Source organism: Leclercia sp. LSNIH3, assembly GCF_002935105.1.
Lineage (GTDB): Bacteria > Pseudomonadota > Gammaproteobacteria > Enterobacterales > Enterobacteriaceae > Enterobacter > Enterobacter adecarboxylatus.
The window spans coordinates 1-50,333 of sequence record NZ_CP026389.1 but is presented as its reverse complement, the minus strand read 5'-3'; the positions used below and the strand labels follow the sequence as shown (position 1 = coordinate 50,333).

Annotated in this window: 53 protein-coding genes and 9 pseudogenes; 30 read left to right on the top strand and 32 right to left on the bottom strand. The window is 52.2% G+C overall.

What is annotated here, in order from left to right; genetic code table 11:
• Positions 1-50: 50 nt before the first annotated feature.
• The 4 genes from C3F35_RS23630 to C3F35_RS23615 are packed head-to-tail and all read right to left on the bottom strand — an operon-like array spanning position 51 to position 1,745.
• Positions 51-368 carry a VirB3 family type IV secretion system protein gene (locus tag C3F35_RS23630; RefSeq protein WP_000496058.1) on the bottom strand — a complete coding sequence of 106 codons (318 nt, stop codon included), beginning with the start codon at positions 366-368 and terminating at the stop codon, positions 51-53.
• A 49-nt stretch (positions 369-417) separates the two neighbouring features.
• Positions 418-711 carry a hypothetical protein gene (locus C3F35_RS23625; protein ID WP_001749962.1) on the bottom strand — a complete coding sequence of 98 codons (294 nt, stop codon included), beginning with the start codon at positions 709-711 and terminating at the stop codon, positions 418-420.
• A 9-nt stretch (positions 712-720) separates the two neighbouring features.
• A complete protein-coding gene (gene korA, locus C3F35_RS23620) occupies positions 721-1,002 on the bottom strand; it encodes a transcriptional repressor KorA (protein ID WP_000440698.1) in 282 nt (93 codons plus the stop codon).
• 8 nt (positions 1,003-1,010) lie between these two features.
• Entirely contained in the window at positions 1,011-1,745 is a 735-nt protein-coding gene (locus tag C3F35_RS23615) for a lytic transglycosylase domain-containing protein (RefSeq protein ID WP_001749963.1), read from the bottom strand.
• A 108-nt stretch (positions 1,746-1,853) separates the two neighbouring features.
• On the opposite strand from C3F35_RS23615, the gene C3F35_RS23610 reads away from it, so the two are divergent.
• From C3F35_RS23610 to C3F35_RS23585, 6 genes are read left to right on the top strand one after another with little or no spacing between them, the layout of a single operon-like run.
• Entirely contained in the window at positions 1,854-2,159 is a 306-nt protein-coding gene (locus C3F35_RS23610; protein WP_000960954.1) for an H-NS family nucleoid-associated regulatory protein, read from the top strand.
• Positions 2,160-2,174: 15 nt separating this feature from the next.
• A complete protein-coding gene (locus C3F35_RS23605; RefSeq protein ID WP_001749964.1) occupies positions 2,175-2,519 on the top strand; it encodes a hypothetical protein in 345 nt (114 codons plus the stop codon).
• Entirely contained in the window at positions 2,516-2,830 is a 315-nt protein-coding gene (locus C3F35_RS23600) for a TrbM/KikA/MpfK family conjugal transfer protein (protein ID WP_001749965.1), read from the top strand. The genes C3F35_RS23605 and C3F35_RS23600 overlap by 4 nt, the downstream gene beginning before the upstream one ends.
• Positions 2,831-2,865: 35 nt before the next feature.
• Entirely contained in the window at positions 2,866-3,177 is a 312-nt protein-coding gene (locus tag C3F35_RS23595; RefSeq protein ID WP_001452736.1) for a hypothetical protein, read from the top strand.
• Between the two features lie 55 nt (positions 3,178-3,232).
• Positions 3,233-3,874, top strand: a complete 642-nt coding sequence (locus C3F35_RS23590; protein WP_024181859.1) for a restriction endonuclease — start codon at positions 3,233-3,235, stop codon at positions 3,872-3,874.
• A 4-nt stretch (positions 3,875-3,878) separates the two neighbouring features.
• Positions 3,879-4,085, top strand: coding sequence for a hypothetical protein (locus tag C3F35_RS23585; RefSeq protein WP_001749967.1), 207 nt, complete (start codon positions 3,879-3,881; stop codon positions 4,083-4,085).
• A 10-nt stretch (positions 4,086-4,095) separates the two neighbouring features.
• Here the strand turns inward: C3F35_RS23585 and C3F35_RS23580 are convergent.
• A pseudogene (locus C3F35_RS23580) lies at positions 4,096-4,368 on the bottom strand (IS1 family transposase); the annotation flags it as partial.
• Between the two features lie 98 nt (positions 4,369-4,466).
• Here C3F35_RS23580 and C3F35_RS23575 point away from each other — a divergent pair.
• Positions 4,467-5,900: a DNA cytosine methyltransferase gene (locus C3F35_RS23575; protein ID WP_001288432.1), complete on the top strand. Its 1,434-nt coding sequence runs from the start codon at positions 4,467-4,469 to the stop codon at positions 5,898-5,900.
• 33 nt (positions 5,901-5,933) lie between these two features.
• On the opposite strand, the gene C3F35_RS23570 is transcribed toward C3F35_RS23575, so the two are convergent.
• Positions 5,934-7,142 (bottom strand): type II site-specific deoxyribonuclease, encoded by a 1,209-nt coding sequence (locus C3F35_RS23570; protein ID WP_001749969.1) that lies wholly within the window; start codon positions 7,140-7,142, stop codon positions 5,934-5,936.
• Between the two features lie 61 nt (positions 7,143-7,203).
• Here C3F35_RS23570 and C3F35_RS26925 point away from each other — a divergent pair.
• Positions 7,204-7,269 (top strand): annotated as a pseudogene (locus C3F35_RS26925) (EAL domain-containing protein); the annotation flags it as partial.
• Between the two features lie 139 nt (positions 7,270-7,408).
• On the opposite strand, the gene C3F35_RS23555 reads toward C3F35_RS26925, so the two are convergent.
• From C3F35_RS23555 to dfrA14, 4 genes and pseudogenes are all read right to left on the bottom strand, one after another.
• Positions 7,409-8,173 carry an IS6-like element IS6100 family transposase gene (locus C3F35_RS23555; RefSeq protein WP_001389365.1) on the bottom strand — a complete coding sequence of 255 codons (765 nt, stop codon included), beginning with the start codon at positions 8,171-8,173 and terminating at the stop codon, positions 7,409-7,411.
• 117 nt (positions 8,174-8,290) lie between these two features.
• A pseudogene (locus C3F35_RS27135) lies at positions 8,291-8,365 on the bottom strand (EAL domain-containing protein); the annotation flags it as partial.
• Positions 8,366-8,468: 103 nt separating this feature from the next.
• A pseudogene (gene mobC / locus C3F35_RS27130) lies at positions 8,469-8,582 on the bottom strand (plasmid mobilization relaxosome protein MobC); the annotation flags it as partial.
• A gap of 220 nt (positions 8,583-8,802) precedes the next feature.
• Positions 8,803-9,276, bottom strand: a complete 474-nt coding sequence (gene dfrA14, locus C3F35_RS23540; protein WP_004201280.1) for a trimethoprim-resistant dihydrofolate reductase DfrA14 — start codon at positions 9,274-9,276, stop codon at positions 8,803-8,805.
• A gap of 155 nt (positions 9,277-9,431) precedes the next feature.
• Here dfrA14 and intI1 point away from each other — a divergent pair, with 155 nt between their 5' ends.
• A complete protein-coding gene (gene intI1, locus C3F35_RS23535) occupies positions 9,432-10,445 on the top strand; it encodes a class 1 integron integrase IntI1 (protein WP_000845048.1) in 1,014 nt (337 codons plus the stop codon).
• Positions 10,446-10,837: 392 nt separating this feature from the next.
• On the top strand, positions 10,838-11,407 hold the full coding sequence (locus C3F35_RS23525) for a recombinase family protein (RefSeq protein WP_001749988.1): 570 nt from the start codon (positions 10,838-10,840) through the stop codon (positions 11,405-11,407).
• 1,956 nt (positions 11,408-13,363) lie between these two features.
• Here the strand turns inward: C3F35_RS23525 and C3F35_RS23515 are convergent.
• Positions 13,364-14,083 carry a replication initiation protein gene (locus C3F35_RS23515; RefSeq protein ID WP_001749982.1) on the bottom strand — a complete coding sequence of 240 codons (720 nt, stop codon included), beginning with the start codon at positions 14,081-14,083 and terminating at the stop codon, positions 13,364-13,366.
• A 559-nt stretch (positions 14,084-14,642) separates the two neighbouring features.
• Between C3F35_RS23515 and ardK the strand changes: the two genes are divergently transcribed.
• Positions 14,643-14,984 carry an antirestriction protein ArdAB regulator ArdK gene (gene ardK / locus C3F35_RS23510; protein ID WP_000057569.1) on the top strand — a complete coding sequence of 114 codons (342 nt, stop codon included), beginning with the start codon at positions 14,643-14,645 and terminating at the stop codon, positions 14,982-14,984.
• A gap of 14 nt (positions 14,985-14,998) precedes the next feature.
• On the opposite strand, the gene C3F35_RS23505 is transcribed toward ardK, so the two are convergent.
• From C3F35_RS23505 to mucA, 3 genes are all read right to left on the bottom strand, one after another.
• Complete coding sequence (locus C3F35_RS23505; protein WP_001452808.1) at positions 14,999-15,790, bottom strand: SprT-like domain-containing protein; 792 nt, start codon at positions 15,788-15,790, stop codon at positions 14,999-15,001.
• A 150-nt stretch (positions 15,791-15,940) separates the two neighbouring features.
• Complete coding sequence (mucB, locus tag C3F35_RS23500) at positions 15,941-17,206, bottom strand: translesion error-prone DNA polymerase V subunit MucB (RefSeq protein WP_001749980.1); 1,266 nt, start codon at positions 17,204-17,206, stop codon at positions 15,941-15,943.
• The gene (gene mucA, locus C3F35_RS23495) at positions 17,194-17,634 is read right to left on the bottom strand and encodes a translesion error-prone DNA polymerase V autoproteolytic subunit MucA (RefSeq protein WP_000861760.1); all 441 of its coding nucleotides are present in this window, start codon (positions 17,632-17,634) and stop codon (positions 17,194-17,196) included. Before mucA ends, mucB begins: the two co-directional genes overlap by 13 nt.
• A gap of 414 nt (positions 17,635-18,048) precedes the next feature.
• On the opposite strand from mucA, the gene ardB reads away from it, so the two are divergent.
• From ardB to ccgAII, 10 genes are all read left to right on the top strand, one after another.
• Positions 18,049-18,474 (top strand): antirestriction protein ArdB, encoded by a 426-nt coding sequence (ardB, locus tag C3F35_RS23485; protein WP_000447669.1) that lies wholly within the window; start codon positions 18,049-18,051, stop codon positions 18,472-18,474.
• A gap of 57 nt (positions 18,475-18,531) precedes the next feature.
• Positions 18,532-18,936, top strand: a complete 405-nt coding sequence (ardR, locus tag C3F35_RS23480) for an antirestriction protein ArdAB regulator ArdR (RefSeq protein ID WP_000881513.1) — start codon at positions 18,532-18,534, stop codon at positions 18,934-18,936.
• A 9-nt stretch (positions 18,937-18,945) separates the two neighbouring features.
• Complete coding sequence (locus C3F35_RS23475) at positions 18,946-19,185, top strand: hypothetical protein (RefSeq protein WP_000932975.1); 240 nt, start codon at positions 18,946-18,948, stop codon at positions 19,183-19,185.
• An 885-nt stretch (positions 19,186-20,070) separates the two neighbouring features.
• Positions 20,071-20,367, top strand: a complete 297-nt coding sequence (gene ccgD, locus C3F35_RS23470; RefSeq protein ID WP_000545925.1) for a protein CcgD — start codon at positions 20,071-20,073, stop codon at positions 20,365-20,367.
• A 14-nt stretch (positions 20,368-20,381) separates the two neighbouring features.
• The gene (locus C3F35_RS23465; RefSeq protein WP_015344948.1) at positions 20,382-20,723 is read left to right on the top strand and encodes a hypothetical protein; all 342 of its coding nucleotides are present in this window, start codon (positions 20,382-20,384) and stop codon (positions 20,721-20,723) included.
• 68 nt (positions 20,724-20,791) lie between these two features.
• Positions 20,792-21,076: a protein CcgC gene (ccgC, locus tag C3F35_RS23460; RefSeq protein ID WP_001750002.1), complete on the top strand. Its 285-nt coding sequence runs from the start codon at positions 20,792-20,794 to the stop codon at positions 21,074-21,076.
• 208 nt (positions 21,077-21,284) lie between these two features.
• On the top strand, positions 21,285-21,617 hold the full coding sequence (locus tag C3F35_RS23455) for a hypothetical protein (RefSeq protein ID WP_012561126.1): 333 nt from the start codon (positions 21,285-21,287) through the stop codon (positions 21,615-21,617).
• A 1,352-nt stretch (positions 21,618-22,969) separates the two neighbouring features.
• The gene (locus tag C3F35_RS23450; protein WP_000129958.1) at positions 22,970-23,479 is read left to right on the top strand and encodes an antirestriction protein ArdA; all 510 of its coding nucleotides are present in this window, start codon (positions 22,970-22,972) and stop codon (positions 23,477-23,479) included.
• Positions 23,480-24,205: 726 nt separating this feature from the next.
• A complete protein-coding gene (gene ccgAI / locus C3F35_RS23445) occupies positions 24,206-24,385 on the top strand; it encodes a protein CcgAI (protein ID WP_000214483.1) in 180 nt (59 codons plus the stop codon).
• A gap of 54 nt (positions 24,386-24,439) precedes the next feature.
• Positions 24,440-24,760 carry a protein CcgAII gene (ccgAII, locus tag C3F35_RS23440; protein ID WP_001749971.1) on the top strand — a complete coding sequence of 107 codons (321 nt, stop codon included), beginning with the start codon at positions 24,440-24,442 and terminating at the stop codon, positions 24,758-24,760.
• 110 nt (positions 24,761-24,870) lie between these two features.
• Here the strand turns inward: ccgAII and C3F35_RS23435 are convergent, their stop codons facing one another.
• From C3F35_RS23435 to stbA, 4 genes are all read right to left on the bottom strand, one after another.
• Positions 24,871-25,215 (bottom strand): hypothetical protein, encoded by a 345-nt coding sequence (locus C3F35_RS23435; protein ID WP_000999874.1) that lies wholly within the window; start codon positions 25,213-25,215, stop codon positions 24,871-24,873.
• Positions 25,216-25,396: 181 nt separating this feature from the next.
• Positions 25,397-25,765, bottom strand: coding sequence for a plasmid stabilization protein StbC (gene stbC / locus C3F35_RS23430; protein WP_000414913.1), 369 nt, complete (start codon positions 25,763-25,765; stop codon positions 25,397-25,399).
• A gap of 1 nt (position 25,766) precedes the next feature.
• Complete coding sequence (stbB, locus tag C3F35_RS23425; protein ID WP_001749973.1) at positions 25,767-26,483, bottom strand: StbB family protein; 717 nt, start codon at positions 26,481-26,483, stop codon at positions 25,767-25,769.
• Between the two features lie 8 nt (positions 26,484-26,491).
• Positions 26,492-26,911, bottom strand: a complete 420-nt coding sequence (gene stbA / locus C3F35_RS27125; protein ID WP_001749974.1) for a plasmid stabilization protein StbA — start codon at positions 26,909-26,911, stop codon at positions 26,492-26,494.
• 490 nt (positions 26,912-27,401) lie between these two features.
• On the opposite strand from stbA, the gene C3F35_RS23415 reads away from it, so the two are divergent.
• From C3F35_RS23415 to C3F35_RS23400, 4 genes are read left to right on the top strand one after another with little or no spacing between them, the layout of a single operon-like run.
• Positions 27,402-27,818 (top strand): hypothetical protein, encoded by a 417-nt coding sequence (locus C3F35_RS23415; RefSeq protein WP_001749975.1) that lies wholly within the window; start codon positions 27,402-27,404, stop codon positions 27,816-27,818.
• A gap of 1 nt (position 27,819) precedes the next feature.
• The gene (locus tag C3F35_RS23410; RefSeq protein ID WP_000342688.1) at positions 27,820-29,349 is read left to right on the top strand and encodes a type IV secretion system DNA-binding domain-containing protein; all 1,530 of its coding nucleotides are present in this window, start codon (positions 27,820-27,822) and stop codon (positions 29,347-29,349) included.
• A complete protein-coding gene (gene mobF / locus C3F35_RS23405; protein WP_012561166.1) occupies positions 29,349-32,585 on the top strand; it encodes a MobF family relaxase in 3,237 nt (1,078 codons plus the stop codon). The genes C3F35_RS23410 and mobF overlap by 1 nt, the downstream gene beginning before the upstream one ends.
• Positions 32,585-32,950, top strand: coding sequence for a DUF6710 family protein (locus C3F35_RS23400; protein ID WP_012561167.1), 366 nt, complete (start codon positions 32,585-32,587; stop codon positions 32,948-32,950). The genes mobF and C3F35_RS23400 overlap by 1 nt, the downstream gene beginning before the upstream one ends.
• 9 nt (positions 32,951-32,959) lie before the next feature.
• Here the strand turns inward: C3F35_RS23400 and C3F35_RS23395 are convergent.
• A pseudogene (locus C3F35_RS23395) lies at positions 32,960-33,457 on the bottom strand (Tn3 family transposase); the annotation flags it as partial.
• 65 nt (positions 33,458-33,522) lie between these two features.
• On the opposite strand from C3F35_RS23395, the gene C3F35_RS23390 reads away from it, so the two are divergent.
• The 3 genes and pseudogenes from C3F35_RS23390 to C3F35_RS23375 all read left to right on the top strand — a co-directional run bounded on the left by C3F35_RS23390 (position 33,523) and on the right by C3F35_RS23375 (position 35,633).
• A complete protein-coding gene (locus C3F35_RS23390; RefSeq protein ID WP_001067855.1) occupies positions 33,523-34,227 on the top strand; it encodes an IS6-like element IS26 family transposase in 705 nt (234 codons plus the stop codon).
• Between the two features lie 39 nt (positions 34,228-34,266).
• Positions 34,267-34,365, top strand: a pseudogene (locus C3F35_RS23385) (AAA family ATPase); the annotation flags it as partial.
• A 386-nt stretch (positions 34,366-34,751) separates the two neighbouring features.
• Entirely contained in the window at positions 34,752-35,633 is an 882-nt protein-coding gene (locus C3F35_RS23375) for a carbapenem-hydrolyzing class A beta-lactamase KPC-2 (protein WP_004199234.1), read from the top strand.
• Between the two features lie 249 nt (positions 35,634-35,882).
• On the opposite strand, the gene C3F35_RS23370 is transcribed toward C3F35_RS23375, so the two are convergent.
• Positions 35,883-37,202: an IS1182-like element ISKpn6 family transposase gene (locus C3F35_RS23370; RefSeq protein ID WP_004152397.1), complete on the bottom strand. Its 1,320-nt coding sequence runs from the start codon at positions 37,200-37,202 to the stop codon at positions 35,883-35,885.
• 354 nt (positions 37,203-37,556) lie between these two features.
• On the opposite strand from C3F35_RS23370, the pseudogene C3F35_RS23365 reads away from it, so the two are divergent.
• A pseudogene (locus C3F35_RS23365) lies at positions 37,557-39,668 on the top strand (Tn3-like element Tn3 family transposase); the annotation flags it as partial.
• 19 nt (positions 39,669-39,687) lie between these two features.
• Here C3F35_RS23365 and C3F35_RS23360 read toward each other — a convergent pair.
• Positions 39,688-40,248, bottom strand: a pseudogene (locus C3F35_RS23360) (IS6-like element IS26 family transposase); the annotation flags it as partial.
• Between the two features lie 64 nt (positions 40,249-40,312).
• Positions 40,313-40,492, bottom strand: a pseudogene (locus C3F35_RS23355) (ArsR/SmtB family transcription factor); the annotation flags it as partial.
• Between the two features lie 248 nt (positions 40,493-40,740).
• Here C3F35_RS23355 and C3F35_RS27275 point away from each other — a divergent pair.
• Positions 40,741-41,046 (top strand): DUF6710 family protein, encoded by a 306-nt coding sequence (locus tag C3F35_RS27275; RefSeq protein ID WP_011742557.1) that lies wholly within the window; start codon positions 40,741-40,743, stop codon positions 41,044-41,046.
• A gap of 173 nt (positions 41,047-41,219) precedes the next feature.
• Here the strand turns inward: C3F35_RS27275 and C3F35_RS23345 are convergent, their stop codons facing one another.
• The 10 genes from C3F35_RS23345 to C3F35_RS23300 form a co-directional block, all read right to left on the bottom strand.
• Positions 41,220-41,753: a phospholipase D family nuclease gene (locus C3F35_RS23345; RefSeq protein WP_000792636.1), complete on the bottom strand. Its 534-nt coding sequence runs from the start codon at positions 41,751-41,753 to the stop codon at positions 41,220-41,222.
• Positions 41,753-42,748 (bottom strand): ATPase, T2SS/T4P/T4SS family, encoded by a 996-nt coding sequence (locus C3F35_RS23340; protein ID WP_000128596.1) that lies wholly within the window; start codon positions 42,746-42,748, stop codon positions 41,753-41,755. The genes C3F35_RS23345 and C3F35_RS23340 overlap by 1 nt, the downstream gene beginning before the upstream one ends.
• Before the next feature lie 41 nt (positions 42,749-42,789).
• Positions 42,790-43,950 (bottom strand): type IV secretion system protein VirB10, encoded by a 1,161-nt coding sequence (virB10, locus tag C3F35_RS23335; protein ID WP_000101710.1) that lies wholly within the window; start codon positions 43,948-43,950, stop codon positions 42,790-42,792.
• On the bottom strand, positions 43,950-44,834 hold the full coding sequence (locus C3F35_RS23330; RefSeq protein ID WP_000735066.1) for a TrbG/VirB9 family P-type conjugative transfer protein: 885 nt from the start codon (positions 44,832-44,834) through the stop codon (positions 43,950-43,952). The genes virB10 and C3F35_RS23330 overlap by 1 nt, the downstream gene beginning before the upstream one ends.
• A gap of 10 nt (positions 44,835-44,844) precedes the next feature.
• A complete protein-coding gene (locus tag C3F35_RS23325; protein WP_000646594.1) occupies positions 44,845-45,543 on the bottom strand; it encodes a virB8 family protein in 699 nt (232 codons plus the stop codon).
• The gene (locus C3F35_RS27270; RefSeq protein WP_071882546.1) at positions 45,533-45,661 is read right to left on the bottom strand and encodes a conjugal transfer protein TraN; all 129 of its coding nucleotides are present in this window, start codon (positions 45,659-45,661) and stop codon (positions 45,533-45,535) included. Before C3F35_RS27270 ends, C3F35_RS23325 begins: the two co-directional genes overlap by 11 nt.
• A 100-nt stretch (positions 45,662-45,761) precedes the next feature.
• Positions 45,762-46,802: a type IV secretion system protein gene (locus C3F35_RS23315; RefSeq protein ID WP_001749958.1), complete on the bottom strand. Its 1,041-nt coding sequence runs from the start codon at positions 46,800-46,802 to the stop codon at positions 45,762-45,764.
• A gap of 15 nt (positions 46,803-46,817) precedes the next feature.
• Positions 46,818-47,045, bottom strand: coding sequence for an IncN-type entry exclusion lipoprotein EexN (eexN, locus tag C3F35_RS23310; protein WP_001749959.1), 228 nt, complete (start codon positions 47,043-47,045; stop codon positions 46,818-46,820).
• A 7-nt stretch (positions 47,046-47,052) separates the two neighbouring features.
• The gene (locus C3F35_RS23305) at positions 47,053-47,766 is read right to left on the bottom strand and encodes a type IV secretion system protein (protein ID WP_001749960.1); all 714 of its coding nucleotides are present in this window, start codon (positions 47,764-47,766) and stop codon (positions 47,053-47,055) included.
• A gap of 17 nt (positions 47,767-47,783) precedes the next feature.
• Positions 47,784-50,252 (bottom strand): VirB4 family type IV secretion/conjugal transfer ATPase, encoded by a 2,469-nt coding sequence (locus tag C3F35_RS23300; protein WP_224743086.1) that lies wholly within the window; start codon positions 50,250-50,252, stop codon positions 47,784-47,786.
• Between the last annotated feature and the right edge of the window lie 81 nt (positions 50,253-50,333).

Below are 50,333 nucleotides of genomic sequence, written 5' to 3'. Positions count from 1 at the left end.
CTTACGGTAGGCATCAATTTTTTTTGGCTTCGTAGCGGTGGCAGCTCTCATTATTTTAAACCCTTACGTTTGTAGTCAACAGAGGAATAAGACGATCCTCCCCACTGCTTAAACGGAGAATCAAACCAATTACTGAATTTGGTTTTCAACCACAGGCCCATAATTCGAAACATGCGGTCGTCATATTTTGTTAATGCAGCTGAAGGAATCCACAAAAAGACGAACACCAGAATCGCCCACATATGAATAATCATAAAAAGCGAGGCAGAAATCATGAATATCATCATAGCTACATTACGTGGTACACCCAGCGCGCGAGGTAAGCGAGTCGCACCTTTGAAAAGCGGTCTTTTCCCGTCAACGAACATCTTTGTAGTCCTCACTTTGGGGGACAAAAGTCCCCCCTTTTCGCGTTGTTCAGCTTCCTACGCCCGTCAGGGAAACCAGAAATGATGCAGAACCAATACCAATCAGCGAGATTACGATACGAGGAATAAAGCTGGCTGGGATTACGTGAAGCATCCACATAAAGCAACTAACCATGATCGCAATAGCACAACCAATTGGAATCCATGTGCTCAACCACGTCTGGATTGATGTAGCGGTTGATTCACCAGTATCGGTGCCAGCGGCCAGCGCAATTTGCGGCAGGGCAATGGACAAAACGCCCATAACTACCGCAGGGCCATACTTCTTAAACAACGTGGTCATACTTTCTCCTTACTCACTATCTTCTGTTGATTGCAGATTTAACCGGCATTCTTCAACGCCACACTTATCTTTCAAAAACTCTGCCAGTAGCCTTAAATCAGCCCAGGTTCGTAGCTCATGCTCTTTGTTAACCCTAATGGAACATGCGATCTGGCCCAGCTGTTCATCGTCTATCTGAAAAACGGGATACCACTTCTTTAATGAAACCCGTTCTATCGTTACCTCCTTCACTTTTCCTGCTTCAAATAGCTCCAGGATCTGTGATTGCAATACAAGGTACAAACGTTCCATCCATAACCTCATTCCCCCTTCGCTGTTTCCTGTCTGGTTAAAAAGGCATCCGTATTATTTCGGCTGAAGGCATCGCCATCACCCGAACCAAAAACATCTTGTTCACCGTCATACTGCGGCGCCGTACTTTTTGCCTGCTGAGGCTCAGTCGCGGTGCTGTCCTCACTGGTCTGGCCGTCAGGTAGCAGCGTAGGGATTTTCAAATCAGTTGATTGACGCGCCACGTTGATAACTTTCGTGACATACCCGTTAGAAATCCCGTTTGTGAGTGAGCCGGTGTTGTAGCAGGAAAGCGCGTGTCTCAGCGCAACCTGCCCGGCTGGGTAGGATTTCAGGGCGCTATCATAACAGGCTTTAAGGATGGTCTGGCTCGCCCGCAGGTTGATGCAGGGTTTGAAAATATCGTCAACCGAAAGACCCAGGCCCACTAAATTATTTGAGTTAATTTGTGCAAGGCCCATATCAAAACTTTTATTATCCTTCAGCAGAACTTTCGCAACGCTGACGGCCTCAGCTTCAGTACGCGGTTGCTGTTTTAACTGAATACTACCGTTAATATTGATCCTGTACGGCCCATTTGAGGACTCATGGCCGACGATGTACGCCATCGTTAAGGGTGAAACATCAGGCGCACATCTCTGCGCAAGCCTGGCAACTTCATCGGAGGCAGGCGCAGCACTGGCACGGCCAGCACAAGCAAGGCAGGCCAGAGCGAGAACCAGGAGTTTTGGATGTTTACTCATTTATGTTTCACCGCGTAATTGTAATTTCGACGACTTTTGTTTATGATAAGGGCTAATGAGATCGTGTCAAGAAGAAACGAAAAGAAAACCGCTGAAGGAAGGAAGGTGATGCTGGTTCCCCTGAAATCAGAAAAACGACCAAAAGGCGAACCCGTGTATCGTGACCCGGATAACCCTTTTAATACGTGGACTGGTATAGGGAAGCGCCCGGCCTGGCTAACTGCAAAATTGGACGCTGGCATTAGCCTGGAAGCCATGAAGATGCAGGGCGTAGCCAACCCCAGAGAACATAGACCAGCAAAATACCGCGACCCCAGGAACGCAGAAAATACCTGGTCCGGGACTGGCCGCCGACCCACATGGCTCAAAGAGCTGCTTGATAGTGGTTTATCACTTGATGATCTGAAGATATAACCGGAGGGTATAAAAATGGGCGAACTTATTGATTTTGCGGAAAGGCAAAAAAGCAGAAGGAAGAAAAAGGCATCTTCCATTCCGCCCATTTTTAGAAAATTTCGTGTCCATGCGATCAGGTTACTCGCCAGCATCATCAAATCCGGCTCTTATTCAGTTGCTTATATTGTTAAGAAAATTACAGGAAAGTTAATCAAGTTTTACACAATTTTAACGATTTTCGTTTTTGTTGTCGAATATATTGCAGGCGATATAGGTTACAAATCTATTTATAACGCAGCGTTATTATTAATATTGCTTACCGTTATCAACATTCTGGCGAGTGTATATCTGAACAAACTGTTAAGGACAAAACAATGAAGAAACTCTTAATACCTCTGATAGCAGCTGGTAGTCTGCTTTATATTCCTGCCAGCCATGCTGAAGATCCCTGCAAAGTTATTATGTGCATGGCGGGCAAGCTCACCGGCGATAGCGGCGGAAGCGAGTGTAACAGTGCTGAAGCTGCTTTCTTCAATATCGTTAAAAAGAACAAGCACGGCTTTTTACCCAACCACACGAAGGATGCCAGGAAGGCTTTTCTTAATGAATGCCCGGATAATGGCGAAGGTGGAAGTAACCAGTCGATGATAAGCCAGATCATAAGTAAATACGGGAAAGTTCGCTTATAGGCGAACTAGGAATAATCTCAATTTAAGGAGCCAACGTGAAAAAAATAATATTAAGTGCATTAGCCTGTACAGCTCTCTTAACTGGTTGCGTCAGCCAGGATAAAGGTAATGCGATGCAGAGCCAGCTGAATAACCAGCAACGCCAGATTAACGAATTATCCGTTCGTTTGCAGTCTGCGGAGTCCCGGCTATCAAAGCAGGAAGAAAAGCTGCGCAACGAACTGCTGCAATCCAGCGGCTATTGCTATCTGAATGGCGCCCGCTACTCGACCGGCACCGTACTTTACGGGCGGATTTGCCAGAATCAGTCAGGCAGCGCTTCGTGGCAGGTATACAGCCGTCGCTAAACACCAGGGCGGTTTAACCGCCCTTTTCTTTACCCTCAGAAAGCCCACTATGACCATGATCCCCTTCCCCACTACAGAAAACCTTATTCTATGGGCTTGCAGCGCCATCGCACTGCTTGCCGTTGTATTCTTCCGGCGTTCAGTACGGCACAGGCGACACAAAAGGAAGCAGCAAAGTGCGCGGCGGGTGCTGGAGCGCATAAAGACGTTGCCGGGCTTCCCACAAAAAATTGACTACCTGAGGAAAATTGATCCTTTTGTGTTTGAAGAACTGTTGCTGGAAGGATTTGAAGCGCATGGCTTCAGAACCATCAGAAACAAACGCTATACCGGCGATGGAGGCATTGACGGCCAGGTAATAATAGGAAAATATCGCTATCTTATTCAGGCTAAACGCTATCGCGGCCATATTGCTTTACAGCACGTACAGGAGTTCGAGAAGTTGCTTAAACGTCATAACTGTCGCGGTCTGTTTTGCCATACCGGGAAAACCGGCGCAGGTTCAAAATCTGTCAGTATTGCCAGTGAACGGATGGAGATTATCAGCGGCCAGCGCCTGATAGATTTGCTCACGCCCGGCAGCTCCTTCACTATCGCAACCGCCCCGCAGACGATGATGAAGCGTACCGCAGCAACACTAGAAACGAGCACCATTGTTAAAGATGCCGGTAAAGAAAATCGATACCATGAGAGTTAATTAAATGAAGTCAGTAACTATAGAAGCAAAAACATTTGCTGAAATGTTAGGAATAACAGAAGGTGAGTTAATCTTTGCCATTAAGAAAACTGGCACATTCAAAAACAAGACCATCCCACAACCTCATGAGCCACATAAATCAAATAATAGATTTTTATATTCAGACGTAATGAGGTTTATAGAATCACTAAAAGACAAAGAGAACCGGTAATGACTCCAACTTACTGATAGTGTTTTATGTTCAGATAATGCCCGATGACCTTGTCATGCAGCTCCACCGATTTTGAGAACGACAGTGACTTCCGTCCCAGCCTTGCCAGATGTTGTCTCAGATTCAGGTTATGTCGCTCAATGCGCTGAGTGTAACGCTTGCTGATAACGTGCAGCTTTCCCTTCAGGCGGGGTTCATACAGCGGCCAGCCATCCGTCATCCATACCACGACCTCAAAGGCCGACAGCAGGCCCAGAAGACGCTCCAGCGTGGCCAACGTGCGTTACCTAACAATAAACCTGTTTAAATATCCAGATAAAAACATTCAATCTGGGTCAAATGAGTGATACAGTTTCACCCATAAGACCCAATGGAGGCAATATGTCTGAATTTGAATTACTGGCGCAGGATCTGCTTGAGAAAGCAGAAGCGGAAGAACAACTGCGACAGGAAAATGATAAAAAGCTGCTCGGGCAGGTGCTGGAAATCTATGACCAGAAGTACGTGGCTGAACTGCTTAGAAAAGTTGGTAAAAATGAGTGGAGTCGCGAGACTCTTAATCGCTGGATTAATGGTAAGTGCTCACCTAAGACGCTGACGTTAGCCGAAGAGGAACTTCTACGAAAAATGCTTCCGGAAGCGCCTGCACATCACCCTGACTATGCCTTCCGGTTTATTGACCTGTTTGCTGGGATTGGAGGTATACGGAAGGGCTTCGAAACCATCGGTGGCCAGTGCGTTTTTACCAGTGAATGGAATAAAGAGGCTGTGCGCACATATAAAGCTAACTGGTTTAACGATGCTCAGGAACACACTTTCAATCTCGATATTCGTGAAGTCACGCTCAGTGATAAACCTGAAGTACCTGAAAACGATGCCTATGCTTACATTAATGAGCATGTGCCGGATCATGATGTACTTCTAGCAGGTTTCCCCTGTCAACCGTTTAGCCTTGCGGGCGTAAGCAAGAAAAACTCGCTCGGGCGCGCGCATGGTTTCGAATGTGAGGCTCAGGGAACGCTTTTCTTCGATGTGGCGCGTATTATCCGCGCAAAAAAACCTGCCATCTTTGTTCTTGAAAACGTTAAAAACCTGAAGAGCCATGACAAGGGTAAAACCTTTAAAGTCATCATGGATACCCTCGACGAACTGGGCTATGAAGTTGCGGATGCAGCTGAGATGGGCAAAAACGATCCTAAAGTTATCGACGGAAAGCACTTTTTACCTCAGCACCGAGAACGTATCGTTTTGGTCGGTTTCCGCCGTGATCTGAACATTCACCAGGGCTTTACCCTGCGCGATATTAGTCGTTTTTATCCGGAACAGCGTCCGTCATTTGGCGAACTGCTGGAACCCGTGGTTGACAGCAAATATATACTGACGCCGAAACTCTGGGAGTATCTCTATAACTACGCCAAAAAGCACGCAGCTAAGGGTAACGGATTCGGTTTTGGCCTCGTTAATCCTGAAAATAAAGAAAGCATTGCCCGTACGCTTTCTGCTCGCTATCACAAAGACGGGTCTGAAATTCTGATAGACCGTGGCTGGGATATGGCCACAGGTGAAACAGACTTCGCGAACGAAGAAAATCAGGCGCATCGGCCCCGCAGGCTGACTCCGCGAGAGTGCGCGCGCCTTATGGGTTTTGAAAAAGTAGATGGCAGGCCTTTTCGCATTCCTGTGTCAGACACTCAGTCGTACAGGCAGTTCGGTAACTCCGTAGTGGTGCCCGTGTTTGAAGCCGTAGCCAAACTGCTTGAACCTTATATCCTGAAAGCGGTTAATGCCGATTCGTGCAAGGTTGAACGAATCTGATCGCTCCTCCCGGTATTTATGCCGGGAGATAATCTATGGAATATCTGCGTAAAGCCCTGTCAGCTCAGCAATAAACGCACCTAGCGTCATTAGCTCAGCTCTCACCGCCTCCGGGTATTTTTTGTGCAGAGATGATGGCACGACCAATCTGACACCCGACTCCCGCATCTCCCGATATTGAGCCAGAGAAACTCCCTCCTGGAGTGTAAACAGATGCACCTGATGAATTTTATCGGCCTCATTCAGTATCTGACGCCAGCGATCCTTACAGGTAGTCTTGACTGCCAGCATGCGCAGATTTTCTACGGGAAACTCAGTATCGTGGTAAGCCCCTGCGGAAGGGAAAAGGAAATCGGGTTTTTTATTACCTTCTGTGATGGCCTGCGTCGCAAAGTGTCGCAGGCCGTGCTCAATGAATAGATGCTCCAGGTGCAGTTCCAGCGACTTCCCGGCTCTGGATTTACGGCGATTGCTGACAGAATTGGCCAGCGCAATAAATTCATCCACAGAGCCAAATCCTTTCCGGATGATATCCAGAACATGCAGTTCCTCAACCAATAGAAATATGTCGTACTCCACGCGCCGGCGGTCAAGAAGTTGCTCATCCGGATCAAGGGAATTTTTCACATAATGGCTGGCTGCATACTGAATAATTTCACTTCCCGACGGAAAGCGCAGGTGCCAGTCTTCAGGTAGAATATATTTATGATTTACTGGCGCTTGCTGTAGAGATAGTCCGCCTAGAATCTGTCCTGCGGGGCCGGATATAAGCGCTCCGGGTATAACTTCACCAATAGCGGTCTCAATGACGTCCTCTTCATCAGTGCTGGCGCATACCCAAATATTTACTTCCTTACAGTCCCCCCCTTGCTCATCAAGCTTGAAAGCCAGGAGCGTCAGAGCCCCTGTATTTTCAGGATCCTGAAGTGGGCTGCCTCTACCCCAGCGGGTAATCCTTTTTTCATTCCGGGTTTTACCAAAATGACGGCTGTTATAATAAATTGCCCTGGCTTCGCTGTCAGGGCAATCATGCGATGACACATGTGCGGTGAGAAAAACCGAAGGGTTCAGTTCACGGGTATGGTTGATAGACGGAAAGAGTTTTTCAACGATACCTGAAGGGATATAAAGCCCTACCTGGTGACCACCTGTTGCGCCGGTATCGTTGGCGGAAAGGCGTTTGATGTAGACGAAGTAATTCTCACATGCGATCTCAAGTAGCCAGTTGTGGAAAACCGACATAAGCATCCCCTGTTACCCTGAAACTCTACTCACCATTTTTTCATGATTATATACAAACAGTGTCATTTTCAGAAGACGACTGCACCAGTTGATTGGGCGTAATGGCTGTTGTGCAGCCAGCTCCTGACAGTTCAATATCAGAAGTGATCTGCACCAATCTCGACTATGCTCAATACTCGTGTGCACCAAAGCGAGGTGAGCATGGCGACGGAGGCTCTGTTGCAAAGATTGGCGGCAGTCAGAGGTAGGCTGTCGCTCTGCGCCGATCAGGCGGCTGCTGCGAAATGGTGGTTGAGCATGCCCATGGCCTCCGTCAGCGCCGAGGGCCCAATGCCAAAAGCTCTCTCCACAAGGCGCACCTCGCCCCTGATGCCGGGCTGCAGGCACCAGGGGCGAGCCTGTCCTTTGCGCAGGGCTCGCATGACTTCGAATCCCTTGATCGTGGCATAGGCCGTGGGGATCGATTTGAAACCGCGCACCGGCTTGATCAGTATCTTGAGCTTTCCGTGATCGGCCTCGATCACGTTATTGAGATACTTCACCTGCCGGTGGGCCGTCTCCCGGTCCAGCTTTCCTTCGCGCTTCAATTCGGTGATCGCTGCACCATAGCTCGGCGCTTTGTCGGTATTGAGCGTGGCAGGCTTTTCCCAGTGCTTCAGGCCTCGCAGGGCCTTGCCCAGGAACCGCTTCGCTGCCTTGGCGCTGCGGGTCGGCGACAGGTAGAAATCGATCGTGTCGCCCCGCTTGTCGACTGCCCGGTACAGGTAGGTCCACTTGCCCCGCACCTTGACGTAGGTTTCATCCAGGCGCCAGCTCGGATCAAAGCCACGCCGCCAGAACCAGCGCAGCCGCTTCTCCATCTCCGGGGCGTAGCACTGGACCCAGCGATAGATCGTCGTATGGTCGACCGAAATGCCGCGTTCCGCCAGCATTTCCTCAAGGTCGCGATAGCTGATCGGATAGCGACAATACCAGCGCACCGCCCACAGGATCACATCACCCTGGAAATGGCGCCACTTGAAATCCGTCATCGTTCCGTCCGTCCAATCTCCGCCAAGCATGCTCAAGCTTCACGATTTTTGCAACAGAGCCCACACGAGTATTGAGCATAGTCGAGATTGGTGCAGATCACTTCTGATATTGAACTGTCAGGAGCTGGCTGCACAACAGCCATTACGCCCAATCAACTGGTGCAGTCGTCTTCTGAAAATGACAATCGTGCCACCGGCTCCAGGTCTTATCGAACAGCTCAGACACATGGTCCAAATGCTGGTCGATCCGTTCGGCCAGTTTTTCGATGGCCTCTTGCTTGAGCTTGTCACTTTCCCTGAACTCGATGTTCAAGGCCCTGGCCACCTGGTTGAGGTTCCGGCCGATAGCTCCAAGCTGCCGGCACGATTCCCGTACGGTGTTCACTTCTTCATCAGTGAGGACCGGCATCCGGTTCAACGACCGCAGTCATTTCTGTACCTAAACAGTCCTGCGAATATGTGAGTTTTGACCTAATGAGCCACAAAAACTCATTTTCGCCCACGATAATTTTTCTACTTCCTTTCTTTGGAATGCTCATTTCAATATTCACATAACGTCGCTATCAATCGCGGAAAAGGCGTAGTGCGCGAAGCGAACGAAGCTTTTTGCCGTCGATTGCATAGCTTTGTTAACCCTTTTTCCAAATTTGATAGCAATAGTTAATGTTTGAAGTAAAGTGTTGCTCAAAAACAACTTCGAAGGTATTTGGAATACTCGGGAAGAAAACATCCCCCTCTGGCTCGATGTCGATCGTCGATAAGTGGAGCGTAGAGGCCATGGGTAATGTTTCTCGGTAAATTTCTCCGCCACCAGACACTATAACGTGACCGGTGAATTCAGCTAGCCTGTCCATGGCCTCTTCGATTGACTGAAATACAACTACATTGTCATCATTTGATGTCCAACCTGAGCGGGTAACGACCGCGTATTTCCTATTGGGGAGTGCGCCCATAGATTCAAACGTCTTGCGACCCACCAGAAGCCACTGATTGTAGGTCAATGCTTTAAAAAGTAGCTGCTCCCCTTTCGCGGACCAGGGTATGTCTGGACCGCAACCAATCACGCCGTTTTTCGCTTTCGCAGCCATCAATGATACTTTCAAGGTTCTCATCCTGGGTTAACTTTGTTTTAGGGCGACTGCCCTGCTGCGTAACATCGTTGCTGCTCCATAACATCAAACATCGACCCACGGCGTAACGCGCTTGCTGCTTGGATGCCCGAGGCATAGACTGTACAAAAAAACAGTCATAACAAGCCATGAAAACCGCCACTGCGCCGTTACCACCGCTGCGTTCGGTCAAGGTTCTGGACCAGTTGCGTGAGCGCATACGCTACTTGCATTACAGTTTACGAACCGAACAGGCTTATGTCCACTGGGTTCGTGCCTTCATCCGTTTCCACGGTGTGCGTCACCCGGCAACCTTGGGCAGCAGCGAAGTCGAGGCATTTCTGTCCTGGCTGGCGAACGAGCGCAAGGTTTCGGTCTCCACGCATCGTCAGGCATTGGCGGCCTTGCTGTTCTTCTACGGCAAGGTGCTGTGCACGGATCTGCCCTGGCTTCAGGAGATCGGAAGACCTCGGCCGTCGCGGCGCTTGCCGGTGGTGCTGACCCCGGATGAAGTGGTTCGCATCCTCGGTTTTCTGGAAGGCGAGCATCGTTTGTTCGCCCAGCTTCTGTATGGAACGGGCATGCGGATCAGTGAGGGTTTGCAACTGCGGGTCAAGGATCTGGATTTCGATCACGGCACGATCATCGTGCGGGAGGGCAAGGGCTCCAAGGATCGGGCCTTGATGTTACCCGAGAGCTTGGCACCCAGCCTGCGCGAGCAGCTGTCGCGTGCACGGGCATGGTGGCTGAAGGACCAGGCCGAGGGCCGCAGCGGCGTTGCGCTTCCCGACGCCCTTGAGCGGAAGTATCCGCGCGCCGGGCATTCCTGGCCGTGGTTCTGGGTTTTTGCGCAGCACACGCATTCGACCGATCCACGGAGCGGTGTCGTGCGTCGCCATCACATGTATGACCAGACCTTTCAGCGCGCCTTCAAACGTGCCGTAGAACAAGCAGGCATCACGAAGCCCGCCACACCGCACACCCTCCGCCACTCGTTCGCGACGGCCTTGCTCCGCAGCGGTTACGACATTCGAACCGTGCAGGATCTGCTCGGCCATTCCGACGTCTCTACGACGATGATTTACACGCATGTGCTGAAAGTTGGCGGTGCCGGAGTGCGCTCACCGCTTGATGCGCTGCCGCCCCTCACTAGTGAGAGGTAGGGCAGCGCAAGTCAATCCTGGCGGATTCACTACCCCTGCGCGAAGGCCATCGGTGCCGCATCGAACGGCCGGTTGCGGAAAGTCCTCCCTGCGTCCGCTGATGGCCGGCAGCAGCCCGTCGTTGCCTGATGGATCCAACCCCTCCGCTGCTATAGTGCAGTCGGCTTCTGACGTTCAGTGCAGCCGTCTTCTGAAAACGACAAACAGCCAGAAAGGCTGTTACAGGCGATTTGATCTGCAACCTATTGGTTAAATTAATGTATCAAAAACGATGGTTTTTGTGACAGTCTTGAAAAGTCCTGACTTCTCCCGAAAAATGACTCCCCTCATGTAACAAAACTCGTTACTGTATCAACATAACAATAACCCCATAACTAATTAGCGAGAAAAGAATGAAAATCGGCTATGCACGTAAATCTACGCATCTTCAGGATGTGGCGCACCAGGTTGACGAACTAACAAAAGCTGGATGTGAGCAAATCTATCAGGATCAGACCTCACGTAGCGGCCCAAAGCGCGACAAAAAAGGTGCGCCGGAACTGGAGAACTGCCTGAAAGCATTGCGCGAGGGAGATACCCTAGTAGTTTGGGCACTAGATCGGCTCGGCGGTTCATTGGGTCAAGTCATTACTTTACTCGACGACCTGAAGAAACGCGGAATAACTTTCATAGCCATCAAGGACAGAATAGACACAAATGCGCCAGTTATAGGGGAAATCTATACTCATCTGATGGCGATATTCTCTAGCTTTGAACGCAACCGCAATATTGAAAGAACGCGCTCAGGCCTTGCAGCTGCACGCGCAAGGGGCCGTGTGGGAGGGAGAAAACCGTCACTTTCTGAAGAAGATGTTAAACAAATTAGAATCTTACTTGCTGATCCTGAAATGACAGTTGGTGCAGTTGCTAAGCGCTTCAACGTTTCTCGCATGACTATTTATCGCTACACCACAAAATCATGAATGACCGCAGCATGGCGGTTTTATTTTCTTATGCCGTCAGGGCATGGAAGGCGACCACGCCGGAGTTAAACGGGCACCGGCCGCAAATCGCCGGAAACCGCAATGCTGAACGTATCGCCCGACCCAGCCCCCTCCCTGCAAAGCCCTAATCCCGCTCACCGCCACACAGCTGCCGTATGTCCCCCACGGGGGTGCGCAGTGGGCGCCGCGCGCCTGCGCGCGGGAACGGCGGCCCGCCTTCGGGTCGCGGCGCCGTACTGCGAGTTAGCGGCCGCACGCGGCCGGTTACGGGGGACACTACGCCATACGACCAGCGACCCGCTGAGCTGCACAATCCACGGATAACACAAGCTACATACATGTCGATATGGGAATCCGCCCATCTTGCCGGGCGCCGCTGTCGTGTGGAAATCCGCCCACCTTACCGGGCGCCGGTGCCGTGTGGGAATCCACCCACCTTGCCGGGCGCCGGTGCTGTGTGGAAATCCGCCCACCTTGCCGGGCGCCGGTGCCGTGTGGGAATCCGCCCACCTTGCCGGGTGCCGGTGCCGTGTGGAAATCCGCCCACCTTGCCGGGCGCCGGTGCCGTGTGGGAATCCGCCCACCTTGCCGGGCGCCGGTGCTGTGTGGGAATCCGCCCACCTTGCCGGGCGCCGGTGCTGTGTGGGAATCCGCCCACCTTGCCGGGCGCCGGTGCCGTGTGGGAATCCGCCCACCTTGCCGGGCGCCGGTGCCGTGTGGGAATCCCCCCACCTTGCCGGGCGCCGGTGCCGTGTGGAAATCCGCCCACCTTGCCGGGCGCCGGTGCTGTGTGGAAATCCGCCCACCCTTTCCGGGCGCCGGTGCCGTGTGGGAATCCGCCCACCTTGCCGGGCGCCGGTGCTGTGTGGAAATCCGCCCACCCTTTCCGGGCGCCGGAGCCGTGTGGGAATCCGCCCACCTTGCCGGGCGCCGGTGCCGTGTGGGAATCCGCCCACCTTGCCGGGCGCCGGTGCTGTGTGGAAATCCGCCCACCCTTTCCGGGCGCCGGAGCCGTGTGGGAATCCGCCCACCTTGCCGGGCGCCGGTGCCGTGTGGGAATCCGCCCACCTTGCCGGGCGCCGGAGCCGTGTGGGAATCCGCCCACCTTGCCGGGCGCCGGTGCCGTGTGGGAATCCGCCCACCTTGCCGGGCGCCGGTGCCGTGTGGAAATCCGCCCACCTTGCCGGGCGCCGGTGCTGTGTGGAAATCCGCCCACCCTTTCCGGGCGCCGGTGCCGTGTGGGAATCCGCCCACCTTGCCGGGCGCCGGTGCTGTGTGGAAATCCGCCCACCCTTTCCGGGCGCCGGAGCCGTGTGGGAATCCGCCCACCTTGCCGGGCGCCGGTGCCGTGTGGGAATCCGCCCACCTTGCCGGGCGCCGGTGCTGTGTGGGAATCCGCCCACCTTGCCGGGCGCCGGTGCCGTGTGGGAATCCGCCCACCTTGCCGGGCGCCGGTGCCGTGTGGAAATCCGCCCACCTTGCCGGGCGCCGGTGCCGTGTGGGAATCCGCCCACCTTGCCGGGCGCCGGTGCCGTGTGGGAATCCGCCCACCTTGCCGGGCGCCGGTGCTGTGTGGGAATCCGCCCACCTTGCCGGGCGCCGGTGCCGTGTGGGAATCCGCCCACCTTGCCGGGCGCCGGTGCTGTGTGGAAATCCGCCCACCCTTTCCGGGCGCCGGAGCCGTGTGGGAATCCGCCCACCTTGCCGGGCGCCGGTGCCGTGTGGGAATCCGCCCACCTTGCCGGGCGCCGGAGCCGTGTGGGAATCCGCCCACCTTGCCGGGCGCCGGTGCCGTGTGGGAATCCGCCCACCTTGCCGGGCGCCGGTGCCGTGTGGGAATCCGCCCACCTTGCCGGGCGCCGGTGCTGTGTGGAAATTCGCCCATCTTCATGACAAAAATTTGTCAAATGACAGGCTCATGTGTGCTGATTTATGTCAGACGGGATTTTGCTTATCAATTATTGAGAACAGAAATTTTCCTGAATCATCAATACTATACTTAGCAAGTAAAGGTGTTTTCTCATTTATCTGCTTGAGTGCAGGATCAAGGAAAGATCGTTTCAACTCTGCCAAGTTCTTCTGTTGGGATTCCGGCAAAAGGAAACGGTCATTTAACCAAGCATGAGTAGTAACCCATAAGCCTGAAGATTTGAATTGAGCAAGACTTTCATAAAGGCGGATCGTCCGTGGATTTCGAAGACTGCCACAATCGCGGAGCGAGTAGGTGGTGAACTGGTTCGTCAGGCCGTAAATGTACCGCAGGAGTTTATGGTTAAATTCGATTTCCCAGATACCACGAGCTGATCGGCTGCCAGCCTCTGTTAGCCAGGGGCGCGCGACGCAGTCAAAACTCCCTTCTTTCGGGTAAAAGATTACCGCAGAACGGCTTAACTCAAACACGCCTTCTTTAACATCCTTGATAGCCTGGTTACGGCTTACCTGAAAAATTTGCTCATAGTCAGCCACCTTTACTTTGAAAGTAGAGTCACCGAGTACAGCCATCTCATCATCATCTTCGCTTACTGAAGCTGTGAAATACGTCTGCATAAGACATAACCAGAGAACGCGCTTTGCTTTTAGCGAGAGGTAGTAAGCAGCTTCGGTAAGCTCGTTAGACTGCTTAACTTTTATCTTTTTGTTCAGCAACTTATCCATGAGCCTTGCCTTTGTGGGTTAAAAATTACTCTCCACACTACCACAAAGTTCAAACAAGTAAATACATTTTTTACAGTTTCGTCTAAGGTGGGCCAATTCCCATAACAAGGTGGGCTAATTCCCATAGTAAGGTGGGGTGTTTCCCATAGATAGGTGGGCCAATTCCCATAACAAGGTGGGCGGATTCCCAGAGATAACACTTATTTATGATTTTAAATCAATGAGTTATATAGCTCTAAAAGACTTTAAAAAGATAAAAAATCTATAAAATACCTTTTAAAAATATGCCTGTGGATATGTGCATATCATCGCTTACCAGCGCCGCTTCGCGGCTCGGTCAACCCCTCAGAACCGCGAAAACAAGTTTCGCAGTTCTGAGGGGTTCATGTTTTAATCCAAGCATGGCGCCAGCACCTTCGCGGCACCATCGAGGCCCGCGCTGCTGCCGCACCGGGCCTCACCCTCAAATAAAATAAAGTTTATAAAAATCGTACTTGTATTGACCCCAGTTTATTCTGAGTATATCCTTTCTGTAACCAAAACTACGGAGGCGCCACAGATGGCTCAGAAAAACAGAATTTCAGAAACAGAATGGAAACAGCTGCTGCCGCAAATGGCTTCCTTTGCACACATCACAACAGATATTGGCTATTCCGTGCTTGTCAAAGGTGAGAAATCATCAGACGTAGCCACGCGAGTAGGCCGTTCCAAGCAAAACATTTCCAGCACCGTTAAGCGAATCTGGGATTTGTACCAGAACACCACTCTTAAAGCCGAGAACGGCGAACCATTAAAATTAGTTCAGGTCTGGATACCAGCAAGCCTTGCTGAAACTGTTTTAAAAGAAGCCGCGAAGTACAGCATTAATAACATCACGACCTCGGAAATGGAAAAAAAATAAAGTCCGAAAGGACTTTATTTTAAGACTACTAACGCGGCTTTATTACAGTGCTCGCCACCACAGTAAACCACTATCCCCGGTTTACCCCAGAGATTGATATGACACACCGGGCAGCTGTACTTTTCCCGGTTTGTTTTGTTCACCGGCGCTTCAGGCGGCGGGGTTACAAATCGCATGGCCTCTATGATCTCGTCGTCGAGTTCAACCGGGTCGCGCCCTTCCTCCACCTCCTGTTCGTGTTCGCTATCATCTTCCTCGTCGTCAATATAGCCTTTTCCTGTAGGGCTTAGCACAGCGCCAGGCTTAGGCTGGTAAGGCGGAAACCTGTCCATCCAGGAAAGCCGGAAATGGCCTGTCAGCAGTTCATCACAGGCCATATCGAAAGGGCCACCGGCAATAATATAATGGGTCATGCTCTGGCCCACTTTCCTGCCTCCCGGTTCGCCGGTATCAGAAGGCATTAGTCCTACCCGTTCCATCCGGGCCGCCCACTGTTTGTTGTGATAGCCACGGCGGCCAGGCTCGCCAAAATGGAATTGCCACTGATGAACCATCTCATGCACCAGTGTTGAAAGCGTGGCCTTTATGGTTCTGATCGAGAAATACACCGGATTCATAGCGATCTCGTCTACCGTGTACCCACTCTCACGGCCGACGAAACGCTTAAAGGAACAATAGCCATACGTTCGCTTCTCACGCTGCAACGTTATCAGGCATGGCGGCAGCTCGTTGCTGAATAGCTTCTCATTAAAAAAATCGTAGGCTCTCTGAAGTTCATCGTAGGTTTCGGGCGTAGGCAAATTCACTGTTAACCTCACATATATGTATTGTGCAATACACATAATTTAGCTGATCTTTTATACAGATGAAACGCCTTTTACCGAAAACCGCGAAACCGCGCCGAAACTCGTTTCGGCCGGTTGAGGGGTTGACCGGCCCGCGTGCGGCGCCGGTAATTATTTGATGGTTGCTGTTGGTATCGAGCGCCAGTCTGTCGTGTAATCAGGTGACAACATCTGACGGCGCATGGCAAAGGAGTTATCGATGCCCTGGCCTGCAAAAAACAGCTGGCTCTTGCCACGCCGGTTTATGCCATCGAGAACAGCCATTAACGCCTCGCTGCCAGCTGAAGGCGTAGCAGAGTCGAATAAATCCAGCTGGGCCTCCTTTCCGCTGAAATCGGCCAGCATGATCCCTGCTTTTGCATACGCAATATCTTCCCGCCAGATCCGCGCCAGCGCGGCTTGTGCCGCCTGAATTATCGTGCGGCTGTCCTGGGTTGCCACCGTCAGTTTTTCGGTTGCCTGATTGGCATACTGTGTATCACGCACTGAATAAGGACTGGTGCGGATAAAGACGCTTATGACGCGGCAGTATTGCCGCTCATTACGCAGTTTTTCAGCTGCGCGCGCTGCAAATCCGGTGATCGCCTGCTGCATATCCGCCAGGGCTACTACGCGTTGGCCGAATGAGCGCGATACAACAATCTGCTGCTTCGCCGGAGGGTTTTCTTCCAGGCTGAAGCAAGCCTCGCCGCGTAGCTCCCGTACCGTTCTTTCAAGCACAACACCAAACGTCTTACGGATTAGGCGCGTATCTGCCCTGGCTAAATCCAGCACCGTTTTGATCCCCATTGTGGCGAGTGCTTTCTCTGTACGATGGCCGACGCCCCAGACTTCCGCAACCGGCAGGATGCTCATTAATTTCTTCAGTCTGGCGCCATCGTCCAGAGCAACCACCCCGCCAGTAGCGGGCCATGTTTTTGCAGCGTGGTTACACAGCTTCGCCAGCGTCTTAGTACGGGCAATACCGACCCCGCATACCAGCGTTGTGTGTCGCCTGACTTCCTCGCGCAGTTGGCGCCCGAAAGCGTCAAGGCTCATGGCGGCCGTTATCCCTTTGCAGTCAACAAAAAGCTCGTCGATTGAATACTGTTCGACGTGGCTTGCAAGGGACTCAACTACGGCCGCGAACCGGGCCGACATGGAGGCATAGAGAGTGTAATTAGAGCTAAAAATAGCGATGTTATGACGCTCGATTATGGGTCTGACTTTGAAGTACGGATCGCCCATTTTCAGGCCCGCTTTCTTCGCCAGGTAATTACGGGCCACAATGTTGCCGTCATTGTTGGATAAAACGGCCACTGCTCGGTTTGCCAGATCTGGCCTAAATGCCTGCTCACAGCTGGCGTACATGCCATTGACATCAATCAGCGCAAACATACCGGATGCTCGATAAGGGAATGCGTAACCACTCCCCAGATTTCAACGCTCTCATTATCCGGGTCAATGTAGTACACAGGAAAATCTTTGTTCATCGGCATCAGGCAGGGTCTGGGCCTCAGCAGTAGCCGCTTCACGGTAAATTCATTATGGATGCAGGCGACTACGATTGAGCCGTGGCTGGCCGTCAGCGAGCGATCCACAACCAGTACGTCACCATCATGGATGCGGCCATCTTCCATTGACGAGCCAGAAACCCGCAGGAAGTAAGTTGCTGAAGGGTGACGAACACAATACTCATGCAGGTTTAACTCCTGCTTTTCATAGCCCTGGGCCGGGCTGGGGAACCCCGCAGAAATTCTTTGCAGATAAAAAGGGATGCTGTGTACCCGGCTGGCGCCGGAGCTTTCAAAAATATCGACCTTCATAGCGATCTTCCAAATCACTGTTTACTTATACAGTATCGCTGTTATGGTCAGGTTGGCAAGTTTTACAGGTACTCTACTATATGTAGTGCTGCTTCAGCTGCCAACGAACGCTATATATAGTGTTTGTTGGCTTTCTGCTTTCTCAGTGTCCCCTGTAACCGGCCGCGTGGCGGCGGGCTAGCAGGGAGGGGGGTGGCCTGTCGCTCCGGTCAGTCCCGCAGTTTCCGGCGATTTGCCCCCGGTGTCCGGTGGAGTCCGGCGAGGTCGCCTTCCATGCTCTGACGGGCATAAAATTAGGTAAATATAATCCGTACTTGTATTGACTTTAACGCCCCATTGTACGATAATTAAAAAGTGGCAGGTGATGTGCCTGCCGCTTAACCATCGCCGGTATCGGCTTAAAGAGGAAGTATCATGGAAACTATCGAAATCACCGCCCGCTACATTTCTGAAAACGCCCGCATGAACTTCATGCCTGCGGCATTTCGTGGCGCTTTCTTCAGCGCAGATCACTTCATTCAGTCCTTTCTGAATCGTTACGCTAAAGACTACCAGGGAGGGTATTGGGAATACCTTCAGGCCAGCAATGGCGCGTTTTTTATGGAAGCGCCCCAACCTCTTTGGCTCTCGTTACCTAACTATTTTGAAGGTGAATGCAGCGCGCGCGAAGTAGGGATTATTGTTTGTCTGTATGCCTACAGTTACTTTTGCGGGCTGGCATATGAAGAAGGCAAAGCCGAACTGAACGAAACGATGGCTAACCGGTATCACCTGTTGCGGGAGTACGTTAATACGCTGGAGAACGAAAGCCAGAATCGTATTTATCGTGCCATTGATTAACTGATAACCAGGCGGGCAAAGCCCGCCTTATCGTGACTGTCACGCTCAGGGGAAACTATGTTAGCGACACTTCAACACCCTACCGCCTGGCAATTGCCAGATCGGTTAATGCTTTTGGAACTGTTAATGTTCGATTACCGTAATTCCGATCAGGAGCGCTACGGCCAGCAAATCTATCACCACTATCGTAAACAGGGTAATCATCGCTGGGATACTTCTGTTCATCAGGATAGCGGCGGCCAATACGCGATTATTTTCCGGCACTCCTTCAGCAAAAAACAGGCTGATGGCGTTAAGCGAACGATGATCCGCGATGAAACCGTTATACGGGCAGGTACGGCGCAGGAGCTGACAGAAGCGACATTTCCCGACTTCCAGGATAGCGATATTCTGAAGGCGTCGGATTTCTTTAAGTCGCTTATCCAGCGCAAAGCGGCAGACGTAACACAAACCGATATTTGAGGATCAGCGATGCTGAACAAAACCGAAAACAACACCAACATTAGTAGTATCAACCCCTGTTCTACAGAGAGCCTAATAGCCGTGACGGGAAATGATGGAGAGACGCATATCATTCAGCGTGAGTTAATATCCCACTCTGTTGAAGGGCATGAAGCCACAATCATTCACCTTGTAACCGGGAAGTCGATAAGGGTTTCTTTGTCATCTGAAATTCTGGCAAAAAAACTAGGCATTACCGTGTCTGAATAACGGGTTTTGTTGCTTTGTTATAAGGTTTTATCCGTGTGTGGCAGAGTTCTAAAAAGGGAAACGTGAGAGATTATGAATACGATTAGCATAACGGAAATCGTGTTGAGTGTGCTTCTTGCGGGCGCTTTGGGGCCGGTTTTATTACGTCGAAAAAAAGGTCTGCTGTTACTGTTGTTGATTCTGGTCTGCACGATACTTTTGCTTCATGGTGTCACTACGATTTACTGATGTGGTCGAAAATCTTTAAAAGCGAACCCCCGGACGTCACCCCTCCGGGGCCGTTCTGCTGTGCTGCGCATCGAGCCGCTACGCGTCTCGCCCCGCTCACGCGGGCAGCTGCCACTGACGCCTCCGGCCTGCGGCCTCCGCGCTCCGCTTGGCAACCCCTTCCCCTGCTGCCGCTCATTTCCCCTTCAGCCTCCTATCATGATTCGTCTCCTGCATTATCCGTGGATTGTGCAGCTCAGTGGGGCGCTGGCCGTGACGGTGCGGTGTCCCCCGTAACCGGCCGCGCGGCGGCCGCTAACTCGCAGTACGGCGCCGCGACCCGCAGGCGGGCCGCCGTACCCGCGCGCAGGCGCGCGGCGCCCACTGCGCACCCCCGTGGGGGACGTGCGGCAGCTGCGTGGCGGCGGGCTGGGTTATGGCTTAGCAGGAAGGGGGGTTGGCCTGTTGCTCCGGTCAGTCCCGCAGTTTCCGGCGATTTGCGGCCGGTGTCCGGTGGAGTCCGGCGCGGTCGCCTTCCATGCCCTGACGGGCATAAAAACATGTAAATAAATTCCGTACTTGTATTGACTTTAAAGGCGTAATCACCGATAATTAAATCATCGGGAGGCAACACCGCCACCCGAAAAATTGCCGGTATCGGCGCTTACAGGAGTCGTCATGCACTTTACTAACTTCCTTCAGCGTTACTTCGATATAGAGATTGAACATACCTTTGACCCTACCATTCAGGGCAGCAACGAAACGGGTAAAGACGTCACTAAAATCTGGATCTATGAGAAGGGCGAGGATAGCGAACCGCTGCTTACTCTGACAGAAGCATGGTGGTATACCGAGACAAAAACGGCTGGTAACTGGCTTATCGGCAACGTGTATTCAACGCTTGAGCATGGGCGTGAAATTCATGAAAGCGAATTTCGTAAACTGGTAACAGCTGGCAAGGTGATATCAGCATGAGTAAGGGGAATAAAATGCTTATTAATCGGATAGCGGTTATCGGGCTTGCAGTTGTCGCAGCCGCTACGCAGGCAGGTGTGCCGCCGGTTAAGTTTTTTTACCGGGATACAGTCCCGGTAAGCATTACGCTGGACGAACCCGCAACGGGTTGCAGCATGGCCGGTGTGATTGTTCATCCAGTGGATCGGCCAGCGGCAAAAGTGGCGTGGTTTAGCGAGCGGATTTGCGGTAAAAAACGTTACCCGGTTAGCTTTATCAGTGATGAAATTAGCGCCCCGCATAACGTGATCCATAAAGGGGAAAAGTTTCACGTTACCCCGGCTCAGGTCAATCTCCTGGACGCGCAAAACCTCTAATTAAATCATCGGGTGGCAATACCGCCGCCCGAACAATCGCCGGTATCGGCAACCATCAAGGAGTTCACATGTATCACTATCTCGTTTTTGTCCCTCTCGCATTAATTTTTAGCGCCGCTGCGCTTGCCCTGCCCTGGTTTATCGTTCGTGCGGGATACAGGGATCTGGTGCAGATCACCTGCGCCTGCGTCTCTGTTCTGGGCCTGTGTGCGGCGACAGGGGTTTTCAGCTACTTCGATAATAAGCCGCTTGCGTTTCTGTACGGTTGCGGCGCGCTGGCGTGCTTTTTGTACGCGGTAGACTGCGCGATACCGTTGTATATGACGCGTAAAAAGCCACGTAAGCAGCTGTAAGAAAAAAGGCGGGTAATCCCCGCCTTTTTTATTGAGGCTGTCAGAAAGCGATTCAGGCACTCTATGAACGCTTTGCAAGATATAAAATTTTGTATGCACATTCAGTACTTATATTGACTTTGAGGACATAATCACCGATAATTAAATCATCGGGAGGCAACACCGTCGCCCGCAAAATTGCCGGTATCGGCGCGCAAAGGAGTACATCATGGATTACCAGACCCGCTTAAATTCTGATATAACCAAAGAGATTGATTATCTGGCATCACTGCGTAAACAACGCATGGTGGCGGATCTGCGCACAGAGCTGGTTTACGGCTCCCTGGAGCGTCTGGCAGATATGATCTGCAACACCGTCACTGACTGGTCGCTTCCCTGCCCTGTTCTGCCGCTTTCTTCCGTACAGCAATGGCACAAAGCCCGCGAAATCGTCCTGGCAGATTATGAGGACTTCGGCCACGATGCCTGGGACTTTGCCCGCCACTATATGAAAACAGAGCTTAGCTTCGGTTATGCCTGCTACAAAGACGATATTGCCTGATGATTAACAACATGGGGGGCTAACGCCCCCCTGATAAACTGACCCTTTTAATGGCCTTACCGCCGATTTCAGATGGAACGAGAGATAAACAGCGGCAGACTCCGGGCGTTACCCCTTCGGGGCCGCTCTGCTGTGCTGCGCATCGAGCCGGTTCCCGTCTCGCCCCGCTTACGCGGGCAGCGGCCGCTAACGCCTCCGGCCTTCGGCCTCCGCGCTCCGCTTGGCCTCCGGGCTTCGCCCTCCGCGCTGGCGCTTGGCGGCTGGCGTCAGCCGCCAGCCAGGTTCGCCGGTATCTCAGCTGCCCGGTCATAAAGCCGTTCCGTTGGCGTGGGTCGTTCCGCCTATGACCGCAGTGAAACCGGGCGCGGCAGGTTGTCAACAGACGCTTCGCTCAAGCTGTTGACAACCTGCCTTATTCGCCCGGTTACAGTGCGGCCGTCGGAAACGACACCCCGCCAACTTCTCTACAGGTGCTATATGACCTCTACCATCCTCGAAAACCTACCGCAAATCATCACCTCGCTGGCCGCTCTGATTACGGCCGTAACCGGCCTAATCAAAGTGCTACGCGACAAAGACAAGTAACAGCCATCGGGGCGGCTGTGCCGCCCCTTTGCAGCTGCTTGCCGGTGATCTCTCCAGTTTATGTTCTGACATTGTGCTAAATCCTGATGCCACACAGGGCGTTACCCCTTCGGGGCCGCTCTGCTGTGCTGCGCATCGAGCCGGTTCCCGTCTCGCCCCGCTTACGCGGGCAGCGGCCGCTAACGCCTCCGGCCTTCGGCCTCCGCGCTCCGCTTGGCAGGCCACACCCTGCGCCGGACTCGCCCGGCCGCAAGCGGCCGCCCCGCCCCTTCGGGGTGCCAACGCCCTTCAGGCGTCGGCATCCTTTGCCAGTGCGCTATTGTGTTATCCGTGGATTGTGCAGCTCAGCGGGGCGCTGGCCGTGACGGTGCGGTGTCCCCCGTAACCGGCCGCGCGGCGGCCGCTAACTCGCAGTACGGCGCCGCGACCCGCAGGCGGGCCGCCGTACCCGCGCGCAGGCGCGCGGCGCCCACTGCGCACCCCCGTGGGGGACGTGCGGCAGCTGCGTGGCGGCGGGCTGGGTTATGGCTTAGCAGGAAGGGGGGTTGGCCTGTTGCTCCGGTCAGTCCCGCAGTTTCCGGCGATTTGCGGCCGGTGTCCGGTGGAGTCCGGCGCGGTCGCCTTCCATGCCCTGACGGGCATAAAAACATGTAAATAAATTCCGTACTTGTATTGACTTTAAAGGCGTAATCACCGATAATTAAATCATCGGGAGGCAATACCGCCGCCCGAAAAATTGCCGGTATCGGCGCTTTAAGGAGTACACCATGACTGATATTACGACCCCTTCTGTTTATGTTGGCACTTACCATAAATACAACTGCGGAAGCATTGCGGGAGCCTGGCTCGATCTGACCGATTTTGATAGCTCAGAGGAGTTTTACGAGCGCTGCCGCGAGTTACACGCAAATGAGGCTGATCCAGAATTTATGTTCCAGGATTGGGAGGGTATTCCGTCTGATATGGCGTCAGAGTGCCATATCAACTGGGATTTTATTAACGGCTTTAAACAAGCCCGCGAGGAAGGAAACGAAGCGGCGTTTGTGGCCTTTGTTGATCTGTTTAATAGCACTGATTTCGACCTGTTTAGAGATGCCTATATGGGCGAAGCTAAGGACGAAGAAACTTTTGCAGAGGAATACCTGAATGATAGCGGTCTACTGAATGAAATTCCTGAATCCGTAGCCCGATATTTTGACATCGTAGCCTATGCGCGGGATCTGTTTATTGGGGATTTCAGTTTACATGACGGACACGTATTTAACATGACTTGCTGAAACCTAGTCCCCCGCCACGCGGGGGATATTAAACACCGCTCTAATTAATCGCCGGTATCGGCAAACAGCCATCTGGGCGGCTGCGCCGCCCCTTTGCTGCTGCTTGCCGGTGATCTCTCCAGCTCATGTTCTGCCATTGCGCTAAATCCTGATGCCACACAGGGCGTTACCCCTTCGGGGCCGCTCTGCTGTGCTGCGCATCGAGCCGGTTCCCGTCTCGCCCCGCCCCTTCGGGGTGCCAACGCCCTTCAGGCGTCGGCATCCTTTGCCAGTGCGCTATTGTGTTATCCGTGGATTGTGCAGCTCAGCGGGGCGCTGGCCGTGACGGTGCGGTGTCCCCCGTAACCGGCCGCGCGGCGGCCGCTAACTCGCAGTACGGCGCCGCGACCCGCAGGCGGGCCGCTGTACCCGCGCGCAGGCGCGCGGCGCCCACTGCGCACCCCCGTGGGGGACGTGCGGCAGCTGCGTGGCGGCGGGCTGGGTTATGGCTTAGCAGGAAGGGGGGTTGGCCTGTTGCTCCGGTCAGTCCCGCAGTTTCCGGCGATTTGCGGCCGGTGTCCGGTGGAGTCCGGCGCGGTCGCCTTCCATGCCCTGACGGGCATAAAAACATGTAAATAAATTCCGTACTTGTATTGACTTTAAAGGCGTAATCACCGATAATTAAATCATCGGGAGGCAATACCGCCACCCGAAAAATTGCCGGTATCGGATCACTAAGGAGTAAGCATGACCACTGTTACCACCCCTTCCCAGCTGAAAAAAGAAGTCGAATCTCAGAAAGAATTATTGCTGCGCGCCTGCCTCGAAGCGTTCAACCAGCTGCCTAATCAGCGCCTGCAAGGCGCTTTCACATCGACGTATGCACTGGCGGCAAAATTAGACCAGCTGCTGCAACAAACTAAATAGCACTGACGACCCGGCCAAGCCGGGTCTTTAACAGAAAGATCGAGGACAAACGACATGACCACACAAACCCTTGAGCAGACTCTTGAAGATTTTCGTCGCCAGTGTGAGAGTTTTGCGCGCGAACAGCAGCCCCGCTGCGGCCTGATTTATGAACTGTATCAGCGCCGCCTGAGCGCGGTTATTGACGGCTATCTTGCTGGCGTTCCGGCCGAGTATCGGGAAGAACTGATCGCGGTAGCGCGGCGTGAATTTGACTATCTGACCCAAGACGAGATCGCGGAAGAAATCCGGCAGGATCGGGAAAACGATTATTGCAGCCACGGTATTGAGCGTAATTGTTGCCCGCTGGGCTGCGGAGATCTAGACGATTACTGAGCCGCCGAAAGAAAAAAACCCGGATTGACCGGGCTTTTTTCTTTCCGCTGCGCGGCCGTTTCAGTTATTACTCCGCGCTGCTTTTGGCAATTTCTGTATAGCACAATACACTACACATTAAGCTCGTTTGCTTCGACGGCTAGCCAGCAGTTAAAGGTTTCGCTCTGCCGTTCGCCGCCGCAACCTCCCTCCGCTTTCAGCTTTCCGCAAGCCTGGCATTTCCCCAGCTGCGCCTTTTGCTCCTGCCACTGTTGCCAGTTTCGGATCAGCAGCAGTTGGAAAAACTCATTCGTGGAATAGGCTGTTCGTCCTGGACGACGAACCCGGCAAAGCTCCTGTAACATTGCTTCTTCCTGTTTTGTTAGCGTGACTGTCACGCTAGCGCCTTCCTCTTTGAGTCGCGCGCGGCGCCGGGCCTGGCGAATACGGGCTTGTTCACGCTGTCGGTCATTCATATTTTTCCTCCACGTGACTGTCACTTTGAATTAAACCGGGCATTACCCCTGCGGGGCCGTTCTGCCGTGCTGCGCATCGAGCCGCTACGCGTCTCGCCCCTTCGGGCGGCGGCCACTAATGCCTCCGGCCTGCGGCCTCCGCGCTTCGCTTGAAAAAAAACCGGGACATGCCCGGTTTACATTATCTCAGTAGAATTATGGCTATCGCGGCACCCACGGCGGCGCCCACAATAGTGCAGCCAGCTGTAATAAAAAGGATCTGACGGGTTAACGTCTCAGCTCTGGACGCCTGCGCGCGGCGGAACTTCGTCAGAAATTCCTCACGCGCCTTAGCATCATCACTAATTGCCAGGCTAATTGAACGCTGGTTTTCTACTAAAGTCCGTTTAAGAGAGTCTGCCGTCTCTCCTAAACTTTCGGTGTCTTTTGCCAGCTTTTCCGAAAGCGCAGAAAGTATCTCAGTCATTTCTTTCTGACTTGCGGTGATTTCCTTCGCGTCACCTAAAAACCAATCCATCAGAACTTCAAATTTATCTGGCTGCTTTTCCATTTTATTCTCCCATTAAAGCCGCATATGCTTTATCGAGATTAGCTTTAACAGGAATTGCCTGTTTCATGTAGGTATAACGGCGGGCCAGTTTTTTGCGCTCGTCAGCATCCGTTGTTTGTTTAGCGCGGGCTTTAAATTCTTCTGGATCTTCAGCGGTCAATGCTTCGAATGAGATACGGTGATACGCGAGATATTCGAAAACTTCACTGTTATAAATAACAGATTTCTTGCTGATTTTGCCAACTTTCGTTCGTTTGACAAATTCAAATACCGGCGCCAGTACATCCTCTACTTCACTATCTGGACTAATGCGGTTTGGAACAAAGATGATTTTATCGCTGCTTACACCTGCCTTACTTAACGTATGTGCTGTTTTCAGGCTTTCATCAATGGCCTTATTATCAGGCGTAACCGGGATTACATACTTATCAAATTCATTCGCGCCACTGTCAAAGCGGGACATTGCCATCAGGAACGCTTCTACGTTTGACGCACCAATATCAATAATCCCGGCATCTTCAAAAACAATATCTTCAATCAACCGTGAAAAGTCATCACCTTTAAAAATGGAAACATTCTCAATCCCCAGATCGGAAGCAGACTGGTTGATAGTTTCAACCGCATAGAATTTTGCTCCAGTCAGACGCGGGGCTAACAGGTAGGATGAAATTAAGGTTTTACCAACGCTGCCACTGTAATTAATTACCGCTACTTTCATAAATCACCTCAGAATTTTTTATTGAACATCTTAGGGTCGAAATCTTCACTGATTTTATTGAAGAACTCTTTATCAATAATGCCGGGACTTTCTTTTTTTTCACTTCCTTGCGGTTCAGGCTCAGGCGGCGTTTGTGTATTGTGCAATACACTTTCCTCTGCACCTTTCTCGCTACCTCCTTTTTGTGTATTGTGCAATACACTATCATCATTGTTCGGCATCCTTTCATGTGTATTGTGCATTCCATTTTTCCGGATTTGCCGCGCTCTATATAGGGACGTATCAAAGCTACGAACGTTCACACCTTCCAGGCCGAAGCGTTCAGAAACTGCCTTATAAATTTCCTCCCTGGAAACTCCCAGTGACAGCATTTCTTCTATTTCCGGCAACATCAACTGAAGTGCCGCCCTGATACTTTTGGGCTTCATAGTACCCTCATTTAGAATGATGTAATTTTGATGTAATTTTGATGTACTTTTGATGTACTTTTGTTGTACTGGCTACCTCATGACCAAAGAATGATGTAATTTTGTTGTACTGTCAACCTTCAAGTGATGTAATTTTGATGTAATTTTGATGTACTTTTGTTGTACTGGTATTCATGCAAGCATGAATACGGAATATTGAACGCTTTTTAGCCAGTTAGTCCTTAACCTACGTAGATCGCCCCTACCAAAAAAGATGATTTTTTATCCCTTAACCTGCTATACACCTAACGCAGCGCGATAAATCACGCTATCATACTGATTTAAAAGATAAAAAAATAAATAGCAACAATATTCGGTAATAATTAGGTATTAAAAACACCCAATAACTCATTGTTTTATAATGAGTTTGCTTTATTACTTTGGTAATACTAAGATTTCAGCTTGTTAGATCCCAATTTTTTGTTTAAAAAATGCACAATGTGAGGACTGAATGCCAATAATAACCGCAAAAGTATCAGATGAACTTTTGGCCTATATAGACCTGGTTTCAGGAGGTAATCGGTCAGATTATCTGCGGCGCTGCATTGAAGCTGGCCCAGGTGATCGGGAGTCCGGGTTGAAAATAGTTGCCGACCGGCTGAGCGACGTAAATCGCAAACTGGATTATCTTTTTGACCGTGCTTCAGATGCGGATTTTGGCCCACTGCGCGATGAGCTGAAGGCAATAACCGAAACGCTATCTGGCGTAAAATTCCCACCGGCAGGACAGATGATGTTGCATGAATCACTCGCTATTGAAACGCTAATCCTCCTGCGCTCGATAGCAGAACCGGGCAAAACCAAAGCGGCAAAAGCAGAGGTTGAACGTAACGGCTACAAAGTCTGGGAACCAAAAAAGGAGCGCTGAAATGGACGATAGAGAAAGAGGCTTAGCATTTTTATTTGCAATTACTTTGCCTCCAGTGATGGTATGGTTTCTAGTTGCAAAATTTACCTACGGTATTGATCCATCCACGGCTAAATACCTGATTCCGTATCTGGTTAAGAATACTTTTTCGCTATGGCCTTTATGGTCAGCTTTAATTGCTGGCTGGTTTATTGGTGTTGGCGGTCTGATCGCTTTTATCATTTATGATAAATCACGCGTGTTTAAAGGCGAAAGATTCAAAAAGATTTATCGTGGTACAGAGCTTGTTCGCGCCAGAACACTCGCTGATAAAACACGCGAAAGAGGTGTCAACCAGTTAACCGTGGCTAATATCCCCATACCTACATACGCTGAGAACTTGCATTTTTCGATTGCCGGTACAACCGGTACTGGTAAAACCACAATTTTCAATGAACTGTTATTTAAGAGCATCATTAGAGGCGGCAAAAATATTGCTTTAGATCCAAATGGGGGCTTCTTAAAGAATTTCTATCGTCCCGGCGATGTTATTTTAAACGCCTATGATAAACGCACTGAAGGCTGGGTGTTTTTCAATGAAATTCGCCGTTCATATGATTACGAGCGCTTAGTGAACTCTATTGTTCAGGAAAGCCCTGATATGGCTACTGAAGAATGGTTCGGCTATGGCCGTCTTATTTTTAGTGAAGTTTCGAAAAAACTTCACAGCCTATATAGCACAGTAACTATGGAAGAAGTTATTCACTGGGCCTGTAACGTTGACCAGAAAAAATTAAAAGAATTTTTAATGGGGACGCCTGCCGAAGCTATTTTTTCCGGGTCTGAAAAAGCAGTTGGAAGCGCGCGATTTGTTCTCAGTAAGAATCTTGCCCCACATTTGAAAATGCCGGAAGGTAATTTTTCCCTGCGTGACTGGCTTGATGATGGAAAGCCGGGAACCCTGTTTATCACCTGGCAGGAAGAAATGAAAAGGTCACTTAATCCGCTAATTTCCTGCTGGCTGGATTCGATTTTTTCTATCGTGCTGGGTATGGGTGAAAAAGAAAGCCGCATTAATGTATTTATTGACGAGCTGGAATCACTCCAGTTTCTGCCAAACCTCAACGATGCACTGACCAAAGGGCGTAAAAGCGGTCTGTGTGTTTATGCTGGCTATCAAACCTATTCTCAGCTGGTTAAGGTTTATGGTCGGGATATGGCTCAGACAATTCTGGCTAACATGCGTTCTAACATCGTGCTGGGCGGCAGCCGTCTCGGTGATGAAACGTTGGATCAAATGTCGCGCTCACTCGGTGAGATAGAAGGCGAAGTTGAGCGTAAAGAATCCGATCCTCAGAAGCCCTGGATTGTCCGTAAACGCCGCGACGTTAAAGTTGTTCGTGCCGTAACGCCTACCGAAATATCAATGTTGCCAAACCTCACCGGCTATCTGGCGTTGCCTGGTGATATGCCCGTCGCTAAGTTCAAGGCTAAACACGTTAAATACCATCGCAAAAACCCTGTTCCTGGCATTGAACTGAGGGAGATCTGATGCTTGATATAACCACGATTACCCGCCAGAACGTCACTAGCGTTGTGGGCTACTACTCTGATGCAAAGGATGATTACTACAGTAAGGATTCATCATTCACGTCCTGGCAGGGAACCGGAGCTGAAGCCCTCGGCTTATCCGGGGACGTTGAATCAGCCCGGTTTAAAGAGCTGCTTGTCGGAGAGATAGATACCTTCACGCATATGCAGCGACACGTGGGTGATGCCAAAAAAGAGCGTCTGGGCTACGACCTGACGTTTTCAGCGCCTAAAGGGGTATCCATGCAGGCGCTGATACACGGCGATAAAACCATTATCGAGGCTCATGAAAAAGCTGTTGCCGCTGCTGTGCGTGAAGCTGAAAAACTCGCGCAGGCCCGGACGACTCGCCAGGGGAAATCAGTAACCCAGAATACCAATAACCTTGTCGTCGCTACTTTTCGCCACGAAACGTCCAGGGCGCTAGATCCTGATTTGCACACCCACGCTTTTGTCATGAACATGACCCAGCGCGAGGACGGCCAGTGGCGCGCGCTCAAAAATGATGAGCTGATGCGTAACAAAATGCACCTGGGCGATGTTTACAAACAGGAGCTGGCGCTGGAGTTGACCAAAGCCGGTTATGAGCTGCGTTACAACAGCAAAAATAACACGTTCGATATGGCCCATTTTTCAGACGAACAGATTCGCGCTTTTTCCCGCCGGTCGGAGCAAATTGAAAAGGGACTCGCTGCAATGGGCCTGACGCGGGAAACCGCCGATGCTCAGACGAAAAGCCGCGTCTCGATGGCGACGCGTGAAAAGAAAACAGAGCATTCCCGTGAAGAAATTCACCAGGAATGGGCCAGCCGCGCCAAAACGCTAGGCATTGATTTTGATAACCGTGAATGGCAGGGACACGGTAAACCTCTGGAGGCTGATATTGCGCGCAACATGGCCCCGGATTTTACCAGCCCTGAGGTTAAAGCTGACCGGGCTATCCAGTTTGCAGTTAAGTCGCTGTCAGAGCGCGATGCCAGCTTTGAACGCCAGAAGCTGATTCAGATCGCTAATAAGCAGGTGCTGGGCCATGCCACAATGGCCGATGTTGAAAAAGCGTACCTGAAGGCGGTACAGAAGGGCGCCATCATCGAGGGCGAAGCCCGGTATCAATCAACGCTGAAGGTCGGTGCTTCAGTTATGGCCGAAACTCTGACGCGCAAAGAGTGGATCGACTCGCTGACGAATAGCGGGATGCGTGCGGATAAAGCCCGTTTTGCGGTAGATGATGGTATTAAAAACGGCAGGCTTAAAAAGACCAGCCACCGCGTCACTACCGTGGAGGGTATTCGCCTTGAGCGTTCCATTCTGACTATCGAATCACGCGGCCGGGGGCAGATGCCGCGACAGCTGACCGCAGAGATTGCAGGCCAGCTGCTCGCCGGGAAAACCCTCAAGAATGAGCAGATGCGCGCAGTTACAGAAATTGTGACGAGCAAAGATCGTTTTGTGGCCGCACATGGTTACGCCGGTACCGGTAAAAGCTATATGACGATGGCCGCTAAAGAGCTGCTGGAGTCACAAGGGCTGAAGGTCACGGCGCTGGCCCCCTATGGGACACAGAAAAAAGCGCTTGAAGATGATGGATTACCGGCCCGCACCGTTGCCGCCTTCCTCAAAGCGAAGGATAAAAAGCTGGATGAAAAATCAGTCGTATTCATTGATGAAGCCGGGGTTATACCCGCCCGGCAGATGAAACAGCTGATGGAGGTGATCGAGAAGCATAACGCTCGCGCGGTATTCCTGGGGGATACGTCACAGACGAAAGCGGTAGAAGCCGGTAAGCCTTTTGAGCAGCTGATTAAAGCAGGTATGCAGACCAGCTACATGAAAGACATTCAGCGACAGAAGAATGAAGTTTTGCTTGAGGCGGTTAAGTATGCCGCTGAAGGTAATGCCGCGCGCGCCCTGAAAAATATCACCGGCGTGAACGAACTGAAGGAAGAAGCGCCCCGACTCGCTCAACTTGCCGATCGCTACCTGTCTCTGTCCTCAGAACAACAGGATGCCACCCTGATAATCTCTGGTACGAACGCCTCACGCAAAACCCTCAATGACTACATCCGGGGCAATCTGGGGCTTGCCGGAACCGGCGAAACGTTCACGCTACTTGACCGCGTGGATTCGACACAGGCGGAACGCCGCGACAGCCGTTATTTCAGTAAAGGGCAAATCATTATCCCCGAACAGGATTACAAAAATGGTATGAAGCGGGGCGAGTCTTACCAGGTTCTTGATACCGGGCCGGGCAACAAATTGACGGTTGAAAGCAGCAGCGGTGAGCAGATCGCTTTCAGCCCGCGTACACACACCAAGCTGTCTGTATACCAGGCAGTCAGCGCCGAACTGGCGCCGGGCGATAAGGTCATGGTAACGCGTAACGATAAAACGCTGGACGTTGCCAACGGCGACCGCTTCACGGTGAAAACCGTGGAGGGTGAAAAACTGACGCTTGAGGACAAAAAAGGGCGCACGGTTGAGCTGGACAAAAAACAGGCTTCTTATCTTTCCTATGCTTATGCAACCACCGTCCACAAATCCCAGGGGCTTACCTGTGATCGCGTGTTGTTCAACATAGATACCAAATCGCTTACCACTTCTAAGGACGTTTTTTATGTTGGTATTTCGCGTGCGCGTCATGAGGTGGAAATTTTTACCGACGATAAAAAATCTTTGGCATCGAGCGTGAGCCGCGACAGCCCGAAAACCACGGCCGCAGAAATTGACCGTTTCTTTGGGCTTGAGGCCAGGTTTAAGGATATTGGCCGCGATACCAGTTTAGAAACCCGATCAGCTGAAAAAGGTCTGCCAGAAGCCACGGGGGAAAGCATGGCGTTTAACCAGAAACCCGATGAACATAACATGACAACCGGCACTGATTATCAGCCGGTGAGCAACGCAGAGGACGCCTTTCATCTTAAGCAGAACCCTATGGATGATTCCGTTGGCCTGCGGCGTCATGAAGCACAGCAAAATGATGCAGAACTGGCCCATGATTATGCTGCTGCCGACGATCAGCAGTGGAGCGCGCAGGAGTATGCCGATTACGAGCATTATGCCGAAGCATCAGACTACGACTTTGACAGCAGCATTTACGACGATTACGCCATGCCGCAGACGTCTCAGGCGGAACAGAGCCATACCGGAAAAGAACACACCCATGAGCATGAGCATGAAGAAGGGGGCCATGAAATCTGATGGAGCAGACCGACAAGCGCAAGCAGGATAAACTGAAGTTCGACCGGGTAATTAATCTGGCGCGCAGACTGCCGCAACCGGCGATCCATGACTTACTACGCGCGCTGATACTGCCAATTCAGGCCGATTACTTGCTGGCCGTTGGCACGGAGGGCCAGGACGCGCGCCCGGACATGAACGAGCGCGAGTTCTTCTTCACAAAAATCATCTGGGCGATGGATTACACGCACATGAAATCACTCAGGCTTGCAGCTGAAGATTTTCCCCTGGCGCTTGCGACGGCCAAGATCCTGCCGTGGCCGTGGGGTGAATCAAGCTACCGGAGTGCTTTAGCCGATATAGGGGTTCGAGGTTCAATCGTGTAAAAAACCACGTTAAGGCAATAATTCATTGTTTGAATTGAAATTTAATGGCCTCAACTCTCCCTTCAGAATATTTTCCGGCAGCGTGAACGTATAATGTCCCAGCATGTTGATATGACCGTACATCAGTGGCGACAGGCGTGAGATATGCTCGTCTTCCGGGATCTCACCAGCGCTGCGCAAATGTGATAGCGCTTCCTGCATATAAAGCGTGTTCCACAATACAACTGCGTTAGTGACAAGCCCCAGCGCACCCAGTTGATCCTCCTGCCCCTCACGGTAACGTTTTCTAATCTCACCACGTTGGCCGTAACAGATCGCCCTTGCCACGGCGTGACGGCCTTCTCCCCGGTTAAGCTGAGTCAGTATCCTGCGACGATATTCTTCATCATCAATGTAGTTGAGGAGGTACAGCGTCTTGTTGACCCGTCCCACCTCCATAATCGCCTGCGCCAGCCCTGACGGACGGGAACTTTTTAAAAGCGAGCCCACAAGTTCTGAGGCGTGGACTGGGCACTGTTGCAAATAGTCGGTGGTGATAAACTTATCATCCCCTTTTGCTGATGGAGCTGCACATGAACCCATTCAAAGGCCGGCATTTTCAGCGTGACATCATTCTGTGGGCCGTACGCTGGTACTGCAAATACGGCATCAGTTACCGTGAGCTGCAGGAGATGCTGGCTGAACGCGGAGTGAATGTCGATCACTCCACGATTTACCGCTGGGTTCAGCGTTATGCGCCTGAAATGGAAAAACGGCTGCGCTGGTACTGGCGTAACCCTTCCGATCTTTGCCCGTGGCACATGGATGAAACCTACGTGAAGGTCAATGGCCGCTGGGCGTATCTGTACCGGGCCGTCGACAGCCGGGGCCGCACTGTCGATTTTTATCTCTCCTCCCGTCGTAACAGCAAAGCTGCATACCGGTTTCTGGGTAAAATCCTCAACAACGTGAAGAAGTGGCAGATCCCGCGATTCATCAACACGGATAAAGCGCCCGCCTATGGTCGCGCGCTTGCTCTGCTCAAACGCGAAGGCCGGTGCCCGTCTGACGTTGAACACCGACAGATTAAGTACCGGAACAACGTGATTGAATGCGATCATGGCAAACTGAAACGGATAATCGGCGCCACGCTGGGATTTAAATCCATGAAGACGGCTTACGCCACCATCAAAGGTATTGAGGTGATGCGTGCACTACGCAAAGGCCAGGCCTCAGCATTTTATTATGGTGATCCCCTGGGCGAAATGCGCCTGGTAAGCAGAGTTTTTGAAATGTAAGGCCTTTGAATAAGACAAAAGGCTGCCTCATCGCTAACTTTGCAACAGTGCCATATCCTGACCCTGAGCGGCGAAAGCTACCGCTTGAAGGACAAGAGGAAGGCGGGAGTGGTCAGGAAAAATTCCAAACCCGAATGATCCAGGTGGGTCAGTATTACTTTGGTGATTCAGGGGTAAAGTGGGTCAGTTTTCAGTTGGTGTTGACACCGGCGTACCCTCGGTGCTATCTTCGCGCCCCAATAGTCGGGGCTTGGCCAGGACTTCCTGAGGCCGTCCGTAACGTGGATGCCGAGGTCAGGCGAGGTGGCCGACCCATGAACGCCGACCTGATTCGTTTTTCAATAGCGCTGGACGTTGTGGTGCCAGGGACTTACCAACCCGATGTGTGCCCATCCGGGGCAGTTACAGCCGTTACAGCCTCTGGAGAGGGAGCGGCTTGCCGCTCGGTGATAATCCCAGCTGTAGCGGCCTGATTACATCCGGCCGCTACACCTAGCTCCACCTTCAAACAAGGAATATCGTTGATGTCACTGTATCGCCGTCTAGTTCTGCTGTCTTGTCTCTCATGGCCGCTGGCTGGCTTTTCTGCCACCGCGCTGACCAACCTCGTCGCGGAACCATTCGCTAAACTCGAACAGGACTTTGGCGGCTCCATCGGTGTGTACGCGATGGATACCGGCTCAGGCGCAACTGTAAGTTACCGCGCTGAGGAGCGCTTCCCACTGTGCAGCTCATTCAAGGGCTTTCTTGCTGCCGCTGTGCTGGCTCGCAGCCAGCAGCAGGCCGGCTTGCTGGACACACCCATCCGTTACGGCAAAAATGCGCTGGTTCCGTGGTCACCCATCTCGGAAAAATATCTGACAACAGGCATGACGGTGGCGGAGCTGTCCGCGGCCGCCGTGCAATACAGTGATAACGCCGCCGCCAATTTGTTGCTGAAGGAGTTGGGCGGCCCGGCCGGGCTGACGGCCTTCATGCGCTCTATCGGCGATACCACGTTCCGTCTGGACCGCTGGGAGCTGGAGCTGAACTCCGCCATCCCAGGCGATGCGCGCGATACCTCATCGCCGCGCGCCGTGACGGAAAGCTTACAAAAACTGACACTGGGCTCTGCACTGGCTGCGCCGCAGCGGCAGCAGTTTGTTGATTGGCTAAAGGGAAACACGACCGGCAACCACCGCATCCGCGCGGCGGTGCCGGCAGACTGGGCAGTCGGAGACAAAACCGGAACCTGCGGAGTGTATGGCACGGCAAATGACTATGCCGTCGTCTGGCCCACTGGGCGCGCACCTATTGTGTTGGCCGTCTACACCCGGGCGCCTAACAAGGATGACAAGCACAGCGAGGCCGTCATCGCCGCTGCGGCTAGACTCGCGCTCGAGGGATTGGGCGTCAACGGGCAGTAAGGCTCTGAAAATCATCTATTGGCCCACCACCGCCGCCCTTGCGGGCGGCATGGATTACCAACCACTGTCACATTTAGGCTAGGAGTCTGCGCGGCAGAGCCGTGTGACCGGTTTTCTGTAGAGCACTGACGATGGCGGCGGCGCTCTCTGCAATTGGCAAGGCGTCGGCGCCAAGGATACCAATCTTGCGGCGCGCGGCGTGTTATGACGACTGGGGTGCATTTGAGCCGCCCCATTTAACCTTCGCCCTCACAGATACGCCATTCGCCTCAGATTTAGCGCCATGCAGACGAGCTTCCACTCGGCTTGCACCTTGTCCAGGCCCCTCATGCTGAACTGACGCAATCCCATCACCGCCTTGATCCAACCATTCGGAGCCTCCACGATCGACTTGCGCCGGCGGTAAGCTGCATCGCCTTGCTCCGTTTTCAATTTCGCCGCAATCGCCGCCGTATGCGGATGGGTCTTGGCATTGACCTTGGCATCTTCACGTCCCTCGCGGCCGAGGGCAACGATGACATCGCCGTGGTGATCGGCGACCTTTGCCAGAACAGCCTCACTACGGAATCCCGCATCCGCCAGCGTCTGGGCCGGCATTTCTCCGGTGTTGGCCTGAACTGCTGCCAGCATGCCCAGCAGCGCCTGACTGTCCGCGGCGCAGTTGGTCAACTCCGCCGCCACGATGATCTGGTGCTCGGCATCGACCGCTGTGTACCCGTTGTAGCTCTGCTCGGAGCCACCACCGGCGTGTTTCATGATCCGGCTGTCCGGATCGGTGAAGCTTTCCTGATCACGGTCATCCGGCACACCAAACTCGCGTTTGTACGAGCCACCGCCCTTGTCCGAGCCATCCGGATGGCGAGGCCGGCGGCCATCGTCTTCGCTGCGCCCCCGGGCCTGGTCCGCTTCACGCTGGCGCGCTTCCAGGCGCGCCTTTGCCGCCTGGATCGCCTCCAGGCGCTTCTCGCGGCGAGAAATCTCGGCAGGAATGTCCAGCTCCGGCTCGTTACGCTCCTGGTCGTCGGTAGCCTTGGCGCGATCAAGCAGCGCCTTGATCTCGCAATGCAATTCGTCCTCGGCCGGCTTCATGCGCTTATAGCTCATCGCCTTGTGGCGGCTGGCGTTGGCTTTTACCTTGGTGCCGTCGACCGCGATCGTGCCAAGCTTCACCAGCCCACATTCGCGCGCCAGTTGCACCACCTGAACGAACAAATTCTCAAGCTCGGTCAGGTGTAGGGCACGGAAGTCACTCAGCGTGCGGTGGGCCGGGAAGTTTCCAGCGGCCAGCACACGCAACGCGACATCCTCGTACAGCTTCCTGGCTAGTTTGCGCGAAGAGAAGACGCCGCTCGCGTAACCATAGATCAGCACTTTGACCATCATCGCCGGATGAAACGGCTGATTGCCCGGACCACCGCCGGCATACCGGGCGTGGAATGCGCTCAAGTCCAGCGTATCGACAGTCTCGCTGATGAAGTAGGCAAGATGCCCTTCAGGTAGCCACTCTCCCAGAGAAGGGGGCAGCAGATAGGATTGGTCGGGTCGGTAAGGAAGGTAACTGGCAGCCATCCCCGTATCGTCCTCGATCTTCCGCCGATTTGGCTTCTGCCGCGCAGGCTCCTAGGCCACCGTAGCTAAACATACGAGAAAAACCGCTTCTTGAGCGCTCTCTGAGACCACCTTGCCGACAACGCAGAAACGGTTGCGGAAAAATCGGCGTTTCCGGCGTACGCCACCCGACCTGGACGAACTATTGCGGACCTGGAACTGGAGTAGCGGAATTCCCCGGGGTTTCAGCGTCGCGCCACAGCGCCTCAGATAGATGCGGTAGCCTTTGGCGGGTCGTCATGCCGCGGACCACCCCCCCAAAAAATTCCACAATGCGGAATGGCGGAATTTTCTGGGGTTCCCGCTTACCCCCCCGTTCTGGACGCCATGCTGGCCGTTATCATCCGTGACGCCAGAAAGATTGGGCAGAAAAAACGGCTCCGCTCGCTGAAGGATCTGGATAAATCTGCATTGGCGCTCGCCAGCGCATGTTCGTACCTGCTGAAAGAAGAAACACCGGACGAATCGATTCGTGCTGAGGTGTTCAGCTACATCCCAAGGCAAAAGCTGGCTGAAATCATCACGCTTGTCCGTGAAATTGCCCGGCCCTCAGACGATAATTTTCATGAAGAAATGGTGGAGCAGTACGGGCGCGTTCGTCGTTTCCTGCCCCATCTGCTGAATACCGTTAAATTTTCATCCGCACCTGCCGGGGTTACCACTCTGAATGCCTGTGACTACCTCAGCCGGGAGTTCAGCTCACGGCGGCAGTTTTTTGACGACGCACCAACGGAAATTATCAGTCGGTCATGGAAACGGCTGGTGATTAACAAGGAAAAACATATCACCCGCAGGGGATACACGCTCTGCTTTCTCAGTAAACTGCAGGATAGTCTGAGGCGGAGGGATGTCTACGTTACCGGCAGTAACCGGTGGGGAGATCCTCGTGCAAGATTACTACAGGGTGCTGACTGGCAGGCAAACCGGATTAAGGTTTATCGTTCTTTGGGGCACCCGACAGACCCGCAGGAAGCAATAAAATCTCTGGGTCATCAGCTTGATAGTCGTTACAGACAGGTTGCTGCACGTCTTTGCGAAAATGAGGCTGTCGAACTCGATGTTTCTGGCCCGAAGCCCCGGTTGACAATTTCTCCCCTCGCCAGTCTTGATGAGCCGGACAGTCTGAAACGACTGAGCAAAATGATCAGTGATCTACTCCCTCCGGTGGATTTAACGGAGTTGCTGCTCGAAATTAACGCCCATACCGGATTTGCTGATGAGTTTTTCCATGCCAGTGAAGCCAGTGCCAGAGTTGATGATCTGCCCGTCAGCATCAGCGCCGTGCTGATGGCTGAAGCCTGCAATATCGGTCTGGAACCACTGATCAGATCAAATGTTCCTGCACTGACCCGACACCGGCTGAACTGGACAAAAGCGAACTATCTGCGGGCTGAAACTATCACCAGCGCTAATGCCAGACTGGTTGATTTTCAGGCAACGCTGCCACTGGCACAGATATGGGGTGGAGGAGAAGTGGCATCTGCAGATGGAATGCGCTTTGTTACGCCAGTCAGAACAATCAATGCCGGACCGAACCGCAAATACTTTGGTAATAACAGAGGGATCACCTGGTACAACTTTGTGTCCGATCAGTATTCCGGCTTTCATGGCATCGTTATACCGGGGACGCTGAGGGACTCTATCTTTGTGCTGGAAGGTCTTCTGGAACAGGAGACCGGGCTGAATCCAACCGAAATTATGACCGATACAGCAGGTGCCAGCGAACTTGTCTTTGGCCTTTTCTGGCTGCTGGGATACCAGTTTTCTCCACGCCTGGCTGATGCCGGTGCTTCGGTTTTCTGGCGAATGGACCATGATGCCGACTATGGCGTGCTGAATGATATTGCCAGAGGGCAATCAGATCCCCGAAAAATAGTCCTTCAGTGGGACGAAATGATCCGGACCGCTGGCTCCCTGAAGCTGGGCAAAGTACAGGTTTCAGTGCTGGTCCGTTCATTGCTGAAAAGTGAACGTCCTTCCGGACTGACTCAGGCAATCATTGAAGTGGGGCGCATCAACAAAACGCTGTATCTGCTTAATTATATTGATGATGAAGATTACCGCCGGCGCATTCTGACCCAGCTTAATCGGGGAGAAAGTCGCCATGCCGTTGCCAGAGCCATCTGTCACGGTCAAAAAGGTGAGATAAGAAAACGATATACCGACGGTCAGGAAGATCAACTGGGCACACTGGGGCTGGTCACTAACGCCGTCGTGTTATGGAACACTATTTATATGCAGGCAGCCCTGGATCATCTCCGGGCGCAGGGTGAAACACTGAATGATGAAGATATCGCACGCCTCTCCCCGCTTTGCCACGGACATATCAATATGCTCGGCCATTATTCCTTCACGCTGGCAGAACTGGTGACCAAAGGACATCTGAGACCATTAAAAGAGGCGTCAGAGGCAGAAAACGTTGCTTAACGTGAGTTTTCGTTCCACTGAGCGTCAGACCCCTTATCCGTTTCAGTTTGCCATGATCGCATTCAATCACGTTGTTCCGGTACTTAATCTGTCGGTGTTCAACGTCAGACGGGCACCGGCCTTCGCGTTTGAGCAGAGCAAGCGCGCGACCATAGGCGGGCGCTTTATCCGTGTTGATGAATCGCGGGATCTGCCACTTCTTCACGTTGTTGAGGATTTTACCCAGAAACCGGTATGCAGCTTTGCTGTTACGACGGGAGGAGAGATAAAAATCGACAGTGCGGCCCCGGCTGTCGACGGCCCGGTACAGATACGCCCAGCGGCCATTGACCTTCACGTAGGTTTCATCCATGTGCCACGGGCAAAGATCGGAAGGGTTACGCCAGTACCAGCGCAGCCGTTTTTCCATTTCAGGCGCATAACGCTGAACCCAGCGGTAAATCGTGGAGTGATCGACATTCACTCCGCGTTCAGCCAGCATCTCCTGCAGCTCACGGTAACTGATGCCGTATTTGCAGTACCAGCGTACGGCCCACAGAATGATGTCACGCTGAAAATGCCGGCCTTTGAATGGGTTCATGTGCAGCTCCATCAGCAAAAGGGGATGATAAGTTTATCACCACCGACTATTTGCAACAGTGCCGTCCAGCGGATATCAGCGCTGAAAGATGATGGCTGAGCGTGGAGGCAGGAATCTCAAGGTGCTTCTGCAGTTCGCCAACCGGCAGGCCTTCATGACCCGCCCTGACCAGCTCCCGGTATATGCTGAGACGTGTCGGGTGGCCCAGTTCTCGAAGTGCGTTTGCAGCAGTGTTTAAATCCATAATACCTCCTTTATCTATATTTCCAGAATAATAGAAATATAGCCTGCGTCAATCGTTTCTGCCGTGAGGGTACCGCTTTCCCAATCATGCTCTGTCCGCCAGGTTATGGGGGGCAGAGCCAGAGCACTACCGAAATCCTTGCGAATACCCGTGCAGGGAATAATTTCCGCCCCCTTTATGGCCGGAAAAAAAACTGATAAACGTCGCCTTTTCAGAAGGTTGCTTTCTTAACGTGGTTTTTCGCATGGTTGGACCTCAGACCCCATATAGGCAGCGCTAAGGGCAATCCGTGGGTACAGGATATTAACCACCGCGTTACTTTGTGGTTGCCCTGGCGGATAGGCTTTGTACGAGGAGGGAACCATTCTATTGCCAGCGGCGTTCTGGCCGGTGAGGGTGAGGTAATACCCGATACGGTTTATGATATGCGGTATTTGCTCGATATTGTCAGCACTGACGGGTATTACTGGTACATGAGCGGGAAGATCTGCGAGAGAGTCAGTGACTACCGTACAGCCGCCTTTTTTGAAATAGGCCGCCTGCTTACACTGTGATTCCTTCAAAATATCTCAACGAAATTTCCCGACACCTGTTTAAGCTATCTTGCTGATATTTCTGTTTTTCGATTTTTGCCGGCGCGATGCCGGCGACGTTGGCCAGCTGCCCCGTGCGCGATACTGAGATCAGTTTCTTTGAACAAAAAAAACCGCCTTTCGGCGGTCAGTATTCAGTAGCTGGAACGGTAGTCTCTCCCCCGATTCCAGCGGTCTTGCCAGTGTTCGAGGAATGATTCAGCGAGCTTAGGCATGTTCCAGATCACCACCGCATTCTCCGAGTTTTTCGTTTCGGCCGCTTTGGTGAAATTAAAGCTGCCAGTTTCAACGGTCACATTATCCACGATGATCACCTTGTCATGCTGGATAGGGAAATCACTGTCAGTACGCAAAGGGATGCCGCTGTTCGCTATGTAGTTCATGGCCGCAATGCTGGCGCGCCCCGTATTGCCCCTTTCATCAATTACGATTTTCACATCAACTCCCCGTTTTTTGGCTGCTACCAGTGCCTTCATAATATCCGGGGCGGTAAAAGAATAAGCCATCATCCGTATCGAGGTTTTTGCGGAGTCAATGGCGCTCAGGACGAGAACGCGGGCGCTTCCTTCAGGCGAGTAGCCAACCTGAACGGATGGTTCCACCGCAAAGGCGGGCAGGGCGGCTGTCGTAAATGCTGCGGCCAGAAGCCAGGTTGCTAAGTTTTTCATTACAGGCTCCCGTTCACACACTGCATTTTATATTCAGGGTCAAAATAAATTTCTTTGATTTTCCGCTTTTCCATATGCACCACAACGTCAATGGTGGAGTAGAGCATTCGCATAATATCGCTCATATCGAGCATACGGCCGATAGGGGTCGCCTTGATAAGCAGCCCAATACGGTTAAAGGCATCGCGCGCAGAGTTAGCGTGCGTTGACATAACACCGCCTGGATGGCCGGTATTAAGTGCTTTAAGATAATCCCACGCAGCATCATCCCTAAGCTCAGTCATGATGATACGGCCCGGTGTCAGACGCATACAGGCTCGCAGGGCATCAGTGGCGCTGACGCGGCCGATCTTTCCTGCATCGCCGTACATCATATAAACGGCTTCTACAACGTGATCGACCGTGACTTCGTGAACGTCCTCTAAAATAATTACACGCTCGTCTTTATGTAGCGATTTTAACAGCGCGCGCGTGAGTACCGTTTTCCCCGACCCGGTTTCACCGCAGATCACGATAGTGCGTTTCTTCTCAACGGCGGTTTGCAGGAATGCGGGCCATTTTTCGCTGCTGTGCAGCTCTTTAAGGAAAAAATCATCATCCGTTAGGCTTTGCTTGCTGCCGGTAATCTTCCGGCAGTCACTGAAAATCCCCTCGCTGGTCAGCTGCTCCAGATTTTTATCGGCCGCCAAATCCTTACGAAACGCTACGGCCGTTGTACCGTCAATCACCGCAGGGGGCAGACAGATAACGCCCCTGATCCCGCCAGGCAGGATCACGTCATTAATGGCCTGCATGGTCAGCTTGTTGCTGCTCACCAACGATTTAGCAAGGTTCCTAATAAAATCTGCCGTAATTGCCGCGTTCTGCACAACCCTGCGGCCGCTGAACGTATCACAGATAACTTCCTGAAAGCAGTTAATGCGAATTTCAAAAACAGTAGGATCTTCTAAATACTCGCGCAGTGGGCCAAGTTGATAGAAAGCTGCATCAGTCATGATTACTCCTGAAGAAAAGCGGGCGCTAAGCGCCCACTTTTTTAGTTGTCTGCGAGCGTATAAACGCCGCTGAAATCGAGGTCGCGGGCAACAAAAATGCTCACCGCATCACCCTGCTGATCGTAGAGGGTAGGGGGGATAGACATGTAAGAGCGAAGTGCTTCAGACGCCAGCTGCTCACCGCTGTTTTCTGTGCTGTTGTACTGAATGTTATTACTCTGCGTCTGGTTAACCAGCGCCGTTAAGGTGTCAGAGAACAACGAAATCATGATCGCACCACGCAGACGCTCCCACATATGGGTATCCACCTGGCCCGGAATCCCCGCGCTGCCGAGTGAGTTCGTTCCGGCACTGTCAATATTAACGATTGTCCCGTCCTGGTCATTGCGGATACGCTCCCAGAGAACAAACACGCGCGCCTGGCCGTCTTTGATACCACCGGTAATCTGCCCGTCAACCCATGAGCCTTTATCAATCAGCCTAACGAGTCCATCAGCTGAGTAAACGTCCTGTGAAACCCGGCAGGAAACCTGACCCGGAACAGTGGTATCCAGCTCGGTGCCGGTACCACAGGGGATCATTTTGCCTTTCGGAACAGTCAGGCTGGGATTAGCCATGACTCCAGCGCGGCTAGCCTTCAGCCTTGCAGGAGTCAGGTTTTTAGCGAGTGCTGAACTACCTTCGCTTGTTTCGTTGTCCTGGGGCTGCACTCCGGGACTATTGCTTGTAGCCGCCTGATTAGTCTGGGCCAGCTCGCCGCCCAGACGACGCTGCATAGCCAGTTCTTCAGGCGAAGGTTCTTTACGCTTATTAGAGGTACGCGCGGCGGTATTGCTGCTGCCCGCATCTGCATCTGCCTGTGCGGCAGCCTGCACAGCACGGGCATCAGTGGCGCTATTCTGCGCAGTTGCAGGTTTATTAACATCAGGATCGCTGTTAAAGCTGTAGTTTGGCAGTGTATTGGCCTGTTGCGCTTTACCACCGTCTTTATCAGCTTCAGCTTTAGCCGGGGTGCGAATTTTACCCATGACCGTAATCCCGATGAATACCAAAGCAAGCAGCGCCATCAGTATGACAAAGGCTTTCATACCAGGAGCCGAACGGCGGTTACTGCCTTTAAATCCGCCACGCTCGCTTTCAAATTCACCGTCTCCGGTGTTTTCATCGAGTTCCTGATCTACATCGACACTTTTACGGGCCATCAGTTATCCTCCCCAATTTGAACCCTGCGCACATCCGGGGAAGCCGTACCGGTTGCTACCGCACCGGCGCCCGGCGCGAAATTATTATTACGAACGCCAACGACTTTATCGCCCAGACGAATACGCCACTCTTTAGCGACGGTTTCCACCTCGATGATGTTGCGGTTCTCACCCACAACATGAGAGTTAGGCAGCGTTTCTTTGCCACTGGCCGAGATCATGTAGACCTGCGGTAACTCCGCATTGGCCGGAAACTCAAACCGGGTAAAGCGGTAGTTATCCCAGACGTGAACCGGCTGGATGCTGCGCATTTCAGGCTGTTCGCTCATTACGTACTGATAGTTCTTCGCCCCCGCAAAAGCCGTCTGCTTCAGCTTCTGCGTAATGCGTTTTTTATCAGCCGCGCTTTTGGCTTTTTCCTGCTGCTCAAACGGATATTCATAGGTCAGCTGAAGAACGGCCTGGCGCACAGCCCACGGCGTTTCAATAAAGGATTTTGATACCGTACCGTCTGCATTTTTCTTCGTTTCTTCACCGATGAAATGGAGGACGATGTTATAGGTGCGCTTATCGGTGACGATCACCAGGTTGGTATCACTCATGGCCTGTTTCGGCTTCACAAAAAAATGGTTCATTTTGTGCGCAAACGTCCAGCTTTCAGAATCGCCAAAAGCATGAGTGATATAGGTTTCGTCAGGCGCGACAACAATGTGGGTAGCCACACCGGCGATAGCGTCAATTTTGACCACATTAACAGGGTTATAAACAACGCTTTTAATGCGATAGTCATAAGGAGAATTGCGGCCAACCTCAAGCGCCATAACGTTAGTGGCCGCGCCTCCCAGGACTGACAAAACGACTGCTGAAAGAAGTAGTTTTTTCATGGGGCAGCCCTCAGTTAACTTCAGGGTTGACGCGATAACTCGTCACGCGGAAACCCAGCGGGTTGACATAACGCTGCTCAGCATTCATCGCCAGCGATTTATATTCATACCCCATAATGGCAATCCAGCGCTGCGGCTGATCATCAACGGGATTGCTGCGCACGCGGCGAACCGTAGTAAAGCGTATCGTTGCTACGCCGTGCGGTTTATCGAGGATCACAGAGTTAATCTTCACGCGGGTCGTTTCACTGTCGCCCAGAACCTTATCAAGACCGTTGCGGCCCTTGAACTTGCTCTGGTAAGACTCTGCCACGTTCGGCGTGGACATTAAGCCAACGGCCGTATAGTCGACCTGAACTGAATAGAAGTCATAGCTCTCACGGTGAATGACATATTGTGTCAGCCAGAACTTATCAATTTCGTCACCATAAGAGGTCTGGTCGCGGGTCAGCTTGACCTGCTGTACTTCGTGAGTGGCCTCGTTGAGCGTTAGCAGATGTGCGGGGATTGGCTGGCTGTACTTATGCACCACGTAACCAACTAAAGAGAGTGCAAAAACAGTTACCACCGCTGAACCGGTGGCAACCATCCAGGCGGTACGCCGGGACTTCAGCACTTCATCCATCAGATCAACTTCAAGCCCTTTACGGCTTTCGTTGAACTCTTTAATGGCTTCACGTGTAAGCCCTGTTTTTTTATTAGCTTTCATTTGCACCACCTTGCGTATCAACCGGGATTGTTTTGTTTACTGGAACGGTGTTGCTCCAGTCCGGCTCCGGTGGCGGTTTATGCCCGCTGGAACAGGCGCTAATCAGAAGAACTCCCATAAGCAATAAGCTGCGCATTACGGCATCCATTATCGGTTGTTGAACGTACTAATTATAATAAGTCGCCGAAATTGCAATTTCAACGACTTTTGTTTTAATTTTATGCAGCCTTCTTCCCGCGACTGCCCCTTGCCTTACCACTTAAATTAGAACCACTGCTTCCTCCGCTGTTGCTGCCACTTCCTCCACCTGCCGATTGCTGGCCGCCGCCACTGTTACCGCCTCTGAACGCATTACCGCCAAACATGCCGTGGCTGCCCATATTGCCAAGCGCCTGCATGGAAGAACCCGTAGAGCGTGCGGCGTCAGCAACTCCGGCGCTGATACCGCTACCCCAGCTGGCGGCAATTTGCGGAATCTGGAACAGAACGAAAACGGAAATGACCGTCAGTAATAAGGCGGAGATAGAACCAGTGATTGATGAGTAAGCGGCATCAGAGTTCATCGAGGACAGGAGGTTGTCGAACATCTGCATGATGAAACCAAACACGAGCGCAAGAATGACGACGACAAGGCCATAGTTAATGACCGACGCCAGCCAGCGAGCAAAGATGTTTTTTGTCGCTCCCCACAGCAGGCAGAAGATTGCAATCGGGCCAAAACAAAGCGTAACGGCCAGAAGGATCTTAGCCATGATCACAAAGCCCGCACCGAGGCCGCCCAGCACAACGGTAGCAATCATCATAATGCCGCCAATGGCATACGCGGCCAGGCCGCTCGATGAAAACACGTCTGCGGCTTCCCATGCGGTGTTGACGATCTTGATACCTTTTTCAATACCGCTATCAATAATCGCCGGTACGCCACTTGCACCGACTTTATTAGGGGCAGACAGTATCCCGGCAAAATCATCCGGCAGGTGAAGCGCCACGTTGACCAGTTCCTGTTGATACCAGCCGCCCGCCGTTGCAAAGCTCAGGATAAGGGCTATGGAAAGATACTCTTTAATCAGCGAACTCAGGCTGTCGCCCGCCCCCGGATTAAACGCTGAGTACATCCCCTGAACCATCAGCTTGATTGTCAGACAGGTGGCAATCAGAGGCGTTACATCAGAGATAATGGTGGCAACATTGGCGCTCACCATTGACGTAATCGCCCCGTCTACTTTTGCGAAAATGTCTGCGACTAGGGTGAATGCCATATTGCCTCCTTACTCCTAAATTTTCGGTGAATTGATTTCGCCGTCTTTTTTGCCGAACACAAACAGCTGACGATCGGCTTCGCGCGCGTTTTTGCAATCAGGTTTCTGAAGTTCATCCGCGTCTTTCTTGCATTCCTGAATTGTTGCCTTGCGCTCTTTCTCATGTTTTTTGTACCACTCCACGTCATGCGAGGCATCGCAGGCCACCAGGAGGAAAGGGATAACAAGCAGTAGTTTTTTCATAATTACCTCAGTTAATTGAAGGTGACGCGGTAACGTCCCCGCCGGTTCCAAAAACAAAATTGTGGGTGGCACGTTCTTTCTGCGCACGTAATAGCTTGTCCTGTGACTGCTGCAACATGTTCATCAGATTCAGCTTCGCCTGCTCACCCTGAATAGCACCCTGTGACGTCTGGATACGGGCCTGTAAGTCAGCAATCGATTTCAGGTCTGGAGTCGTTTTAATCTGCTCCGTCAGCTCCTGCATATCGGTTAGTTCCTGCATCTGGTTGTTGTAGGCTTTTTCTGCCATAACGCGGTCATAAGCGCCTTTTTCAGCCAGCTTTTTGTTCATGTAGGTAATTGCTTCGCTGGGCGTCATGTCGTCAACTTCCGCATTAAACTGGCCCATCATGCTGTTAACTGAAGGCGTGACGGAAGAACTGGAGTTCATGGCGTCGCTGTAGATCTCCTTCCAGTTGTCCGGCAAATTATTTGCCAGCGTGCTGGTAGACGTCCCCAGCAGATCGCCCAGGTTGGTTGTCTTTGCCATCGACTCATACATATTTTTCTGCGTTTGCAGCTGGCTTTTAAGCTGCTCCAGCTGCTGCGCCATTTGCTGAAGCTGCTCGACCTGTTTAGCCAGCTCAGTAGGGTTGGTCACGATGATGCCTGCGGAAGCGCTTTGCGCGCCTCCCAGAATCAGGCCGGTGGTCAGCAATACTGCCGTCAGTGTTTTTTTCATGGTGTTTTGCCTCGTTGTTAAGCCGTCAGGCGCCAGTATTCTTTGAGCCATACTTCAGGGTCATTACCGAGCCGTTCAACCAGCTCATGCGCAATTTCGGCGTTTTGTGGTTCACCGGACAACACGCTAAGAACGTTGTCCATTGTCTTAATATCTGCATCAATATCGTCGCTGTTGCGAGGGTAGAGATTGAAAGAAGCAATCGCAGACTGTTGCCCTTGTTTAACCAGGAACTGTCTGGAGTGTTCGGTAATCGACATCAGCGCGTCGTATTCAGCATCAGTAAGGAAGGCATAATCCTCTCGGATAGCTTCCGGATCGCGCAGGCAGATTTTTGTGACGGTCTGCGACATGATCGTGCGGCCAATACGGCTGGACAGCGCATCGTTCGGCTCCTGCGTGGCAAACACATAGATAGCGTCTTTCTTACGGTCAGTTTTGATACCACGCTTAACTTCACGCTCGATAACCGGATCGTCAAGGTAGGCGTGGAACTCGTCAAAGCACTGAATGACGCGGCGTTTGCCGTCGATGGAGTCACGTACCCGGTACAGAAGGTACATCATGAGCGGAGTACGGGCCGGGCTGGATACTTCCTCTTTGGCTGCGATAAACTCGGATAAATCGAAGCCAAAAATATCATTCGCGCTGAGATCCAGGCTGTCTTTATCATTGTCAAACAGCCAGCCATACTGGCCTTCGCGCGTCCATTCGCGCAGCAGCCCTTTCAGTGATACGCCATTTTCCACAACTTCATTCACGTACCCGTCCAGGATAGTAACGGTGCGCGCCTCGCGTGGAATAAGTGAGCCTTCCCCCATAACCGCATCAACGCCTTCAGCCAGTTCGGTAGCCATCGTTGCGCTGATAGGCCCGTTATTGGTGGTTTCCACACAAATGCGGAACAGGTTTTTAATGAGGGCAATATTGCGTTTGGTCGGTTCAATCTGAAGCGGGGCAAACCCGGACGGCATACCCTGTTGCAGAACTTTATAGTAGCCACCAACGCTTCGAATGAACGGCTCCATACCGCGGTCACGGTCATAAACAAAAAGCCGCGGGTTGTACTTCATTGACTGCGCCAGCAGGAAGTTAAGCAGCGTGGTTTTACCTTCCCCCGACATACCCGTTATTAACGCATGGCCCAGCGGGCGTTTACCGTAGGAAAGTTCTTCAAGCGGGGTCACATGGAAATTAAAATAGAGTGGCGTACCGCTGATCGTGCGGAACATGGTCAGCGCTGGCCCCCACGGGTTATTGTCAGGCTTGCCACGCATAAAATTGTGGAACGGGCTGAAGTGCAGGAAGTTCCATGAGTTTATCGGAACCGGGCGCGGCGCCCATTTCTGGTTGCCAGGCAGTCTCGCATAATATGCAGCCTCAGAGGCCAGGCTGATAGTCCCGCCAACCACGCCACAGCCGGTTAGCATAACCTTCACACGACGCGCTTTGCGCTGTACCGCGTTTTGGTCATTATCCCAGACATGCACGGTTCCATGATGGTAGCCCATCACGAACTCTCTGGACGTCAGCATATCGAGCGCAGTACCAAGCTGTGCCAGCTGGCTTTGCGCACGGTCGCGCGTTTCCTGCAAAGATTTTTCCTGATGCGTCAGAAACGTTTTAGCTGAAGATTCAGAGAGGCAAGAAAAACTCTGCGTCAGAAGGTATTCAAAATCGGCTTCTTTAAGCATGTTAAGCTGGCCTGGCTCTGTATCTTCTTCGTATTCACGAAATTCAATGCCGGTGGTATAGAAGTTGTGATCTACCGTTCTGATCTGGACAACATCCCCCCACAGGGAGCTAACAGGGCGGTTGTCCATGATGTACTCACGGATACGATCACGGCAAACAGGCACGATGGCCCATTCCATATTTGCGAGGAAATAAAGGAACTCCAGCGCTTTTGAATAAGCGTGAGCCTGCGAAGGTTCAGGCTCGTTGCGTTCGATAACAATGGCTTCGTCAAAAATGTCTGATTCATCGACTTCAGCAAGTTCTTCACGTTCTTTTTTATCAGGCGCAGGAATTTCAACACCGCGTTTGTCACGATAATAGATACCCAACTGCTGAATGCCATACGGCTTCATTGCTTCCAGGATTTGTTCAGAAATATCTTCCAGACCTTCAAGCGCCTCATTCTGCATTTGCTGAATTTCGTCACGAGTCGGCTTTTCAAATTTCGCCAGAAACTTCTGTGTTTTATCCCCTACCTGTTTGTAAATAACGGTCAGATAAAGGTCATTAATCAGCTGCTTGGAATCACCGTGCAGCTTACGGTTATATTGATCAACATAAGCAGGGAAAAAATGGTCATACTCACCATCCGGGTACTCTTTAGCCTCATGGTGATATTCATGCGTCCACAGCTCTACATGGTCTGTTCCGAAGCTCTTGACCAGCGTATTAAGGTCTTTATGCCAGGTGACCAGTTCCCGATCTGATGCGCAGTCATGTGTGCGGCCATCCAGCTTGAAAAAAGCCATCAGATCGCCGTTTTCCATCGAAATCACGTAATCATTGAGGTGATAAGAATAGGGCAAATACTTTTTATTTACTGATGGCTC

Excerpts from the sequence above, each read along its gene's own strand:
- C3F35_RS23305 (WP_001749960.1), bottom strand. The coding sequence starts at position 47,766 with ATGAAAAAAACACTGACGGCAGTATTGCTGACCACCGGCCTGATTCTG.
- C3F35_RS23525 (WP_001749988.1), top strand. The coding sequence starts at position 10,838 with ATGAAAATCGGCTATGCACGTAAATCTACGCATCTTCAGGATGTGGCG.
- ccgC (WP_001750002.1), top strand. The coding sequence starts at position 20,792 with ATGTATCACTATCTCGTTTTTGTCCCTCTCGCATTAATTTTTAGCGCC.
- C3F35_RS23465 (WP_015344948.1), top strand. The coding sequence starts at position 20,382 with ATGCTTATTAATCGGATAGCGGTTATCGGGCTTGCAGTTGTCGCAGCC.
- C3F35_RS23475 (WP_000932975.1), top strand. The coding sequence starts at position 18,946 with ATGCTGAACAAAACCGAAAACAACACCAACATTAGTAGTATCAACCCC.
- C3F35_RS23590 (WP_024181859.1), top strand. The coding sequence starts at position 3,233 with ATGATCCCCTTCCCCACTACAGAAAACCTTATTCTATGGGCTTGCAGC.
- C3F35_RS23585 (WP_001749967.1), top strand. The coding sequence starts at position 3,879 with ATGAAGTCAGTAACTATAGAAGCAAAAACATTTGCTGAAATGTTAGGA.
- stbA (WP_001749974.1), bottom strand. The coding sequence starts at position 26,911 with ATGAAGCCCAAAAGTATCAGGGCGGCACTTCAGTTGATGTTGCCGGAA.
- ardB (WP_000447669.1), top strand. The coding sequence starts at position 18,049 with ATGGAAACTATCGAAATCACCGCCCGCTACATTTCTGAAAACGCCCGC.
- C3F35_RS23300 (WP_224743086.1), bottom strand. The coding sequence starts at position 50,252 with ATGGCTTTTTTCAAGCTGGATGGCCGCACACATGACTGCGCATCAGAT.
- mucA (WP_000861760.1), bottom strand. The coding sequence starts at position 17,634 with ATGAAGGTCGATATTTTTGAAAGCTCCGGCGCCAGCCGGGTACACAGC.
- ccgAI (WP_000214483.1), top strand. The coding sequence starts at position 24,206 with ATGACCACTGTTACCACCCCTTCCCAGCTGAAAAAAGAAGTCGAATCT.
- C3F35_RS23615 (WP_001749963.1), bottom strand. The coding sequence starts at position 1,745 with ATGAGTAAACATCCAAAACTCCTGGTTCTCGCTCTGGCCTGCCTTGCT.
- C3F35_RS23390 (WP_001067855.1), top strand. The coding sequence starts at position 33,523 with ATGAACCCATTCAAAGGCCGGCATTTTCAGCGTGACATCATTCTGTGG.
- C3F35_RS23630 (WP_000496058.1), bottom strand. The coding sequence starts at position 368 with ATGTTCGTTGACGGGAAAAGACCGCTTTTCAAAGGTGCGACTCGCTTA.
- ccgD (WP_000545925.1), top strand. The coding sequence starts at position 20,071 with ATGCACTTTACTAACTTCCTTCAGCGTTACTTCGATATAGAGATTGAA.
- ccgAII (WP_001749971.1), top strand. The coding sequence starts at position 24,440 with ATGACCACACAAACCCTTGAGCAGACTCTTGAAGATTTTCGTCGCCAG.
- C3F35_RS23370 (WP_004152397.1), bottom strand. The coding sequence starts at position 37,202 with ATGGCTGCCAGTTACCTTCCTTACCGACCCGACCAATCCTATCTGCTG.
- ardK (WP_000057569.1), top strand. The coding sequence starts at position 14,643 with ATGGCTCAGAAAAACAGAATTTCAGAAACAGAATGGAAACAGCTGCTG.
- C3F35_RS23340 (WP_000128596.1), bottom strand. The coding sequence starts at position 42,748 with ATGACTGATGCAGCTTTCTATCAACTTGGCCCACTGCGCGAGTATTTA.
- C3F35_RS23325 (WP_000646594.1), bottom strand. The coding sequence starts at position 45,543 with ATGAAAGCTAATAAAAAAACAGGGCTTACACGTGAAGCCATTAAAGAG.
- stbB (WP_001749973.1), bottom strand. The coding sequence starts at position 26,483 with ATGAAAGTAGCGGTAATTAATTACAGTGGCAGCGTTGGTAAAACCTTA.
- eexN (WP_001749959.1), bottom strand. The coding sequence starts at position 47,045 with ATGAAAAAACTACTGCTTGTTATCCCTTTCCTCCTGGTGGCCTGCGAT.
- C3F35_RS23410 (WP_000342688.1), top strand. The coding sequence starts at position 27,820 with ATGGACGATAGAGAAAGAGGCTTAGCATTTTTATTTGCAATTACTTTG.
- C3F35_RS23515 (WP_001749982.1), bottom strand. The coding sequence starts at position 14,083 with ATGGATAAGTTGCTGAACAAAAAGATAAAAGTTAAGCAGTCTAACGAG.
- C3F35_RS23625 (WP_001749962.1), bottom strand. The coding sequence starts at position 711 with ATGACCACGTTGTTTAAGAAGTATGGCCCTGCGGTAGTTATGGGCGTT.
- C3F35_RS23455 (WP_012561126.1), top strand. The coding sequence starts at position 21,285 with ATGGATTACCAGACCCGCTTAAATTCTGATATAACCAAAGAGATTGAT.
- C3F35_RS23575 (WP_001288432.1), top strand. The coding sequence starts at position 4,467 with ATGTCTGAATTTGAATTACTGGCGCAGGATCTGCTTGAGAAAGCAGAA.
- C3F35_RS23315 (WP_001749958.1), bottom strand. The coding sequence starts at position 46,802 with ATGGCATTCACCCTAGTCGCAGACATTTTCGCAAAAGTAGACGGGGCG.
- stbC (WP_000414913.1), bottom strand. The coding sequence starts at position 25,765 with ATGGAAAAGCAGCCAGATAAATTTGAAGTTCTGATGGATTGGTTTTTA.
- C3F35_RS23375 (WP_004199234.1), top strand. The coding sequence starts at position 34,752 with ATGTCACTGTATCGCCGTCTAGTTCTGCTGTCTTGTCTCTCATGGCCG.
- korA (WP_000440698.1), bottom strand. The coding sequence starts at position 1,002 with ATGGAACGTTTGTACCTTGTATTGCAATCACAGATCCTGGAGCTATTT.
- C3F35_RS23570 (WP_001749969.1), bottom strand. The coding sequence starts at position 7,142 with ATGTCGGTTTTCCACAACTGGCTACTTGAGATCGCATGTGAGAATTAC.
- C3F35_RS23600 (WP_001749965.1), top strand. The coding sequence starts at position 2,516 with ATGAAGAAACTCTTAATACCTCTGATAGCAGCTGGTAGTCTGCTTTAT.
- C3F35_RS23450 (WP_000129958.1), top strand. The coding sequence starts at position 22,970 with ATGACTGATATTACGACCCCTTCTGTTTATGTTGGCACTTACCATAAA.
- mobF (WP_012561166.1), top strand. The coding sequence starts at position 29,349 with ATGCTTGATATAACCACGATTACCCGCCAGAACGTCACTAGCGTTGTG.
- C3F35_RS23345 (WP_000792636.1), bottom strand. The coding sequence starts at position 41,753 with ATGAAAAACTTAGCAACCTGGCTTCTGGCCGCAGCATTTACGACAGCC.
- mucB (WP_001749980.1), bottom strand. The coding sequence starts at position 17,206 with ATGTTTGCGCTGATTGATGTCAATGGCATGTACGCCAGCTGTGAGCAG.
- C3F35_RS23610 (WP_000960954.1), top strand. The coding sequence starts at position 1,854 with ATGCTGGTTCCCCTGAAATCAGAAAAACGACCAAAAGGCGAACCCGTG.
- C3F35_RS23555 (WP_001389365.1), bottom strand. The coding sequence starts at position 8,173 with ATGACGGATTTCAAGTGGCGCCATTTCCAGGGTGATGTGATCCTGTGG.
- ardR (WP_000881513.1), top strand. The coding sequence starts at position 18,532 with ATGTTAGCGACACTTCAACACCCTACCGCCTGGCAATTGCCAGATCGG.
- intI1 (WP_000845048.1), top strand. The coding sequence starts at position 9,432 with ATGAAAACCGCCACTGCGCCGTTACCACCGCTGCGTTCGGTCAAGGTT.
- virB10 (WP_000101710.1), bottom strand. The coding sequence starts at position 43,950 with ATGGCCCGTAAAAGTGTCGATGTAGATCAGGAACTCGATGAAAACACC.
- C3F35_RS27270 (WP_071882546.1), bottom strand. The coding sequence starts at position 45,661 with ATGGGAGTTCTTCTGATTAGCGCCTGTTCCAGCGGGCATAAACCGCCA.
- C3F35_RS23330 (WP_000735066.1), bottom strand. The coding sequence starts at position 44,834 with ATGAAAAAACTACTTCTTTCAGCAGTCGTTTTGTCAGTCCTGGGAGGC.
- C3F35_RS23400 (WP_012561167.1), top strand. The coding sequence starts at position 32,585 with ATGGAGCAGACCGACAAGCGCAAGCAGGATAAACTGAAGTTCGACCGG.
- C3F35_RS23435 (WP_000999874.1), bottom strand. The coding sequence starts at position 25,215 with ATGAATGACCGACAGCGTGAACAAGCCCGTATTCGCCAGGCCCGGCGC.
- C3F35_RS23415 (WP_001749975.1), top strand. The coding sequence starts at position 27,402 with ATGCCAATAATAACCGCAAAAGTATCAGATGAACTTTTGGCCTATATA.
- C3F35_RS23605 (WP_001749964.1), top strand. The coding sequence starts at position 2,175 with ATGGGCGAACTTATTGATTTTGCGGAAAGGCAAAAAAGCAGAAGGAAG.